Raw genomic sequence first — 57,671 nt, 5'->3', positions numbered from 1 at the left:
TTGCCGGAAATATCGAGGTCTCTCTGTGGAAGAGGTGCCATTGCACCAGCGAGATACGGCTGAGCTGCATCATTCGGCGGCATCCTTGTCTTCCTCGGAAAGTTCTTCGTCACTGTCCTGAAAATCCGGACCAGACAGGAGTTGTTCGACGCCAGTCAGGTGCTGCGTGCCACTCACCGTGTCGACGAGAGCCCGGATAATGAGGGGCATGTCATGCGCTTCGTCATCAAATTCGCCGAGCCTGACGATCGCCCGTCTTTCGAGGGATTGTACGAGATTTCTGAATTCGGTTATTCCCAGCGCAGGCCTGCGGCTGCCGCCCACCATGTCCTGATAGGCGTCGTAAGCCTCGTTGAGCGTTGTCAGCATGTTTCCGTATTTTCCGAGATCGCCTTCGCCCCAAAGCCGGCGCATGAGGAGAAGAACCAGCGTCTCGTCAATTCGCATCCGCGGGCCGGTGATGACTTCCGTATCGGGAAGAATGCCGGCCCAGCCTTCTATGTCGCGCACCACGAGGCGATAACCCGCGACTTCGAAATAGCTTGCCACGAGTTTTTCAATGTCCGGCCGCAGGAGCGTCTCCATCATGCCGGGCGCGCCGCGGTCGTCGAGATGAAAGAACTGATGGCGCAGCAAGTGATTGATCACATGGGTGACGCGCTCCAGACGTTTCGAGTCGCGTTCACCCAGATTACGGAATTCGATGAGCATCTCAGTTTTCCCGGTATGTATTGGAGCGGGTGCGGGCAACGCTGAAGTCCGCGCATTGCAGCCAGTCATTGTCGACGATTGCATCCGCCACCGGTGTGAGAATGAACCGGGTAGCAAGGAGATTGGCCAATGGATTGTCGCTCGGCTTTTCCGGCGCATTCGAATGGGCGATCAAACGTAGTGCCTCGAAAGCCAGGAAATCGTCGATCGTGTCGAGCCGGAAGCGGCTGGCCCGGGTTTCACCAATCGCGGATACGCGACTTTCGAGGAAATGCATGACCTGTTCGGGTCTGACGGCCAGCCTTTGCATATAAATACGTTCGAGATGTTTTCTCAGTTCCCAGACTGGATCGACCGGCGGAAGCGCCAGTACGTCGCTGACAATCGGCTGGCGCGTATTACGCGGGCGGGCGAGAAGAAAAGGCGAGAGAGGCGGCAGGCGAGGCTCAATCATGCCCGGTATCGTGGCCTCTGCCCTGCCTGCGGCAATCAGTTTATCGAGCCTGAGCAGGACCGAGCTGCTGCGAAGAAGAGAGCCGCCGCTACGGCGTCCGGCATATCGCACGGTATTGCGCAATCGGGTCTCAAGTCTTGCCCGATGCTGCTGAATGGCTTCGAAAGCATCTTCTATCTGGTCGAAGACGTTGCGGATACGCTGCAGGTCGTCGTGAACCAGTTCGCGGGCACTGGCAATCTCGGTTGAAAGACGCGCTTCCAGATAGGCATCCGCGATCGCTCCGATATCCGCGATGTTATCCTCAAGCGTGTTGAGTGCCTCGATAATTCTGTAACGATAGCGGTATGGATGAGAGGTTGTCGTTATTGCGGCATAGTCCTGCAGCAGAACCCGCTCGACGAAATCTTCGAAATAGTGCTTGAGGCGGTCGCTGATGTTTTCGCTGGCAACGACCTGTTTGTCGATTTCGCGCAGGGCCGACAGGACGCTGCGCATGTATCGTCCGAAAGAGGCGGCATCGCGTGCGGCCTTGTGCAGACCCAGCGCATTTTCACGGGCGTTCAGTTGCAGATGGTCGAGGTTGGTTTTTACCTGCACCACCAGGCCGCCGAGCTGTTCCGAAACGCCGGCAGTCAAGCCACTCAGGAATTCCGCAAGGCGCATTGCACCGGGTGGCATATCGACGGTGATCTTCAAACCATAGTGGATCGGCTCAAGCCAGCCGGTTGCTATAAGGCGGTAATAGATATGCCGAGCTCGCATCATAGCGTCGCTGCTGGCGATCGAATCGGCTTTCTCGTTGCGGCGCCGCCGGATCCGGCGGCCTCTTCCCGTTGCAAGCTGATCCAGCACGATAGGTCTTTCGTCATCTCTCCACAGGTGAGGCTGTTCCGCCAATCGATCGTAGATCAGCGTGAGCAAGTCGTTCTGACTGGGGAAATACAGGTCGGCCTGATAAAAACGCTCGTAAATTTTGGCGATGACGTTCTCATAGATATGTCTGTTGGAGCCGGAAAACACCGTGAATATGTCGGCGTGCAATTTTCCAAACAGCATCGGCACTTCTTTCGCCTATGGTCGATCTACTGCCATTTCGCAGGCGCGCGTATCCGGTCGTCGAGCCGCTTGGATGCAGATCGTGACACACGACACGCCTCGATCAGCGTTAAACTGAGTGCCAGAAATATTGACGCGTAAACATGCGGAAAATCAATTTATGGTTGATTAATTTTGCCTGGTCATCGCGGTCGTGTGGTGTGGTAGCTATGCCACCAATACGGATCGGCTTTTATCTGAGACCGTCAAGGCAACCGCTTCCCTTGATCCGGGCAGAGGATGGACGCAATTCCCTGATGTTCTGGTACGCGCAACGGCGCTTGAAACGTCTGTAAAATCGCTTCCTGACACCGGAATACCCGTTATCAGAGTAATTTATGTACCGTTGTAAAACTCGCATGGAGCTGCCAGACGCTGGGTGGCTTACCGGCGGAAAAATCACGCAGATAAAGCAACTCTCGGAGTGCCTCGGTCAATTCGCTCATGGTTGAAGGCTCGACGGCGTAATGTGTCCGCCGGAGGCTTATCGGCAGCTGGTTTTCCCGCGGGCCGGTTAGTCCAGATGTCTTTGCAGGCTTCCCATCAGCGCTTTAAGATCGGCAATACCTGTGTCGTTCGGCAAAAGAAGCGAGATCGCTGCCTGGCTGTTGAAGGTGTTTGCCTTTTCGGCGGGGAAGGCGATCGTCTTGATCTCGCCGCCGCCGCCATGTTTTCTCGTGCCGAAGACGTAACCTTCCGTCTTCAGCATGGTGATTTCCTGCATGACGGTCTCTGCGTCGACGCCCCATTGGCCGTAGCGCTCTGTGTTGATCTCGATGATCCGGTCGCGGGCAGCTTCCTCCATCTGCGCCAGGACGCAGACGCCGCCCAGCCCGACGCCCAGCGGCAGACGCCCGCCGACGCCTTCAAACAGGGCCTGCATGGGAAGGGTGCCCAGCGCAAAATCCAGACAGACGGAATCCAGCCCCGAGCGCACCATCAGATAGCTCGACAGTCCCGTCTCTGCGCTGATGCTGATCAGCGCCGGGCGATAGAAGTTCACCATGTCGTTGATGCTGTGCGACTTGTTGGCCAGTGCATAGATGCCGGGGCCCAGTCGATAGGCTCCGCGTCGTCCGGATTGCTCGACAAGACCGAACTGGCCGAGTGCGACAAGCGCCCGGTGGACGGCGGATTTGGCATCGTCCAGCTGTGTAGCGAGGTCGGAAAGCGTCAGCCCCGGCGGATTTGCATCACCGAGCGCCATGAGGATCTCGGCCGCGCGCATGACGTTGCTCGACGATTTTTTTTCAACGCTCAATCAACGTCCTCCAAAGGCAATGTATCGGCCTGCACGGTCTTCGACAGTGCAGGCCGATACAGGTTCAAGCTGTGAAACGTTTCCACCCGGCTTGTCAATTCCGGGTGGAATGCAACCGGAACGAGGTCAGTTGTAAAGCGATGCTGCTTCGCCGGCCGTCAACCGTCCTTCACGCACGTCGCGCTCGACCTCGGTCTTTTGGCGGCCGGTCGGTGCTCCGTAACCGCCGGCTCCGGGGGTTACGATTTCCAGGAGATCGCCGGCCTTGAGGTCGACAGAACCATCGACGAAAACGTCGCGGTTGCCGTTCAGCGAGAAGTAACCGCGGGCACCTTCGAGCCCGCCATCGATGCCCCAGGGGGCCGAGATCAGGCGCGAGCCCATGACCTGAACGCGGCAATCAGCCTCGGCCCGATAGACACGGCGAAGGCCCATGCCGCCGCGGAACGTGCCGGCGCCGCCGGATCCATCCACCAGTTCATAACGAAGAAGCGTGATCGGGTATTCGTTCTCGAGCGCTTCGACGGGCAGGTTGGAGGTGTTGGTCATGTGCACATGCACGCCGTCCAGACCATCCTTGTTCCAGCGCGCGCCGGAACCGCCGCCGATGGTTTCCAGATAGACCCAGAGGCTCTTGTCGGGGCGCGTGCCGTTGAAGCTGGCGACGCCGACGGAGCCGTTGGAGGCGGCGGTGACGCGATGCGGAATGACCTGGGCGAAGGCGCCGTGGACCAGATCGACGACACGCTGGCAGGCGGTGATGCGGCCATCCACGGCTGCCGGGTGGCCGCAACGCAGGAGGCTGCCTTCTTCCGCCGTCACATGGATCGGGCGGGCAAGGCCGGCATTCGGCAGGATTGTCGGATCGACGATCGATTTGACCGCGTAATAGACGGTTGCCAGAAGTGCGGTATAGACGACGTTGAGGCCGGCGCGGACCTGTGGCGGGCTGACGAAATCGAGGTGAACCTCATCTCCCCTGACTTCGATCGTGACGCCGAATTCCAGTTCGCCGACAAGCGATTCGCTGTCGAAACGGTCCTTGAAGGAATAGGTGCCGTCGGGGATGGAGGCGATGCCGAGGCGCATCTTGCGCTCCGCATAGTTCATCAGTTCGGCGCCTGCGGCCAGAACCGTGTCGAGACCGTATTTCTCGCAGAGTTCGTTGAGACGGGTAATGCCGAGGCGGTTTGCCGCCATCTGGGCGCGAAGGTCGGAAACGCGCTCATGCGGTACCTGGCAGTTGAGCAGGAAGAGGCGCTGGATATCTTCCTGCAACACGCCTTCCCTGTAGAGGCGGACCGGCGGAATACGCAGACCTTCCTGATAGATATGGGCGTGGCCGCGATCGGCGAAGTCGGAATGGTGGGCGGTGTTGATGGCCCAGGCCACGAGCCGGCTCTCAACGAAGATCGGCGACGCCATGACGATATCGGGCAGGTGGGTGCCGCCGCCCTCATAGGCATCGTTGCCGATGAAGATGTCACCGGGCTTGATGTTTTCCAGACCCGGCGTCTTCATCAGATAAGGGATGAAGCCGATGAAGCTGCCGAGATGCATGGGGATATGTTCGGCCTGGCAGAGCATCGCGCCATTGGCATCGAAGAGCGCCGTCGAGCAGTCGCGGCGTTCCTTGATATTGGTGGAATAGCTGGCGCGGACGAGCGCCTCGCCCATTTCCTCGACGGTCGAAGCAAAAGCGCTGGCAATCACTTCAACGGTAATCGGGTTGATGGCCGTGGTTTGTTCCTGATTGACGTTCAGCATCACTTCGCCTCAAGCATGAGATTGAGATAGGCATCGACGGTCGCGGTCGTATCCATCGGCACAACGGTGGTGGTATCCATCTGGTCGATGATCGCTGGACCATGGACGACATTGCCGGCCTTCAGCCTAGCGCGATCGTAAAGCGTCGCAGTGACGAAACCGCCGGCTTCCATCATCCAGACTTCGCGCGAACCGGTAATCGCCGCAGACGAATCCGGGCCTTCGATTTCGGCCGGCTGGAATTGCGCCTTTTCAACAAGCCCGCTGGCGGCAAGACGGAAGGTCACCATCTGCACCGGCTCACCTTCGGCGATGAAGCCGTAGAGCTGGCGATGGGCGTTGAGGAAGGCTTCTTCGATCGCTGCAAAGGTTGCGGCCGTGACCGTCCCTGCCTGTACCGGGACCGAGATTTCGTAGTTTTGGCCGGCGTAACGGACATCGACCGTGCGAGAGATCTGCTGCGCCTGCGGGGCAATGCCTTCGCTATCGAACCAGGCATAGGCCTTGGCTTCGAGGGCTGCATAGATTTCGCCGATGCCATCAGCGCTTGCCTCGTCGAGGCGAGTCAGCTGGGTGGAAGAGAAATCGGCGCGCAGATCGGTCATCAGCAGGCCGAGAGCGCAGAGGACGCCGGGCGTGCGCGGGATGAGGATGCGCTTCATGCCGAGTTCCTTGGCGAGGCGCGCTGCGTGAACCGGGCCTGCACCGCCGAATGCGACCATGGTGTATTCGCGTGGATCGTGGCCGCGCTGCACGCTGATGACGCGGATGGCCTTGGCCATGTTGGCGGCAACGATATCGAGAATGCCGTTTGCCGTTTCCAGAACGCCCATGCCGAGCTTGTCGGCCAGCGTCTGGATTGCAGCACGCGAAAGATCCTGATCGATCTTCATGCGGCCGTTGAGCAGGTATTTCGGGTTCTGCGTCTGCAGAAGCACGTTGGCGTCCGTCACCGTCGGTTCCGGGTTTCCGAGGCCGTAGCAGGAGGGGCCGGGATTGGCGCCGGCACTGCGGGGGCCGACCTTGAGGAAACCGCCATTATCGACATAGGCGATCGAACCGCCGCCGGCGCCGACCGTGTGAATGTCGAGCATCGGTGCCTTGATCGGATAACCGTGCACGACGGATTCGTTGACGACCTGGCATTTGCCGCCGGTCAAAAGCGCGACGTCGCTCGATGTGCCGCCCATATCGAAGGTGATCAGGTTCTCGATGCCGGTCATGCGGCCGATCGCCTGTGCGGCGACCACACCGGTGCTCGGGCCGGACAGTACGGTGCGGACCGGCAGATCCGCTGCCGCATCAAAACCGATGACGCCGCCATTCGACTGAGTGAGCTGCGGGGCGACGGAAATGCCGAGGTTCTTCAGCTTGCCGCTGAGCGCATTGACGTAACCCTTCATCACCGGGCCGAGATAGGCATTGACGACCGTGGTCGACAGTCGCTCGAACTCGCGGAATTCCGGGGCGATTTTGTGCGACAGTGCGGAGAATGCTTCCGGAAACTCTTCTTCCAGAATGCGGCCGGCGATCGCCTCGTGTTCAGAATTCAAAAAGCTGTAGAGGAAGCAGACGGCGACCGACTTGACGCCGGCCTTTTTCAGTTCGCGGACGGCGGCGCGGAACTCTTCCTCGTCGAGCGAGGTCTCGGTTTCGCCGTTCGACAGGACGCGTTCCTTGACGCCGATGCGCAGGTCGCGGCTGACCAGCGTATCGGGCTTGTCGGCCTGGATGTCGTAAAGGTCAGGGCGCTTCTGGCGACCGATTTCAAGAAGATCGCGGAAGCCGTCGGTGGTGATCAGGCCGGTCTCGACGCCGCGGCCCTGGATGAGCGCGTTGGTGGCGACGGTCGTGCCGTGGCCTAGGAAGGCAACGTCGGCAGCGGTGGTTCCGACTTCGCGAATGCCTTCTTCGACGCCTTGGGTGATGCCGCGCGAAGGATCATCCGGTGTCGACGAGACCTTCCAGATCTTCACCTCGCCGGTGGTCTCTTCAAACAAACATACATCGGTAAATGTACCGCCGGAATCCACGCCAATGCGCCAGACCATGAAGTTCCCCTTCTTGTTTTGAGGCCGTTTGCCCCGAGGTGGCTTCATGTAAGAACCGAAGAAAAAAACTGTCAACTAAATTCCAATAAATGGACCATCAATTATTTTATGGTCCGATTAACGGAATAAAGTGGATATTTTTGATAGATGTTAGCTGCAATCGACCCTTTTTATTCCTATAATCGGATCATTGATAAATATTTGGCCCTTTTATTGGAATTGCGCTTGACGATTTTCATTTCTGGTCCTTAGCTTGAGCCAACAGAAACCATTGGCCTCAAGCCTTTCGGATTTCTCAATGCCGCGGCTTCGTCATCGGGTGGAATGGATGATGCAGGGAGCGCGGCAAGACAGGTCGATGCTTGATAGCAAGGCATCCGCGAAAGCATGAAGACATGCGCGCCGTGCCTTGAAGCCAGAAACAGACAGATCATAAAAGAGGGAACTGCTATGATTGTTAATCGCCGAGATCTCCTGAAATATCTCGCCATCTCCAGCGCCGCCGCAGCACTTCCCGGTCAGCTTCTTGCTGCTCCGGCAGCCAAGACATTGCGAGTTGGCCTCTCCACCTACCCGTCGCATTTCCGCCCGTGGATCAATGTCGGCTATGCGGGCCAGCTCGTTTCGGCCCTGATCAACCGCAACCTCGTTACCTATGACGCGAAGGGGCAGCTGGTCGGCGAACTGGCGGAAAGCTGGACGCGCGAGAACGACCTGACCTGGGCATTCGTGCTCAAGGATGTGAAATTTTCCAACGGCCAGCCGGTAACCTCGGCCGACGTAAAATGGACGCTTGAAAAGATCGCAGCCGAAGGCTCCGGCGCCTATATGCGCGATCCGGTGACCCAGATCGCCTCGATCGAGATTGTCGACGACCGCAATTTCAAGCTCGTCACCAAGGCGCCGGACGTGACCATTCCCTCGGTCATGGCCTATCCCTTCCTTGCCATTATTGCGGCCGGCTCCACCGACGCCCAGGAGCAGGGTATCGGTGCCGGACCCTTCACCATCGTTTCCGCCGAAAAGGGCGTTGGCATTTCGCTCACCGCATCGGAACATTATTTCAAGGAAGGCCTGCCCTCCTTCAAGGATGTGCAGATCACCCCTTACGCAGACGAGAACCTGCGCGTTGCTGCACTTACCGCCGGCGATGTCGACCTGATCGATTACGTGCCGTGGAGCGCGATGGATACGATCGACAAGGACTCCAATCTGAGGCTCGATGCCATGGCTTCCGGTGCGTTCATGTATCTGAGCTTCAACGGTTCGGGCGTGTTCAAGGATCCGAAGCTGCGCCAGGCTGTTGCCTTCGGCATTCGCCGTGAGGAAATCGTCAACACCGTCTTCTATGGCCGTGGTGCTCCGCTTGCCGGCGTTCCCCGCCCGTCGGTCTCGCCCTATTACAACAAGGAACTGGCCAATTACTGGTCTTACGACCCGGCAAAGGCAAAGGCCCTGCTGAAGGAGGCCGGCCACGAGAACGGTCTTGAGGTCTCGCTTCTGGCCACCTCGCAATACACGATGCATTCCGGCATTGCCGTGCTGGTCCAGTCGCATCTGGCCGAAATCGGCATCAAGGTGAACCTGACCATGCCGGACTGGGCAACCCGTGTAACGATGGGCAATCGCGGCATCGGTGACTTCGCGGTCCAAGGCATCGGTATCGACACGCTCGATCCCGATGCGGCAGCAACCGTTATCGATCCGTCCCTGACCCAGACATTCCTGCGAAGCCGTAATTTCGAGGTTCCGGGCCTTTCCGACCTCTTGCAGCGCGGTCGCCAGGAAGGTGACGAGGCCAAGCGTATCGCGCTCTATGCCGAAGTCGACAAGCTCGTCTGCGATAATACCAGCTTCTGCGGCCTCGCTTATCGCGCTACGGGTTTTGCCCGCAACAAGACTGTCGGCAATCTCGAACTGCTGCCGGACCAGATGTCGCCCTTCTCGGCAACGCTGTTCGACAAGCTGGCGCTTGCCTGACACCATCTCCCCCAGCGCTTCCGCCTGCTTTTCGGCTTGGGCGGAAGCGGTAATGGCATTGGCTCTGGTCGCATGATTGCGGCGGCGTTTGCCGTGACGAAAAGAGAATAGGGGCTATATGTTCTGGTTTCTGAGACGCGGGATTGCCAGTCTGATCATGTTATGGGTGATCGTGACGCTGGTCTTCATGTCCATCCACTTCGTTCCCGGTGACCCCGTCGAACTGCTTCTGTCGCAGGATGGCGGTTCGGCCGATCCGGCAACCGTGCAGATGATCCGCGAGGATCTCGGGCTGAACCGCCCGATCGTCGAGCAGTATGTGGAGAAGCTGAAGGGCCTTGCCTCCTTCGATCTCGGGCGTTCGATGGTCGATGATAGTTCGGTTTCTGCAGAGATCGCGCGACGGCTGCCGCGTACGCTGGAACTGATCGGGCTTGCGGCGCTGATCAGTCTCGTGATCGGAATCCCGGCCGGCATCTATGCTGCACTTCACACAGGCAGGTCGTTCGATCGCGTTGCATCCTATGTCGCGGGTTTTGCCCAGGGCATTCCGGTTTTCGTGCTCGGCACGCTTCTCATTCTCGTCTTCTCGCAGATGCTGAAGCTGACGCCGGCAGGCGGTTTCGTCGCGTTTTCGCAGGCGCCGGGCAAACACATGATGCTGCTTCTGATGCCGTCGCTTTCGATCGGTATCGGTCTTGCTGCGATCGTCTTCCGCATCACACGCGCCTCGACGCTGGAAGTTCTGCCGCTCGATTATGTGCGCACCGCCCGCGCCAAAGGGTTGGGAGACCGCCGTATCGTGCTCCACCACATCCTGCGCAATGCGCTGATTCCCGTCATCACCATTTTCGCGCTGCAGATCGGTTCGCTGCTCGGCGGCACGGTGCTCGTTGAATATGTGTTCAACTGGCCGGGCCTGTCGGGAATGCTGGTCAGTGGCGTTAATGCCCGTGACTATCCGACTGTCACCGGTGTCATTCTGGTGATTTCGGCACTCTTCATCGGCCTCAATTTCCTGGTCGATGTTCTCTACGGCCTGACTGATCCGCGGGTGCGCAAATGACCGGAACCTCCTTGAAATTCACACCACGCCAGATCCCGGCCTATCTTCTGGCTCTGTTGCTCATCGTCAGCCTTCTCGCTCCGGTTCTGCCGCTGCAGGATCCGCTTGCGATGGATACCGCGGCCCGTTTTGCCGGTCCCTCGGCGGCACATCTGTTCGGTCAGGATGAATTTGGGCGCGATATTCTCGTGCGTCTCATCTTCGCGCTGCGAAACTCGCTGATCGTGGCCTTTGCCGCCGCCATTATGGCGGGCATCATCGGCACGGCGCTTGGTGTTCTGGCCGGCTATTCCCGCGGGCTGACCGAAATGCTGGCGATGCGGTTTATCGACATCGTGCTCTGCTTTCCGCCGCTGCTGCTCGCCATGCTGGCAGTGACACTTTACGGCCCGGGGCCGGTGACGCTCATTCCCGTTCTGGCGATCGTCTTTGTGCCGAGCTTCACCCGCGTCGCCCATGCCAGCGTGCTTTCCGTCCGTTCGCAGGATTATGTCGAGGCCGTGCGCAGCATGGGGGCAAGCAATGCGCGGGTGATGTTCTCCACCATCCTGCCCAACATTGCCGGTCCTCTGATCGTCCAGTTTTCGTTCACCGTCGCGGTCACGGTCGTGCTTGAATCCGGCCTGTCCTTCCTCGGACTCGGCGTGCTGCCGCCGGCCCCGTCGCTCGGGCTGATGATTGGAACCGGGCGCGCCACGCTGGCGCAGGCGCCGATGCTGCTCGTCTGGCCCTGTGCCGCACTGACGGCGATGATCCTCATTCTCAATGCCTTCTGCGACGACCTGCGTGACAGGCTCGATCCGAAATCCAGCAAGATCAAGGGGCAGTGATGTCGATAGCCGAAACCACAACAAAGCCCGGCCTGTCGATTTCCGGCCTGAACATATCCTTTCGCAACAAGGATGGATGGACCTCGGTCGTGCGCAATCTCGGCTTCGATATCGCACCGGGCGAGACTGTCGCGATCGTCGGTGAATCTGGTTCGGGCAAGAGCGTCACTGCACTGTCCGTGCTCGGCCTGTTGCCGCAGCAGTCGACTCGGATCGAGGGTTCGATCCGGCTGGGAGACAGGGAACTACTCTCCCTCTCGCCGAAAGACCTGAAGGCGCTGCGCGGCAACGAGATCGCGATGATCTTTCAGGAGCCGATGACCTCGCTCAACCCGACAATGTGCATCGGCGAGCAGATTGCCGAATCCATCATCGCCCATCGCGGCATCTCGAAAGGAGAGGCCAAGATCGAGGCGATCCGGCTGATGGAGAAGGTGCATATCCCGTCTGCGGCACGGCGTTACGGTGAATATCCGCACCAGTTTTCCGGCGGCATGCGCCAGCGCGTGATGATCGCCATCGCGCTTGCCTGCAAGCCGGCACTGCTGATCGCCGACGAGCCGACAACCGCACTCGACGTGACGATCCAGGCGCAGGTGCTGAACCTGATCAAGGAGCTGCAGGAAGAAGAGGGCATGGCCGTTCTCTTCATCACCCACGACATGGGTGTGGTTGCCGAAGTTGCCGACCGCATGGTGGTGATGTATCGCGGCGACGTGGTGGAAGAGGGGACGACGACCGAGATTTTCGCCAATGCCCGTCATCCCTACACCAAGGCCCTGCTTTCCGCCGTGCCGCAGCTGGGATCGATGAGCGGCTCAAACGATCCGCAGCCTTTTGCCATTTACGATATCAACACTGGCCTTGCCGCCGAGGCTTCGGTGTTGAAGTCCACCGTGGATACATCTGAAATCCTGCTCGACGTGACGGACCTGTCGATTCGTTTTCCGGTGCAGCAGACGATCTTCGGCAAAGTGACCGCGCGTGTCCATGCGGTCGAGAATGTCAGCCTGACGCTTGCACGCGGAGAAACGCTGGCGATCGTCGGCGAATCCGGCAGCGGCAAGTCCACGACCGGCAAGCTGATCACCGGTCTCTTACATCCGACAGCGGGCAAGGTGGAGATCTGCGGCAAGCCGATGCGCAGCGACACGCGGCAATCGCTCAGTCGCTCAGTGCAGATGATCTTTCAGGATCCCTTCTCCAGCCTCAATCCGCGCCTGACGGTCGGCCGGGCGATCACCGAGCCGCTGCGGATCCACAAGCTGGCAACGGAGAAGGAGCAGGACGAGATTGCCGCCTCGCTGCTCACCCGTGTCGGCCTGTCGCCCGATATTGCGAAACGCTATCCGCACGAATTTTCCGGTGGCCAGAGGCAGCGAATCTGCGTTGCCCGCACGCTGGCGCTGAAGCCGAGCGTGATCATCGCCGACGAGGCAGTGTCGGCGCTCGACGTTTCGGTTAAGGCGCAGGTGGTCAATCTGCTTCTGGAATTGCAGCAGGAAATGCAGCTCGGCTTCATCTTCATCAGCCACGACATGGCCGTGGTCGAGCGGATCAGCCACCGCGTGGCGGTGATGTATCTCGGAGAGATCGTCGAGATCGGACCGCGGGCAGCGATCTTTTCCAATCCGGTTCATCCCTATACGCGCCGTCTCATCGAGGCCGTGCCGGTGCCCGATCCGTCGCGACGGCGTGACCGCCACAAGATTGCCGACAGCGAGATCCGTAGCCCGGTGCGGCCCGGAGACTACGTGCCACCTGCGCGGACCTATCGCGAAGTATCGCCGGGCCATCTGGTGCAGGACGCCGGCCCGGAATGGGCGGCTTGAATTTTCAAATAGACCATTGAGGCAAAGGCCATGTCACTTTCCATTCCCGTTTCTCCTTTTCAAGGCGATGCCGAACTGCCGGCGCATGCCGATGTCGTAGTCATCGGCGGCGGCATTATCGGCATCAACACGGCGCTGACGCTGGCGGAGCGCGGCGTCTCCGTCGCGGTGGTCGAAAAGGGCGTGATCGGTGGCGAGCAATCGGCCCGCAACTGGGGCTGGACACGCCAGATGGGCCGCGATCCGGCGGAAATTCCGCTGACCATGGCAAGCCTTCGATTGTGGTCGCAGATGAACGAGCGCACCGGCGAGGAGACCGGCTGGCGGCGCACCGGGATCACCTATCTCTGCTACAACAAGCGCGACATGGAGATCTGGGGTGGCTGGTACGAGAAGGGCAAGGCCTACGGGCTGAACTCCGAAATGCTGACGGGTGCGCAGACCGAGGCGCTGCTGCCGGGATCGTCGGGCGGCTTGATCGGTGGTCTTCACACCCCGAGCGATGGTCGTGCCGAACCGGCACTTGCGACGGTTGCGATGGCGAATGCGGCGCGCCGCGCCGGCGCTCACATCCTGACGCAGTGCGCCGCGCGTGGTGTCGAGCGCTCGGCGGGCAGGATTTCCGCCGTCGTGACCGAACGTGGCCGGATCACCTGCTCGTCTGTCGTGCTGGCGGGTGGTGTCTGGTCGCGGCTGTTTGCCGGCAATATGGGCATCGATTTTCCGCAGCTGAAGGTGATGGGCACGGTTGCCCGCGTGACCGGTATCGAAGGGATTTCCGACATGCCGGTCGGCGCTGGTGATTTCGCCTACAGAAAGCGCCTGGACGGCGATTATTCGGTGGCGCTGCGCAATGCCAATATCGCCAATATCGTGCCGGATAGTTTTCGCCTGTTCGCCGAATATATGCCTTCATTCATCCAGACATGGCGGGAAATAAAGCTGCGCGTCGGCAAATCATTCGTCGATGAACTGGTGATGCCGAGAAGCTGGCAGCTTGACGAAAAGACTGCCTTCGAGATGATCCGGACGCTCGACCCGCTGCCGACGAAATCCTTCAATCGCAAGGCGCTTGCCAATCTCGCACGCGCCTATCCCGCTTTTGCCAAGGCGCGCGTCGTCAACGAGTGGGCCGGCATGATGGATGTGACGCCGGATGCCGTTCCGGTCATCAGCGACGTGCCGTCAACGCCGGGCTTCTTCATCGCCTCCGGTTTTTCCGGCCACGGGTTCGGCATCGGGCCGGGCGCTGGTCATCTGATGGCCGATATCGTCATGGGTGGCGATAAACTGGTCGACCCCGCGCCGTTCAACATTTCGAGGCTCCGGCCGAAACTGGCGATTGCCGCTTAAAGAACGAACGGCATCACCGCTGCCGGGCAGTCCATGCCCGGCATTTTTGTCTCCCGCCACGACAAAAAAAGACCTCCCATATGCGTTCGGGCAATATGGGAGGTTTAGTTGGGGAGGGGTGTCCGGCATTAGGTCCGGTCTGCTGGCTTTGGTTCAGCCAGCGAGATCGCTGGTCAGCAGGCCGGCATAAGGGAAGAGAGCAGGGGAGCCGCCGCAATGGATGAAGAGAACGGAGCTGCCCTTTTCGATGCTGCCCTTTGCGACACAACCCATGATGCCGGCGAAAGCCTTGCCGGTGTAGACCGGATCGAGAAGCATGCCTTCGCGATTGCCGGCAAGCTTGATCGCGGCATTGCCCTCATCCGACGGGATGGAGTAGCCTGGGCCGATATAGTCGTTCTCGATGCGGATATCGTCTGCGGTCCAGCGCTTTTCGAGGTCGAGAAGGTCTGCGCCGGCATTGGCCATGACGGCGATGCGCTCGCTGAAGGGAACGGCGCTGCCGGTGACGGCGATGCCGACGACTTCCGTTTCCGGCCAATAGAGCGAGCAGCCGATATGCAGGCCGGCAAGTGTGCCGCCGGAACCGACCGGGGCAACGAGGTAGCGCGGAGCGGGCGTGCCGGCGGCGGCATATTGTTCGGAGAGTTCCTTGACCGCGTTGACATAACCCATGGCACCGAGTGCGCTGGCACCGCCAAGCGGGATGATATAGGCCTTCTCGCCCCGTGCTTCAGCCTCAGCGGCATGTTGAGCCATGCGCGGATTGATCTCGGTGAAATAGGCATCGGGATCGAGGAAATCGATCTCTGCGCCGAAGAGATGGTCGAGCAGGAGATTACCCTGGTAAAGATTCGGGCGATTGCCGCGCAGGACGAGAATGGGCTTCATGCCGTATTTGCGAGCGGCAGCAGCCGTCATGCGGGCATGGTTGGACTGATGGCCGCCGGTGGTGATGAGCACCTTGACACCCTGGGCGACGGCATCGGCCATCAGGTATTCGAGCTTGCGCACCTTGTTGCCGCCACCGCCGAAGCCGGTGAAGTCGTCCCGCTTGACCGACAGCGTAATTCCAAGCTCGGCGCTCAGGCGCTCCATCTTCTCGATCGGCGTCGGCAGATAACCGAGGGAGAGCCTGGGGATCGCTTCGAGTTTCATGCAGATTTCCTTTTGAAGCAGGGGATGCAGCGGGTCGCAGACGACCGGCAATGACCAATGGATATATAATATATCCTATATCGATGCTGGCAAGATGCTTTCATTTGTGGCATGCAATATAAAGAGGCAAATTATTGCCCCGGACCCGAATTTGAGAGAAAAAGGACCCGTCCATGAGCGCACCCGTGATGACCGTGTCGGGCCTGAAAACCTCCTTTCGCCGCAAGGGCGTCTGGCTTCCCGTCGTGCGTGACGTGTCCTTCGATATTCATACGGGCGAGACACTGGCGCTGGTGGGCGAGTCTGGTTCCGGCAAGAGCGTTACCGCGATGTCGATCATGCGGCTTTATGCGCCCGAGACCTGTCGGATCGAAGGATCGGTAAAGCTCGAGGGTCAGGAGCTGACAACGCTGTCCGAGCGAAAAATGCGCGACGTTCGCGGCGACCGGATCGCGATGATCTTTCAGGAGCCGATGACGAGCCTCAATCCGTCGCTGACGATCGGCGACCAGATTTCCGAGGTGCTGGTGGCACATCGCGGCCTGTCGCTGACGGACGCGATGAAAGAGACGCGCGGCCTGCTGGAAAAGGTGCGCATTCCTTCCGCCGCCAAGCGCCTCGAAGAATATCCGCACCAGATGTCCGGCGGCATGCGCCAGCGCATCATGATCGCCATGGCGCTTGCCTGCCGCCCGAAACTTCTGATCGCCGACGAGCCGACAACGGCGCTTGACGTGACCATCCAGGCGCAGATACTCGAATTGATCAAGCTGTTGCAGGAAGAGGAGGGCATGGCCGTTCTCTTCATTACCCATGACATGGGCGTGGTTGCCGAAATCGCCAACCGCACACTCGTCATGTACAAGGGCGAGGCGATCGAGCGCGGCCAGACTGAGCAGATTTTTGCCGAGCCGCAGCGGGGATATACCAAGGCGCTTCTCTCCGCAGTGCCGAAGCTCGGTTCGATGCAGGGCGAGGCAGGCCCCGCTCGTTTCCCGCTGGTGGATGTCGAGACGGGCGTGCCTGTTGCGATGCCACAGGTGAAGGACACCGTGTCTGCCGAACCGGTGCCGCTTCTGCAGGTCAGCGATCTGGTAACGCGTTTCGATATCGGCAGCGGGTTTCTGGGTTCCACATCGGGCCGCGTCCATGCCGTCGAGAATGTCTCCTTCGATCTCAAAGCCGGAGAAACGCTGGCGCTTGTCGGCGAGTCCGGTTGCGGCAAGTCGACGACCGGCCGCACGATCATCCGTTTGCAGGATGCGACGTCCGGCTCGGTGAAGCTTGACGGCAAGGAGATACTCGGCCTCACAGGTGAGGACATGCGCGCCATGCGCCGGCATATCCAGATGATCTTTCAGGACCCGTTTGCCAGCCTTAATCCGCGCATTCAGGTTGGCGATGCGGTGGCCGAACCGTTGCTGGCGCACAAGATTGCATCCGGCAAGAGCGATGCCCGTGATCGGGTGGCGGACCTGATGGTGAAGGTCGGTTTGCAGCCGGATATGGCGAGCCGTTTTCCGCACGAGTTTTCCGGCGGCCAGCGGCAGCGCCTGTGCATTGCCCGGGCGCTTGCCATGGCGCCGCAGATCATCGTCGCGGACGAGGCGGTGTCCGCTCTCGACGTGTCGATCAAGGCGCAGGTGATCAACCTGATGCTCGACCTGCAGGAAAGCATGGGGCTTTCCTATCTGTTCATTTCCCACGACATGGCGGTGGTGGAGCGGATGAGCCATCGGGTTGCCGTGATGTATCTCGGCGAGATCGTCGAGATCGGTCCGCGACAGCAGATCTTCGAGAACCCGCAACATCCCTATACAAAGCGGCTTCTGGCAGCGGTTCCGATTCCTGATCCGGCCCGTCGCGGCATTCGCCGTGGTTTGAGCAACGAAGAGATCAAGAGCCCGATCCGGCCGCTCTCCTATGTTCCGCCGAAGCGGGATTATGTGGAGGTTTCGCCGGGGCATCTCGTCCAGTCCTGGGGCGACGAGTGGGGCAGTGCCGCTGCCGCGGCGTGACGTGAATTCGCAGGGGATGAAAAAATGACAATGTCGAACCGTGTTGCAATGATCAGCGGCGCATCGCGCGGCATCGGTGCTTCGATTGCGGAAAAGCTGCTTTCCGAGGGCTGGGCGGTGAGCCTCGGGGTGAGAAGCCCGGAGGCTTCCGCATTCAATGATAATTCGAACGCGCTTGTCTGCCGTTTCGATGCGCTCGATCCTGCGAGCGAACGTTCATGGATGGAAGAGACGATCGCCCGTTTCGGTCGTCTCGATGGCCTGGTCCACAATGCCGGGATCATGACGCCGAAGACCGTGCTGGAGGCTGGCGACGACGATTTCGACCTGATCTTCAATGTCAACGTCAAGTCGCCGATGCGTCTCAGCCAGCTGGCCTGGCCGCATCTCGAAAAGGCACCGAACGGGCGGATCGTCACGCTGGCATCGCTTTCGGGCAAGCGGGTGAAATCGGCGGGCTCCGGGCTTTATGCGATGTCGAAATTTGCGGCGGTGGCGCTCGGGCATGGCCTGCGCCAATGCGGCAAGGAGAATGGTGTCCGTTCGACGATCATCTGCCCGAGTTTCGTCGCGACCGACATGGGCAATGCGCTAGCAAGCCGCGACAGCGCCGAACTGACGCAGCCCGAGGACATTGCCAACATTGTGCACATGGTTCTCGAACTGCCGAAGACGGCAAGCATCGCCGAGATCCCGGTCCATTACACCGTCGAAGACTGCTATTGATAAGGCCTGTGTCGTTTGCCGAGCCGCGTTATGCGGCCCGGCTTGACGCGGGTCAGACTTCTTCGGCCGGGCCGATTTCGATCGGCAGGGCGGCGTTGCCGGCCCATTCATGCCATGAACCGACATAGATTTTCAGCTTGTCGAAACCTGCGAGCTTGAGGCCGTAGAGTGCGGTCGCCGCGCGTGCGCCGCGGTGGCAATAGGTGATGATCTCGCGATCCGGCGACAGGCCGGCTTCTTCGGCGATCCGGCGGATTTCTTCGGCCGGACGATATTTGCCGTCCTTCAGCACATCTTCGTAGAAGGCGAAATGCGAATTTGGGATGCGGCCCGGGCGGGCACAGCAGGCGTGGTGGAACGTGCCCTCGAATTCCGTCTTGCGGCGGACATCGAAGATATCGGCGTCATGATCCGCGTGGTTCAGCACGTCATCCGTCGAGGCGACGAGTTCGCGGTGGAAGCTTAGACCCTTTGTCTCGGATTGTGCGATCACATCCGGCAAGCCTATTCCTGAAGCCGTTTCGCCGCCTTCTGCTTTCCAGGCTTGGATGCCGCCATCGAGGATGAGGCCGCCCTTGAGGCCCACGAGTTCATAGAACCAGAGGCCGCGTGGCGAAATCATGCCGGTCTGCTCCTCGAAAAAGACGGGGATGCGATCGCCGCCGAGGCCCAGCCGGTCGAAGGCTTCGCGAGCGCCCGCGGCCATGCCGGTTATGCCCGCCTCGTCACTTTCGGGAATGAAATAGTCGTAGACATTGAGGCTCACCGCGCCGGGAATGGTGGCTTCGCGCCATGCCGCTTCCGGCCGCACATCGACGGGAACGAGGCGGCCTTCGGGCAGCAACTTGATGAGTTCGGCGGCGGTGATGATCATGGCCGGATCCTTTCGGGAATGCGTATCAGATGGACGGCAGAAGAGTGCCGATGTTCAGGTCGTTCGCTCGGGCGAGCACGCGTGCGGCAAAGGCGATGTCGAAGACGTTGAGGCCGAAGCTGGAGAAATAGAGCGATGCGTCAGCCGGTGGCTGCCAGCCGTCAAGCAGCAGGGAGGGCAGATCCGCCGCCACGCGCTCGGGCGAAAACTGTCCTGCGCGATACATCTGGAACAGGCTTTTGGCGCTCTTCTCGGCGAAATCGCCCCAGAGATCGACTGTGACGAGATCGGTTGCTGTGATCGTCTCGAACATGACTTCGTGAAAACCAACCTGCATGATCAGCCGGCCGGGTCGAACGGCGGATCTGTCCAGAAACGGCTGCGGTGCCGACGTACAGCAGATGACGACATCTGCATCGGCCAGCGCCTCATGCCAATCGGCATGGGGACGGACGTGGGTGGAAGCGTGCCTGACCTGTTCGATCAGGGGATCGAGGTTTGCTCGTGTGCGGTTCCAGAGATGGATCGCTTCGAGACCGGGGAAAAAGGCAAGCAGCATGTCCAGATGGGTCTGCGCATGCGCGCCGGCACCCAGCAGGGCAACGGTCCTGATGCCATCGGGTTTGAGGGCCTTGATTGCCGCGGCTGAGACGGCAGCGGTCCGCATGCGGGTCAGGAGTGCGCTTTCGACGCTGCCGACCGGTGCGCCGTCGGACAGGCGGTTGATGATGGTCGTGCTGCTGATGCTCGGCAGGTCGCCGATCGGTTCTGCGCGATGGACGGTCCATTTCAGACCGGCCGCATCATACGCCCCGCCGACGAAGGCCGGCAGGCCATAGGCCTTGTTGCGCGGGTCGGCTCCGAGCGGCATGACGCTTTCGGCGACCATGCCGGCTTCGCCGCTGCGCAAGAGCCGGATCGTGGCGTGGATATCCTCCACGGCCGCCACCCAATCGAGCGCGCCGGCCTCGATTGCATCCTGGCGGGAGAGATGGCGGATAGTGCTCACACGGCCTCCGGTTCGTCTGCGACGTGTTCGAGCCAGAGCGCTATTGACTGGATGAAACGTCGAAAACCTTCAAGCGTCATGAACTCATCGATGCCATGCGCATTGCCGCCACGGCCGGCGCCGGCGAGCAGGAAGGAGTTTGCGTGGGGCGCGAAAGCATAAGCGGGTGCTGCGCCGATTGCCCAGGGCCAGATCTGCGGCGTGGCATTGGCAGTGGTCCCGTAGCTTTTCAGGAGGGCCGGGACGCCGGGCGCATCGGCGCGGAAGCGGAAGCCGGGATAGCTGTCGGCAACGTTGAGGATCGCTCCCGGCGTCTTTTCGAGTGCTACCCGGTACTGGCTGAGGAAATCCGCCGGATCGAGGGAGGGCGGTGTGCGCAGCTCGAAAGCGGCACGTGCGCCATGCGGGATCACGCCATCGGAGCGGAGCGGCATGGTTTCGAGGCTCGATATGTTGAATGATGCGGTCGAGAGGACGTGTTCCAGCAGTGCCTGCGCGTCGCCTTCCAGGGAAAAGGTTTCCGTCTTGCGGAAGCGCAGTTCGGCTGCTGGATCGAAAGCTTTTGCGAGATCCGAGATGATCCCTGTGGCTTCCGCGTCGATTGCGATCCTTGCCAGTTCGCCGGTTGGCGGCTTGCCGATCAGGGACAGGGCTTCGACCAGCCGGCTTGCGGGATTGGCAATCCATGGAGCGTTGCTGGAATGGATGGCTGTTTTCGGGCCGCCCCATGCACCGCCATCGACCCGGACCTTGCCCTTGGCGATGCCGGAAAAGCCGAGATAGACGCGCGGCGCGCCGCCGCCATATTCGCAGAAGGAGGGAAAGATCGCGGAGGCGCTTTTGCGTACCGGGCAATCGGGCGCAGCGAGATAGTCGCGCATCGCGCCGCTGCCGCTTTCCTCTTCGCCATCAATGAGGATCTCGACATTGACCCGCAGTTTTCCGGCATCCGCCAGCGCCTTGACGGCGAAAAGCATGCCGGCGAGCGGGCCCTTGTTGTTTTCCGCACCGCGGGCAACGAAGCTTTCGCCGATGCCTTCGAGATCGACGATGCCGCCCTTGAACGGATCGACTGACCAGCCTTCCGGCGAGGCGGGCATGACGTCATACATGTTGTAGAGGATGATGGTCTTTTCCGCGCCGACATCGATGCGGGCGTGGATAACCGGCGGGCGGCCGTTCGAAGATTCAGCCGAGACGATGCTTGCGCCGAGTTCGCTCTTTAGCCAGCTGACAACCGCATCCGCCTGTCGCGCGATCTGCCGTTCATCGCCCTTGACCGACGGGATTTCGCACCACTCTCGGGTGAGGTCGAGAGCCGCGTCGAAAGTGGCGTCCGAAGTCACAGCCTGATCCTCGGGTTGAGCCAGACATAGGCGAGATCAACGAGGAAGTTGACGATGACGAAGACGGCCGCGGCGAAGAGAACGACGGCCTGAACGACCGGGAAGTCGCGGTTCTGGATTGCCTCGACCGCCAGCCGCCCGATGCCCGGCCATGCGAAGATGATTTCCGTCACCAGCGCGCCGCCGAGAAGCGAGGCGAAATACATGCCCTGCACGGTGATGACCGGGATCAACGCGTTGCGCAGCGCGTGATGGACGATGATGCGCCAGGAAGAAATGCCCTTGGCTCGGGCGGTGCGGATATAGTTTTCGCCCAAAACCTCGATGAGGCTCGCCCTGACCAACCGGGTGATGGCGCTGAGATAATAGGCGCCGAGCGCGATCGACGGCATGATCAGGTGCCAGGCCGAGCCGATGCCGCTCGACGGCAGCCAGCGCATTTTCAGCGAGAAGAAGATGATTAGCAGCAGCGCCAGCCAGAATACCGGGATTGCCTGGCCGAGCAGCGAGATGACCCGGATGGCGAAATCGATGGCGCTGTTCTTGCGCACCGCCGCGATCGTGCCGAGCAGGAAGCCGAGGAGAGAACTCCAGACGAGTGCGGTCATGGCGAGAAGCGCCGTTGCCGGCAGGCGCTCGATCAGAAGATCGAGCGCTGGGCGCTGGAAGCGTAGGGACATGCCCAGTTCTCCGGTTACGGCGCTTGCGAGAAAGCGGCCATACTGAACCCAGATCGGATCGTTGAAACCCATGGCCTGACGAAATGCCTCGATCTCCTCGCGCGAGGCTTCGGGCGGCATCATCAGGGCTGCCGGGTCGCCGGTCAGGAACAGCGCGAAAAACACGATGGCCGAGACGCCGAACATGACGACAAGGCCCTGAAGCGCGCGGCCGGTGATAAAGCTCAAGGTCTTCATGTTTTACGCATTCCTGCTGTCTGCACGTCTTACGAGCCAGTCGCCGATCAAATTGCAGCCGATTACCAGCGCACCGATGACAAGGCCCGGATAGAGCACCAGCCAGTTGGCAAGCAGGATGAAGGAACGGCCTTCGCCGATCAGATTGCCAAGCGTTGGGGTTGGCGGCTGCACGCCAAGGCCCAGGAAGCCGACAGAGGCTTCGAGAATGATGAGTCGCGGCAGGTCGAGCGTCATCAGCACCGTGATCGGCCCGACAATGTTGGGCAGGACATGGCGGAAGATGATGACCATGTTGGAGAGGCCGATGGAGCGCGAGGCGTCGATATATTCCAGCTCGCGGATTTCGAGCGTCTTGGCGCGGGCGACGCGGGCAAAGACCGCCCAGCCGGTAACGCCGAGCACGACGACGAGATTGCCCATGCTCGGGCCGATGACGGCAACGATGAGCAGGATCAGCAGAATGAACGGGATGGCGAGCTGCACATCGACGGCACGCATGATGATGATGTCGAACCAGCCGCGGTAATAACCGGCGATCATGCCGAGTGTCGTGCCGAGTACGACGGAGATGACCGAGGCGGCAAGGACGATCGACAGCGAGATTGCCGTTCCAAGCCCAAGACGGGCGAGGAGATCCCGCCCGAGCTGGTCTGTTCCCAGAGGATGAAGCTCTCCGCCAATGACGGAGAGCGGCGGCTTGAATGTCGCGGTCAGGGTTCCGCGCACCGGGTCGATCGGCCAGAGGAGAGGCACGAGGACGCAAAGCGCCAGAACCGCGATCAGAAGGAACGTGGCAAATATCGCATCTGCGTTGTCCCTGACATTCCAGAACCGTGTCATGCGCGATTACTGCTTCTTGATGTCGAAGATCGGGATACGGGCGTCCGGGCGTCCTTCGAAGGTGACCGACTTAGCCTTACCGTAAAGGGCATCTTCCTGGTAGAGCGGGATGACCGGGACCTGCTCGGCGGCGAGATCCTGGATCTGTGCAAGAACCGCTTCGCGTTTTGCCGGGTCGACGATCGAGCGGCTTTCGTCGAGCAGCTTGTCGAGTTCCGGAATGGAGGCTGTCGAATAGGGCTCGCCGGTCTTGAAGATGGCGTAGACGGCGGCATCCGCATCGAGTGTCTGGGTGGAGCCCCAGCCGAGCATGAAGATCGGCCCCTTGCGCGGAACCTGCTGGGTGTAGACGGACCAGTCGAGCACTTCCTGATCGATCTTGACGCCGATATCGCCGAACTGCTGGGCAATCGCCTGGGCGACTTCGCTGTCCTTCATGTAGCGATGGGTGGACTGCATCTTGATCGAAAAGCCGTTCGGCAGGCCGGCTTCGGCGAGCAGAGCCTTTGCCTTTGCCGGGTCGTAGGGCGTGACGGGCAAATCCTTGTAGCCGAAGTCTGCGGCGCCTACCTGCGTGCCGCGTGGCGATGCCATGCCCTGCAGGATGTTGGTGACGATCGACTGGCGATCGATCGCCATGTTGAGTGCCTGGCGGACCTTGATGTTATCCAGCGGCTTTTCGCTCATCACGAGGCCGAGATAGATGGTGAGACCACCGTTCTTTACCTGGACAAGATCGGTATCCGGGCTGTCCTTGACCATCGGGGCGATATCGACGGGGACGTTTTCGATCAGGTCGACCTCGCCGGTCAGGAGCGCGGTTATACGCGCCGTGCCATCCGGGATCGCTCGCCAGGTCACCTTGTCGATCGACGGCGCGCCGCGCCAGTAATCCTTGTTTGCTTCGAGAATGACGTGCTGGTCGGGAACGAATTCGACGAATTTGTAAGGGCCGGTGCCGACCGGCTTGCGGGCGAAGACGTCGTTGCCGACTTCCTTCACGTATTTCGGCGGCACGATATAGGCAGGATAACGGCTCATGCGGGTGGGCAGAAGCGGATCGGCGCCCTTGGTCTTGATGCGGACGGTCAGCGGATCGACGACTTCGACGCTTTCGACCGTGCGGATATAGGATACGGTCGGCGACTTTGCGGCAGGGTCAATGACGCGGTCGATGGTGAACTTGACCGCTTCGGCATCCATCGCCTCACCGTTGTGGAATTTCACGCCGTCGCGCAGCTTGAATTCCCAGGTCGTGTCGTCGATCGCCTTCCACGAGGTGGCAAGGCCCGGAACCAGCTTCATGTCCTTGTCGCGCATCACCAGCGTGTCGAAGATGTTGTCGACGATCGTTGCGCTCTCCTTGAGGAAGCCGGGATCCATCGCGGTGGTCGACGCGCCGCGACCTACGACGATATCGGCCGCCGAAGCGATGGCCGTGGAGATTGGCAGCAGCATGGATGCAGCGAGCGCAATGGCAGCAAGTCTTTTCATGGGGGCCTTCACTTCCTCTGGTGTTGGTATCTGATATCCTGACAATGTATTCGTCAGGGGGCTATTATTATCTGCTAAGATATATGATATATTCTTTGTGGGCAAGATATGGGCATTTTCGATTGAGTGCCAAAAAACGGGCAATTTTTCCAAGGGTGAGGTCTAAGTGAGTACAGCTTTGTTCAATGCGGCTCCCCGAAGGAGCCTGGTTACCCATGTGGAAGACGAAATCCGTGCCGCCCTGATAGAAGGGCGGCTTGAGCCGGGTACCCGGCTCGTTACGAAGGAGCTGGCGGATTCGCTCGGAATGAGCATCACGCCTGTGCGCGAGGCGCTGGTGCGTTTTGCCGCCTCCGGGGTTCTGACGGCAGAACCGGCGCAATCCTTCAGGGTGCCGACGATGACGGTGGAGCAATATTCGGAGATTTCCGAAATCCGCAAATCGGTCGAAGGCCTTGCGGCATTCAATGCAGCGTCGCAGATCACGCCCGACGAGATCGCCACGATGAAGGCGCTGCTCACACGTTATCTCGCGGCAAAGGCCGAAAAGGACCAGCATCTGGCCCTGACACTGAACAAGAAATTCCGTTTCGTGCTGTATGCGGCAGCCCGGATGCCGACGCTTCTCGGGGTGATCGAATTGTTGTGGCTAAGGGCCGGTCCCGGGTTCAACTACCTTTATCCGGAAGTCCAGTCGGGAACAGGAGAACACCACAATTACGACGACCTGCTGGTTGCCCTGCATGAGCGACAACCGGTTGCGGCTCGCGAGGCGATCGAACATGCGATCGAGGATGGCGCGCGGATCGTTATCGAGGCTTTACAGCGGCGGCAGACACAGCCGGTTCCGGCGAAGTAGGAGAGAAGGCGGACTTCACCAATGGGTAAGACATTCACTGCGGCCCATTGGGGCGTCTATGAAGTGAAAGCCGGCGAGACTGGGCTGAGGCTTGAAGGTTTTGCGCAAGATCCCGATCCGTCTCCGATCGGGTTGCACATGGCTGCAAAAGACCTGACGGATGTGAGGATCCGCAGGCCTTCGATCCGCAAGAGCTGGCTCGAAAAGGGACCGGCTGCCAATCCGCATTTGCGCGGGCGCGAGCCGTTCGTCGAGGTCGACTGGGATACGGCGCTTGATCTTCTGGCGGCCGAACTCGACCGGGTGCGGCGTGAGCACGGCAATGAATCCATCTTCGGCGGTTCTTATGGATGGGCAAGTGCGGGGCGTTTCCACCATGCGCAGAGCCAGGTTCATCGCTTTCTCAACCTGATCGGCGGCTATGTGTCGTCGGTCGACAATTACAGTCTCGCCGCCGGACGGGTGATCCTGCCGCATGCGATAGGCTCCACCGAATTCCTGCTGGATCGACATACATCCTTCGATGTGATGGCCAAGTATACCGAGCTTTTCGTCACCTTCGGCGGTGTGCCGGTCAAGAATGCGCAGATGTCGGCCGGCGGGGCAGGGCGGCACCGCGTGGTGGCCGGTATGCTGGAGATGGAGAAGAACGGCACGCGCTTCATCAATATCGGCCCGGTCTCGGACAATATGCCGGTCGACAGCGAGTGGATCGCCGCCCGGCCGAACACCGATGTCGCGATGATGCTGGCGCTGGCTTATGTGCTTCACACCGAAGAACTGGCGCAACTGGATTTCCTCAACAGTCACTGCGTCGGATATGGCCGTTTTTCGGCTTATCTAGCGGGCGAGACCGACGGGATCGCCAAGACGCCAGAATGGGCTGCTCCACTCTGCGGCGTCGATGCCGAGCGGATCGCGTCGCTCGCCCGCGAGATGGCGTCCAGCCGAACGATGCTGAATATCTCATGGTCGCTGCAGCGTGCCGTCCACGGCGAGCAGCCCTTCTGGATGCTGGTGACGCTGGCGGCAATGCTGGGGCAGATCGGATTGCCAGGCGGCGGCTTTGGGGTCGGTTATGGCGCGCTCAATTCCGTCGGCCATGACAATGTCCGCTTCAAGTCGGGTGCGTTCCCGCAAGGGGAAAATCCGGTCAAGACGTTCATCCCGGTGGCCCGCATCACCGACATGCTGCTCAATCCGGGCGAGGCCTTCACCTATAACGGCAAGGAGCATCGCTATACGGATATCCGGCTGGTCTATTGGGCAGGCGGCAACCCGTTCCATCATCACCAGGATCTCAACCGGCTGCTGAAGGCCTGGCAGAAGCCGGAGACGATCATCGTCAACGAACCCTACTGGACGCCGACCGCCAAGCTTGCGGATATTGTACTGCCGGTCACGACCCCTCTGGAGCGCAACGATATTGCGTCATCCGGCGGCGAGGATCTGATCGTGGCGATGCACAAGGTTTCGGAACCGCATGCGCAGGCGCGCAACGACTTCGATATCTTTTGCGGACTTGCGCTGCGCATGGGCGTGAATTTTTCCGAAAATCTCGATGAGGAAGGCTGGCTGCGGCGGCTTTATGGCGTGACCTCCGCTAATGCTCGCGAAAAGGGTGTCGAGATGCCGAGTTTCGACCAGTTCTGGCAGGATGGTCTTTTCGACCTTCAGCCCCAGGCACTTCCGGTGGTGATGCTGCAGGATTTTCGTGAAAGTCCCGAAGAGAGCCCGGTTCCGACCCCTTCCGGCAAGATCGAGATCTTTTCCGAGATGGTCGACAGCTTCGGCCTTGATGATTGCCCCGGTCATCCGACATGGTTCGAGCCGCCGGAATGGCTGGGCAACCGGGAGAGCGAGGATCAGTTCCATCTGATTTCCGACCAGCCTGTGCGACGTCTGCACAGCCAGCCGGACGCAAGCCCTCACAGCAAGGCGGGGAAGGTGAAGGGGCGCGAGCCGGTTTTCATCAGCCCCACGGATGCACAGCATTGCGATCTCAGCGAGGGAGATCTCGTCGAAATCCATAACGAGCGAGGACGTCTGATTTCGGCCGTGGTGATTTCCGACGCGATCATGCCGGGTGTGGTCAGGCTCTCGACGGGGGCCTGGTTCGACATGGATTTTGACCGCAGTCTGGAGCGCCATGGCAATCCCAATGCCCTGACGCTGGATGTGCCTTCGTCGTCGCTGTCGCAGGGATGTAGCGCTCAGACATGTCTGGTCCGGGTTCGCAAGGTCGACGAAGACTATGCGGCCAGCGTACAGGCCTTCGAGCACCCGGAATTTGCGGCCTAAACCATGCGACGATCCCGTCTGCTGGGACTTGGCTCGCAGGTGATCTTGTCTGGCCGGAAGTCACGATGGTGTCCGAAACGGCAGGTGTCTTGAGTATAAGGTGTTTCGGCATTCGCCTGTGCTCACCTGTCAATATGGGGAGTGGTTGCTGTCGGTCATCCTCTTGCAAAGGTGGTCTGAAACTATTCCGTTTTTGTTGTGCCGGTTCGGATCGGGCTGAAGTAGTCTTTGGCCACTTTGAAGACCGGAACCATTCAATGACCATTGAACATCGTGCGCGCCTGCGTGATCTCGGTATTTCCATCGGCTATTACGAGCCCGGCGCGCTCAATGCGATCACCGATGTCGTGGGCATTGCCGTTGGCCATGTGACCTGTGTCGAAGGCGAGCGGACGCGCACGGGTGTGACCGCCATCCTGCCGCATTCCGGCAATCTGTTTCAGGACAAGGTGCCGGCAGCACTCGCCGTATTCAACGGTTTCGGCAAATTCGCGGGTTCGACGCAGATCGCCGAGCTTGGCGAGATCGAAACGCCGATCCTCTTGACCAATACGCTCGGTGTCGGCCGTGCCATCGAGGCGATCAACCGGCATACGCTGGCACAGGCCGGTAACGAGCGCGTCGTGTCGCTGAATGCTGTTGTCGGCGAGACCAATGATTCCAGGCTGAACGATATTCGTGCTGCCCGTCCGACCGTGGACGAGATGGCGGCGGCGCTTGCTGCCGCGAAGACAAGTCCGGTCGAAGAGGGGGCAATCGGCGCCGGTACCGGTACGGTTGCCTTCGGCCTCAAAGGCGGGATCGGCACCAGTTCGCGTGTCGTGAAAGCGGGTGGTGCTGATTACACAATCGGCGTGCTGGTTCAGTCCAATTACGGCGGCAAGCTGATGGTTGCCGGCAAGCCTTATGAGGGGGAAGGCACGCATGACAAGGACGGCTCGATCGTGATGATCGTGGCGACCGATGCGCCGCTCTGCTCGCGTAATCTGAAACGACTTGCCGAGCGTTGCTTTGGCGGGCTGGCCCGCACGGGGGCCGCGCTCAGCAACGGTTCGGGCGATTATGCGCTGGCATTCTCAACTGCTGAAGAGGTGCGCCGCACGCCGGAGCGCCGCAAGGCGGTCGCTCATTATCCGGTTCTATCCAACGATATCGTCTCGCCGCTCTTCGAAGCCGTCATCGAGGCTGCCGAGGAAGCGATCCTCAATTCGATGACGATGGCAAAAACGACCCATGGCTACAATGCCGGGACGAACAAACCTTCGACCATTCATGCCATTTCTCTCGATGCTCTCAAGCGTCGGTGATCTTTTTCCATACAGTCCAACGGAGTTTCCATGTCCGCCAACGCACCCCGCATCGTCTACCTGAACGGTGCCTTCCTGCCCGAGAACGAAGCCCATGTGTCGATCTTCGATCGCGGTTTTCTCTTCGGTGACGGTATCTATGAAGTGACGGCCGTGCTGGACGGCAAGCTGATCGACAGCCCGCTCCACATGACGCGGCTTGAGCGCAGCGTGCGCGAAATCGGCGGTCATCTGCCGATCTCGACCGACGAGATCGTTGCCATCGAAAAGCGTCTGGTTGAAGAGAACAAGCTGAACGAAGGCGTGATCTACCTGCAGTACACGCGCGGCGCGGAAGACCGGAATTTCCTCTATTCGGAAAATCTCGAGCCGACGCTTCTGCTCTTCACCCAGGCAAAGACGCTGGAACATGTCGCCGCCGTCGAAAAGGGCCTGAAGGTCAAGGTCGTGCCGGACCAGCGCTGGGAACGCCGCGATATCAAGACCGTCTGCCTTTTGCCGCAGGTTCTCGCCAAGCGTATCGCCAAGGCGGAAGGCTGCGACGAGGCCTGGATGGTTCAGGATGGTTTCGTTACCGAAGGTGCGTCGTCGACCGCCTATATCATCACCAATGACGACAAGATCGTTACGCGTGGCAATGGCAACGCCATCCTGCCGGGCTGCACGCGTCTGGCCGTGCTCGAACTTGCCCGCGAGCAGGGGCTGGCCGTCGAGGAGCGTCTGTTCACCGTCGAGGAAGCCATGGCGGCGCGCGAGGCCTGCCTCACCAGCGCGTCCAACTTCATCGTGCCGATCACATCGATCGACGGCAAGCCTGTCGGTGACGGCAAGCCCGGTCCGATGTTTACGCGCCTGCGCAAGCTCTACATGGACAATGCCCGCCGCACGGCGGTCTAAGCATTTCGTTGTTTCAGGGCGATTCCGGAGATTGGAGTTGCCAAGAACATCAGCCGGCGGCCAATGTCTCCCATATGCGTTTGACGATGGGCCGCCGGTTTTCCTTCGAGCGATAGAGGCGGATTTCGACCTCGATATCCCAGTCATTTTCTGCTGCGCGGACAAGTCTTCCGTCCGCCAGTTCCGCATTGGCGAGGCTTTCCGGCATCCATGCCACGCCCCAGCCCGCCAGGGCCATGCTTTTCAGGCCGATGGAATGGCTGCCGACATGGACGCGATTGTCCGTCGGCAGGCGTGTTGCCAGGGCACCGGCCATCAACTGACCGAAGAACGACGTCTTCTGATAGCTTACATGTGCGAAGCCCGCTTCGACCTGGTGAAGCGGCGCGCCTTGCTTATCCGGGCCGCTGACGGGGATGATCGTTTCTGCCCCGAGCGTATGATGTTCGAATTGCGGATCGAGCAACATCGGCACATGCAGGTTCTGGTAGGTCAGCAGAAAGTCGGAATCACCGTCGATCAGGGAATTCAAATTTTCTTCCATGCTGCCGGAATCCGGCCGCATGTGGGAAACGATTGGTCCGAGCTTGGCGCTGAGATCCGTCAGCCAATCCGGAAAGAAGGTGAAGGACAGCGTGTGGAGCGCCGTCAGCGTCACGGTGCGGGCGTCATTGCCTTCCTCATGCTGCAGATTGCGGCGGGCCTGATAGAGATTTTGCAGCGTCTGCTCGGCGATCGGCACGAAACGCTTGCCGGCTTCGGTCAGGCGTGAAGGATAGGTGGCGCGGTCGATGAGGCTGGTGCCGACCCAGGCTTCGAGCTGCTTTATGCGGCGGCTGAATGCGGATTGGGTGACGTTGCGCTCGTCTGCAGCCTTGGAAAAGTTCAGCGTCTGCGCCAGCGCCAGAAAATCTTCAAGCCATTTGACTTCCACGGCGAACTCCAATGCAAAACCGGCTGCGGTCTTCCATTGGTCCGAATGACGGCAAAATGCAATCAGCAGATCATGCTTTTGGAATGCGACCGTGTCAGTACGCTGCCGTCAGGCGCGGTTATATTCGATCATTCTCGCGCGTGACAGAACCAGTTCGAGGCGGCTTTCGGATAGGAGATGCAGGCAGACACGCTTCGTCCAGGGGCCGTCCTTTAAGGTGAAGAGGAAGCGGCCGTTGCCGAGCGCGGTCATCGGCATGCGGTGACGGACCGGGCCGACACCCATAACGAGGGTTTCGCCGTCGATCTCGAACGTCGCGCCTTCATCGGAAAACCAGCGGCCGGAAAGCGATGCCGGGACGCCTGTATCGACAGCCGGATGGAGGCGGCGGGCGGGGTAGCCGATCTGGCCGACGATCGCCGTGCCATCCATCTTCAGGCGCATGGGAGACGTGGCGGAGAAGGACGAGGCATAACCGTCTTCGTCCTCATAAACGGCGGTATCTGCGTCGAGCCAGTTGACGCTGGAGCCTTTGACCTCAATCCAGGAGGGACCGGTTTCGCTGGCATAAAGGCCGTCGGTCAGGGCAGAGGAGGGGACGGGGAGGGCGAGATCGAAGAGGGCTGCCATGGCTTCCTGCGCGATCTTGCTGCCGTTGGTGTCCTCGCGGTTTGAGACGATGACGAAACCGGTCTGGTTTGCCTGATCGAGAAGGAAATAGGTCTTGTAGCCGGGATGGGAGCCACCATGGCCGGTGAATTCGTGACCATCCAGCACAGTGCGGCAGATGCCGAGGCCGTAGCCGCTTTCGGCCCCATCTTTCAGGGCGCGGGGGGCGGCAAGGCGGGCAAGCGTGCCAGCGAAGGGCGCGTTTCCGGACAGCAGGAGTCGCAGCCAGTTGGCGAGGCTTGTGGCGCTGCCGGTCATGCTGCCGGAGGCGGAGATATGCAGGCCGGCGGCGGAGAGCTGCCATTTTTCGCCATCGTGCCAGTAGCCCGGTACGAGACCCGCAACGGCATCGTTCCAGAGATCGGGGGCATCAAGCGTGGCGCCGGCTTTTGCGCCTGCATCGCGGATGAAATCGCGGAAGAAGAGGCCCTTGCGTTCCAGTGCCGTTTCGACGAGGCGATAGCCAGTATTGGAATAGGAAACTTCGGTGCCTGCCTCATAGTTTAGGCGCGTCTGGCGGGCGAGAAACTCCATCAGCGGGCCGGCCTTGGTTTCGGTATAGACCGAGAGACCGAGAAGGGAGAGGCATTCGCGTGTGTCCGGCAGGCCGCCGCTCATATCCAGCGCGCGGGCGACCGTGACACTTGCCATCGGCTCCTGAAGCTCGGGCAGATGCTGGCCGAGCTTGTCGTCGAGGGAGATTGCTTCCGGGTGTGATAGGACCATCGCACAGAAAGCGTGTTTGGTGACGGAGGCGTAACGCACGACCGTATCGGCGCCGAAAGGCGCCATGGTGGAGAGGCTTTCGACACCGCCAAGCTCGGCAAAACGGATGCCGTTGGCGTCGAAGCCGATCACTGCACCACCGGGCTGATCCGCACCCCATCCGTCAGTGAATTTTCTGACAGCTTGTTGCGCTTTATCCCAGTTGGCCGTGATCGACATCTCGCTTCTCCACTTACTGCTCTAGAACCGGACCGGGTCCGCCAGAACCCTCTACAGCGCCGCAATGGCGCTGTAGCACTTTCGTGACGCATCGTACTTTCCGAAAACCGTACCGGTTCTCGGGTCGATGCGTAGGTCAGGCCGGTTCTTCGAGCTCCACGCTCAGACTGCGCAATTCGCGGGTATGAGCGTGATTGACATTACCGAGTCTCAGGTCCTCGGCAGTTACCTGTTCAACCATGTGGCCATCGATCATCACACCGACCTCAGTGCAAAGATGCGCGATGACGCTGAGATTGTGGCTGACCATCACATAGGTGAGGTTCCGCTCTGCGCGAAGATCAGCCAGAAGGTTGAGGATTTCTGCCTGAACCGAGACGTCGAGCGCCGAAGTCGGCTCATCGAGCAGCAAAACTTCCGGTTCTGCGATCAGGGCGCGAGCGATTGCGACGCGCTGACGCTGGCCGCCCGAAAGCTGGTGCGGATAACGGAAGCGCGCGGTCTGCGGCAGGGCAACGGCCGACAGCACCTTGGCGATGCGGTCGTCGATATTGTCCATGCCGTGCACGAGCGGCAGTTCCGACAGGATGCGGTCAATCGTCTGGCGCGGGTGCAGCGAACCGTAGGGGTCCTGAAACACCATCTGCACCTTGCGGAAAAAGGCAGGCGGACGATAGAGCGGGGCGTTTTCGCCGGAAAAGGCGATACGGCCGGACCAGTCGTTGTTGAGGCCGGCCATGGCGCGCAGCACGGTGGATTTGCCTGAGCCGCTTTCGCCGACGATGCCGAAGCTTGCGCCCTTGGCGACCTTGAAGGACACGCCCTTGACGACTTCGCGGCCAACGAAGCTGATACGCAGATTGTCGATCTCGATCGTCATTTCAGCCACTCCGGATCACGGGTAAGGACGGGCAGGCGCTCCTTCGGGTGCATCAGCGAGGGCATGCAGTTCAAGAGGCCGCGCGTATAGGGATGCTGCGCGGAGAGCAGGTCCGACGCCTTCAGTTCTTCCATCACATGACCGGCATACATGACGGCGACGCGATCGCAGAAATGCGAAACGAGCGGCAAGTCGTGGCTGATGAGCAGAAGGCCCATGCCGCGTTCCGACACCAGTTCCTCGATCAGGCGCAGGATTTCGGCCTGCACCGTGGCATCGAGCGCAGACGTCGGCTCGTCGGCGATCAGCAGTTCCGGATCGGGGGCGAGCATCATGGCGATCATGACGCGTTGGCCCATGCCGCCCGAGACTTCGTGCGGGTAGGAGGCGGCGACCTTTTTCGGATCGCGGATCTTCACCATTTCCAGAAGGTTGATCGCCGCTTCCAGCGCTGCGCGCTTGCTGCCGCCCTTGTGGGTGCGCCATGCTTCGGCGACCTGGCTGCCGACGGTCTTTACCGGGTTCAGCGAATATTTCGGATCCTGCAGGATGAAGCCGGCCCGCTTGCCGCGGATCGTGCGCATCTGCTTTTCCGACGCCGAGCGGATGTCGATGCCGTCGAATTCCAGCTTGTCCGCCTCGATGACGGTCTGCGTGGGCAGAAGCTTCATCAGTGCGCGGGCGGTCAGGCTCTTGCCCGAGCCGCTTTCGCCGACAATGCCCAGCTTTTCGGTGCCAAGCTTCAGCGACACGCCCTTGACTGCCTGGTGGAAGCCGGTGCGCGACTTGAAGCCGATCTTGAGGTTTTGAATATCGACCAGCATCCGTCAGTTCCCCTTCGGATCCAGAACGTCGCGCAGCGCATCGCCAAGGAAATTGAAGGCGAGCGAGACGCAGAAGATGGCAATGCCGGGAATGGCGGCGACCCACCATTGTTCGAAGATGAAGCGCTTGGCTGTCGCGATCATCGCTCCCCATTCCGGCGACGGCGGCTGTGCGCCCATGCCGAGGAAGCCGAGCGAGGCGGCGGTGATGATGATCGACGACATGTCGAGCGTGACGCGAACGATCAGTGTCGGCACGCAAAGCGGCATAATGTGACGAAAGATGATGCGCCAGGAAGAACCACCGGTCAGACGATAGGCGGCGATGAAGTCGCTGCCGCGAACCGTCAGCGTTTCGGCGCGGGCCATGCGGGCATAGGGCGGCCAGGCGGTCAGTGCGATAGCGAGAATGGCGCTTTCGACACCCGGCTTCAGCGCCGCAACGAAGGCGAGAGCCAGAACGAGGCGCGGGAAGGCGAGGAAGATGTCGGTGATGCGCATCAGGATCGTATCGACGATGCCGCCGAAATAACCGGCGATGCAGCCGATGGCGAGACCGATCGGGGCGACGAGCACGACAACGGCGATGACCATGCCGAGCGTGACCCGGCCGCCGTAGAGAAGGCGCGAATAGATGTCACGGCCGAGTTCATCGGTGCCGAACCAGTGCAGTGCGCTCGGAGCCGCAAGGCGGTTGCCGAGATCCTGCATTGCCGGATCGTGGGTGGCAAGCAGCGGCGCGAAGATGGCGATGCCGATGAAAATGGCGATGATGGTCAAGCCGATCATGCCAAGCGGATTGCCGCGCAGGTTCAGCCAGATGCGGTACCAGTTGCCCCAGGCGGCCTGGCGGCGCGAGGACGGATTTTCGTCCAGCGCCCAGTTTCGGAAGGTGGCGTTCATTATTGTACCCGTGGATCGAGGACGCGGTAGAGGATGTCCGCAATCAGGTTGAGGCCGACATAGATGAGGCCGATCAGCAGCGTGGTGCCGACGACCGGGTTCATGTCCGCATTCATAAGCGATACGGTCAGATACTGGCCGATACCCGGCCAAGAGAACACGGTCTCGGTGACGACGGCGCCTTCGAGAAGGCCGGCATAGGTCAGCGCCATGACGGTGACGAGCTGGACTGCAACTGTTGGGAAGGCGTGGCCCCAGATGACTTTCGTCAGCGACAGGCCCTTGGCGCGGGCGGTGATGACATATTCGCCCTTCAATGCGTCGATCATGAAGGCACGCGTCATACGAGCGATATAGGCCATCGAGAAATAGGCAAGGATAATGACCGGCTGGGCCATATGCGCAAGCGCGTCCTTGAAGGCATCGAAATCGCCGGCGAGCAGGGTGTCGATCGTCAGGATGCCGGTGACCGTATTGATCATGCCGTCAAAAATGATGTCCTGGCGGCCGGGGCCGGGGGCGATGTCGAGCCAGGAATAGAAGATCAGAAGCGAGATCAGCGACAGCATGAACACGGGCACGGAATGGCCTGCGAGGCAGACGACGCGGATCGCCTGGTCGGTGAACGTGCCCTGGCGCACAGCTGCCCAGACGCCGAGCGGAATGCCGATCAGCGCAGCCAGGATGAGGGCTGCGGTGGCAAGCTCGAAAGTGGCCGGGAAGAAGCGGACGATATCGGTAGCGACCGGGTTCTTGGTCAGAACCGACATGCCGAAATCACCGTGTGCCAGCTGGTAGAGATAGTGCAGGAACTGCACCGGAATGGGCTGATCAAGGCCCATTTCGGCGCGTACGCGAAGAATGACATCCTCGGGCGCATTGTCGCCAACGGCGGCAATGACCGGATCGACCGGCATGACCCGGCCGATGAGGAAAGTCAGGACAGTCAAACCGAACAGCGTCAGGAGGACGCTGCTCAGTGTTGCTGCAAGGCTTTTAAAACGTCTGTTCACGCCTTGTTGGTCCCGAGGTAGGAGTTGCCTTCAGACAGAACGCCGATCTGGAAACCGGTGACGCCCTTGCGGCAAGCTGCGGTCTTGGTGTTCTGGAACATGACCGCGAACGGGCTGTTGTGCATGAATTCGCGCTGCAGGGCTTCGTAGAGTTCCAGACGCTTTGCCGGGTCCTTCTCGTCGCGGGCAGCTTCCGCCTTGGCGGTCAGTTCGTCGTTCTTGAAGCTGGAGCGCCATGCGAAAGGCTTCTTCTTGGCGTCGTCCGAATTGTCCTTGTTGATGCAGAAGACTTCGGCATTGGAGTTCGGGTCGAAATAGTCGGTGCCCCATGCGGACAGCGCCATTTCATGCTGGCGGGCGCGCATCTTGGTGAGAACCTGACGGTTTTCAGCCGACTGCAGCTTCACGCGGATGCCGATTTCACCGAGGTTCGACTGGATCGCCTGGGCGATATCCGGAGCCGGCTGTGCCGAGTAGTGGTCGAGGGTGATGTCGAAACCGTCTGCGAGACCGGCTTCCGCCATCAGCGCCTTGGCCTTGGCGACATCCTTCTGGAACGGCGTATCCATGACCGTGCCCGGGAAGCCTGCCGGTTCCATGCTCTGGTGAACGGCGTGCGTCAGCGGGATGATGTTCTTCTGGATGCCTTCGTAGTCGAGCGCCCACTTGACGGCTTCCCAGACCTGCGGCTTGGCAAGGTTCGGGTTTGTCTGGTTCATCGAGATCAGCATCAGGGATGCGATCTGCTTGCGCACCAGAACGACGTTCTCGTCGGACTGCAGAACCTTCAGCTGCTCGGAGGTAAGGTCGCGTGCGATATCGACGTCACCCTTCTGCAGCATGAGCATCTGCGAGGACGGATCGACGACGTGGCGGATGATGACGCGCTTGAGGTTGCCCTTGTAGGGGCCATGCTCGTTGAGCGTCAGCGCGATGCTTTCGGAAGCCTTCCAGGACTGAAGCTTGAACGAACCGGAGCCGGCGCTGTTCTTCTGCAGCCAGGCATTGCCGAGGTCGCCGTTCACTTCGTTTTCGAGAACCGTCTTCTTCTCGACGATGGCGCCGATGTTTGCAGAGAGGCAGAACAGCAGGAAGGAGATTGCGGTCGGCTTTTCGGTCGTCAGCGTGACGGTCTTTTCGTCCTTGGCAACGATCATGGCTTCGACATTTTCTGCCGTGAAGCCGAACTGGTTGATGATGAAGGCCGGGCTCTTGTTCATCTTGATGGCGCGCTGCAGCGAGAACGCAACGTCGTCTGCGGTAACAGCTGCGCCCGAGGCGAAGGTGGAGTTGCCGAGCTTGAAGGTGAAGACCTTGTTGTCGGCATCGGCTTCCCAGGAAGCGGCGATGACCGGGAGGACTTCATTGGGGTTGTCGCTGTTGGCGCGAACCAGCTTTTCGTACATGTTGCTGATCATCTCGCCACCGACGGCCTCAAAACCCTCATGCGGGTCAAGGCTGGTCATGTTGTCGAGCTGCTGGGCAACAACCAGGATGTCCTTCGGCGTGGCCGCGAAAACGGTGTCGGCCAGGTTGATGTAGGACAGGAAGGGCAGGGCTGCGCCGCCGATCAGGAAGTTACGTCTGGATACCATTGCTATATTCCCCATTGAACAACTGAACCCCCATAATTTGAAGGGTCAGCAAGATTTTGCCGCAATTTGTCGCGCGTCTTAACAGTGCGTTTACGGGCCGACCAATTCCATTTTTCGAATAGGTTATGCGCGGTTTGCATTTGCGACCGCGGCCCCACCTACTTACGGATAGCCACAACTGATAGGTTCCGGCAGGACGATTTTGAAAATGTTGAACAATCCTCTCCCGATTTTCGATGGCCACAACGACGTGCTTCTCCGCTTGCGACGTGGTGGCGGCAACGATCCGGTAAAGCGTTTTATTGAAGGCGAAGAAACAGGACATATCGACCTGCCTCGCGCCAGGGCCGGCGGCCTGGCCGGCGGTCTATGCGCTATTTACGTGCCCTCGCCAAGCATGACGAAGGACGCGAACGGGGATTATCCAACACCTTTGCAGCCCGATGCGCTGAATGAGACGCTGGCGATGGCGCGGCTTCTTTTCGATATCGAAGCCCGCTCGCAGGGCGCAGTGACCGTATGCCGCACGGCCGACGATATCCGCCGATCGATCGAAACCGGCAGTTTTGCCGCGGTCTTCCATATCGAGGGAGCGGAAGCGGTCGCTGCCGATCTGGATGCACTTCACGTGCTGCATCAGGCGGGTCTGCGCACGCTCGGCCCGGTCTGGAGCCGGCCGAATGTCTTTGCTTACGGTGTGCCGTTCCGCTACCCGTCATCGCCGGATATCGGTCCGGGCCTGACGGATGCCGGTCGCGACCTGATCCGTGCCTGCAACGAGCTGAAGATCATGATCGACCTGTCGCATATGAACGAGGCAGGTTTCTGGGAGATCGCCAAGCTTTCCAAGGCGCCGCTGGTTGCCTCGCATTCCAACGTGCATGCGCTTTGCAACCACAGCCGCAATCTCACCGACCGCCAGCTCGACGCAATCCGCGATACGGGCGGGCTTGCCGGCATCAATTTCGGTGTGCTGTTCCTGCGTGACGACGGGGTGAAGGACCCGAATACCAGCATCGATCTCCTGGTGCGCCACGTTGCCTATATCGCGGAGCGTATCGGCATCGAGCATGTGGCGCTCGGCTCCGATTTCGACGGCACGACCATTCCGGCCGAGATGAAGGATGCAGCCGGTCTGCCGCTGCTGGTCGAAGCTCTGCGCAAGCATGGCTTCAACGATGCCGAACTTAAGAAGATCGGCCACGAGAACTGGATTTCGGTTCTGGAACGCAGCTGGGCTGCTTGAGACTTAAGTGATTTGGCGGCATGAGAGCATGCCGCCAGGTTGTTCCGATTAATGGTCAGGCAGCCTTTGCCCTGATCGCAAGCGTGGCTTCCGCATAGGCCATCATGAAGGGGCCCACCCCCTTGGCGTCATCGGCCACGACTTCCTCGACCAGATAATAGGCCGGCGAGCCGTCACGATAACGGCCATTGAAGGGGCCAAGGCCTGCCACCTGGCAGATGCCTACAAGGCGGGTTTCGCCGTTTTCTTCGACAAGTCGTGTGTCGACAAGCGCTTCTGCCGCCTTCTGGCCGGAGGCGCGGATTTTCGACGCTTCTTCCGGGGATGTCAAATCCAGTCGCTCGGCCCGCAGCAGGGCATAGGCGAACATGGCCGATGCAGAGGTTTCGTCGTAATTGCCGGCAAGATCCGGAGCATCCAGCACCTGCTGCCAGAGACCGGATGGCTGCTGTCTTTCAGCAAGTGCCAGAAGAACCGCGCGTGTCTGTTTTCTCAGCGTTGCCGTTGCCTGATCTGCGGGAAGAACCGCGAGGATATCGACCAGCGCCATGATCAGCCATCCGACGGCGCGCGACCAGACAGCCGGAGATTTGCCGGTGAGTTGATCTGCCCATTTTTCCGCGCGGCTGTCGTCATAGCCGTGGACATAAAGTCCGTTGCCGACCTGGGTCAGCGCGAGTGCCGTTGCCAGTTGCTGCAGGGCATCGGCGATCCTTGGCGTTTCACCGGACCGGAGCGCATATTCGACCTGGAAGGGCAGGCCCATATAGAGCCCGTCCAGCCAGACCTGGGAGGGATAGCGCTTCTTGTGCCAGTAGTTGCCGGCCGGGATGCGCGGATGCGCATCGAGCTGTGCGATCAGGCGGCGTGCTGCCGCCATGTAGCGGGGATCGCCGGTTTGCCGGTCAAGGAAGATCAACGCACGTCCCGGCAGGACGTTGTCGATGTTGAACTCTTCCTGAGTGTAGCCGGCAAGGCTTCCGTCCGGGCTGACCTGGGGATCAATCAGACGCAGGATATGGTCGAGCCAGCGCTGCTCGCCAGTTGCCTGATAGAGCAGTTCCAGTCCGCGATAGATGCAGCCGTCCTCATAGCACCAGTTGCCGTTCTTGTAGGCCTGGTAGCGAGTGCAGAATTGGTCGAAATAGTCGGTGGGTTTCATCGGGGTGCCAGTAGGTTTGGGAGGGAGATCGGGTCGGTGGAGAGCAGGCTCGCATCATCGATGTCGATCTGCGCATGTTCGCAGAGGATCTGTTCGTGACGCATGGCCCGCACGCCATCGGCCATGATGGGAGGTGCCGCTATTGCGGCCGGGTCGGTGGAGTGGATGCGCAGGCCGCGGATGCGGATGTTGCGGACCGGCATTTCCGGCAGGCCGAGGAAGACGCCTGCGGCAAGCGCCAAACCATAGACATCGACGTCCTCGACGAAAATGCCGTCGACATAGGGCGTTCCCTCGACGACCGGTGCAGGTGTCCGAGACTGGACCCAGTCGTCATGGCCGTCTGCATCGCAGAAATAGTGGACGTTGGCCGAAAGCGTAACCAGGACGCCATCCATCTTTACACGGCGCATGGTGATGTTGCTGATGCCGCCGCCACGACCGCGGCGGGTCTTTATCCGCAGACCGCGGTCGGTGCCGACCATATCGCAATCCTCGACAGTCACATCATGAACGCCGCCGGACATTTCCGAACCAATGACGACGCCGCCATGGCCGCGTTCCATCAGGCAATGGCGGATTTCGACGCCGCGGGTTTCGCTCAGGTGGTCCGCTTCGCCCTTGTTGCCGCGCTTGCCGGCCTTGATGGCGATGCAATCGTCGCCGACGGAAAAGCGCACTCCCTCGACCGTCACATTGCGGCAGCCTTCGGGGTCGAAGCCGTCGGTATTGGGGCTGTCATGGGGCGCCTGGATGTGGAGTGCCACCGCCGCCAGTCCGTCGCAGCCCTGCGGGTGGACGGTCCATGAGGGAGCATTGCGAATGGTGAAGCCGAGGAGAAGGGTCTCTTTGCAATCGACCAGGTGAAGGCCGCGCGGACGGCGTGCGCCATCACGGGTTTCCTTCGGCCATGTCCACCAGTCGCCGGCATTGCCGGAGCCGTCGAGAGTGCCTTTGCCTTCGATCGTCAAACGTTCCGCGCCGATGGCATGAACGGGAGCTGCAAAGCAGGCATCGGGTAGTCCTTCCCAGCTGCCCAGCATGCGGCCGTCGTCAGCGCGCGCCGGGAGGATCAGCCAGCCGTCGCGGACGCTCGGTGCGCGAAGCACCGCACCTTCTGCGAGATGCAGGGTCAGGTCGCTCCGCAGCTTCAGGGGGAAGGCTGTCCATGTGCCGGGTGCAATATAGAGTGTGCCACCCAAGGGGGTGTCCGCCAAAGCCTTGGCAAGAGCGTCGGCATTTTTGCGCGCTGCGGCTAGGTCGGACAGATCGGTATTCTGAACAAGCCCATAATCGGCTGCCCGCACGAGGCCGGCGCAATCGCGGGTCCGGAATGAAAGAGGCTCGAAACCTTCCGCCTCGAAACGATAATCCGTGGCGGGATAAAGTGCATCAAGGAGGGTCACCACGGTGGTTGCCGTTCCCTGCTGTACGGGGTCACTTTCCCCATTGCGCAACAAGCGCCAGGCTAACGGTTGCGGCAGGGCATGACGTGCGCCAGGCACAGCCAGCCTTATGGCCGCGATCCGTGCGGAGATCGCAACTGAAATGGCTTTGTTCATCGTTTCTCTCTTGATTTATGCACCACCCGGCCCGCGATCAGGCCGGGTGGAGAGTTCCGTCCGCGCTTAGTCGAACTTCTTCAGGGCGTCGTTCACGCCATCGATGATCTGCTCGGCGGCTTCCGTCGAGTTGATCTGCTCGTAGGCATATTCTTCGAGCGTATCGATGATGATGCCGCGGATGACCGGATTTTCGTCGAAGGGTGAAATCGTCGGGCCTTCGGAGGCCATGACGATTGCGTTGGCGGCGCGGACTTCCGGTTCGCCGGCATTGGTCAGTCGTGCCATGGCGGCCTTGGAGGCCGGAATGCCACGCGACGTACCGAGAATGTCGATGCCTTCCGGTTCATTCAGCAAGCAGTTGGTGATCTGTGCTGCTGCTTCCGGGTTCTTCGAGTTCTTCGAGATGGAGAAGACCATCGAGGGCTTGCGGAAGACGCCTTCGCTCTTGCCATTGGTCATCTTCAGCATCGGTACCGGCTTAAGGACCTGACCGTCTTTCAGCGGATCGGCATATTTCGAATAGGTCGAATCCCATTCGTAGGAACCTGCGATCTTGCCTTCCGACCAAGCCGGCTTTTCGAAGAGGTTGACGTTACCGTCGGCTGCTTCCTGCTTCTGCGAGCGGATCGCGCCGGTTTCCACCAGCTTGCCGAGGAAGTCGATGCCGGCTGCCAGTTCTTCAGGTGTCCAGGCTACACGGTTGGTCTTCGGATCAACCATGCCCTTGCCGGTGGCCTGGGTTACGGCCAGCGTCATCAGAAGATGCGCCGTCTCCTTGACTGCGTTGAAGGTGTAGTAATCCGGACCGAGCTTTTCCTTGACCGTCTTGGTCATAGCAAAGAACTCATCCCAGGTGGTCGGAACGGCTACGCCGGCTTTTTCAAGTGTCGTCGTGTTGAAGAAGAAGACGCGGCCGCTGGTGGAGACCGACAGGCCCTGCAGCACGCCATTCGTGGAGCCCGATTCCAGATCGCCGTCGCTCCAGTTCGAAAGGTCGAGACCCTTCAGGGTGCGCAGGTCGGCAAAACCCTTGCCGTCCTTCGAGAACAGCGGCAGCCACGGCCAATTGACCTGGATGATATCGGCTTCCGTCTTGCCTGCCATCTGGGTCGTCAGCTTTTCCAGATAACCGTCGAAACCGGTGAATTCGCCCTTCACCGTGTGTCCATATTTAGCGCCGCAGGCGGCAATTGCCTTCTGCGTTGCGACGTGGCGGCTTTCACCACCCCACCACGACATGCGCAGTTCCGCGGCGCTTGCCGATGGGGCCATTGCGATGACCGCAAGGGCTGCTCCTGCAAGAAAGACGGATGATTTCAGTATGCTTTTCATGGTTGCCTCCTCAAATTGGCTTTAAATTGTTATGCCGCAATGCTGCCTCCATGCAGCGAAACGTTGCGGCCATCTGACTTGTCGAAAACGTGCAATGTCTTCGGGTCGGGGCGCAGGCGGATCACGTCGGATTGTCCCCTTGCCTCGAATTCTGCAGCACCCACCACGCTCACCAGCCTGCGGCCTTCGCAATCCGCATGCATGTAGACTTCGTGGCCCATGAACTCGGCATTCACGAGTTTTGCCTGCAGCGCCGGTCCTTCCGAGACCAGTGAGAACTGCTGCGGGCGGATGCCGAGAACGGCGTTGCCGGGCTGACTGGAAAGCCGGTCTGCGAGATCGCTGCCGAGCGCCAGGCGCTGGCTGCCCATGATGAACTCTCCGCCTTCCATAGCACCTTCGACGAGGTTCATTTCCGGCGTACCGATGAAGCCTGCGACGAAAAGATTGGCCGGAGCGTTGTAGAGTTCCTTCGGGGTGGCGACCTGCATGATGTGACCGGCCTGCATGACGCAGATGCGGTCGCCCATGGTCATTGCCTCCGTCTGGTCGTGGGTGACGTAGATGACGGTCGGCGAGCTGCCTTCCGCCTTCAACTGGCGGTGCAGGTCGGTAATGCGGACGCGCATCGAGGCGCGCAGCTTGGCGTCGAGGTTCGACAGCGGTTCGTCGAAGAGGAAGACGCCGGGGTTCTTGATGAGTGCACGGCCGAGCGCGACGCGCTGGGCCTGGCCGCCCGAAAGCTGTTTCGGCAGGCGATCGAGCAACGGTTCGATTTCAAGGATTTCCGCGACCTTATCGACTGCGGCGGCGATTTCCGCCTTCGGACGACCGGCGATGCGCAGGCCGAAGGAGAGATTGCCGCGCACCTTCATATGCGGATAGAGCGCATAGTTCTGGAACACCATGGCGATCTGCCGCTTGCTTGGCGAGAGATCGTTGACGCGCTCTCCGCCGATGATGACGTCACCAGCCGTAATTTCTTCGAGGCCGGCGACCATGCGCAGTGTCGTCGACTTGGCGCAGCCCGACGGGCCGACCAGGACCATGAACTCGCCGTCCTTGATATCAAGATCGATGCCGTGAACGACCTTGTTGGTCTTGTTGTAGACTTTCTCGAGGTTTTTCAGTTGTACCTGTGCCATGTCAGCCCTTTCTGCCTCCCGCAGAGATTCCTTCGATGAAGTACCGTTGCGCTGCGAAGAACACGACAAGCGCAGGGGTGATGGTGAGCACCGACATCGCCAGGATGCGGTTCCATTCGAAGGCTTCGGTTGTATCGATTGAGAGTTTGAGCGCGAGGCTCACCGGATATTTGTCGACCGACGAGATGTAGATCAGCGGTCCGAGGAAGTCGTTCATCGTCCACATGAACTGGAACAGGCAGACCGAGACCAGCGCGGGCCCGAGCATGGGGACGACGATGAAGATCAGCGTCTGCAGGCTGTTTGCGCCATCGACGCGAGCTGCTTCCTCCATGTCCGTCGGCAGCGAGCGCAGGAACTGCACCAGCATGAAGACGAAGAAGGCATCACCGGCGAGCGCTGAGGGCACCCAGAGCGGCAGGAAGCTATCCAGCCAGCCGAGATCCCGGAAGAGGATGTATTGCGGGATACGGGTGACAACGTTCGGCAGCAGCAGAACGGCGATAACCGATCCGAACAGCACCTTCTTGAGCGGGAACTCGAAGCGGGCGAAGGCGTAGGCCACCATCGTGCAGGAGATTGCCGTGCCGATGACCTTGGGCAGGATGATCAGGAACGAGTTCCAGAAGAACCGGCCGAATGTATAGGGCGTGGACGTCTGCCAGCCCTGGACATAACCTTCGACTGTCGGGCTCTCCGGCAGGAAGCCGGCGCCGGCAAAGATCTCCGAATTGGTCTTGAAGCTCGCGCCGACCAGCCAGATCAGCGGGTAGAGCATCAGGAAACCGACGCCGAAAAGCAGCGAGTAGCGGACGACAGCGGAGATGAGGTCCATGCGGGCGCGTTTTGCGGCAGCGGCTTCATCAGAGTTGCGGGCCGCGGTTTTGGGCAAAGTAAGATCGGTCATGGCTCAGCTCCTCTTGTCGCCGGCGTAGTAGACCCACTTCTTCGAGGACCAGAAGGCCACGAGCGTGAGCACCATGATGATGGCGAAGAGCACCCAGGCAATCGCCGAGGCGTAGCCCATGTTGAACTTCTTGAAGGCCTCCTCGTAGATGTAGAGGGGCAGGAGATAGGTGGATTTCAGCGGGCCGCCTTGCGTGATGATGTAAGGGCCGTTGAACTCCTGGAAGGCCTGGACCATCTGCATGACGAGGTTGAAGAAGATGACCGGCGTCAAAAGCGGCAGCGTCACGAAAAAGAAGGTCGTGACCTTGCCGGCGCCATCGATGGAGGCCGCTTCATAAAGCGACTTGTCGATCGACTGCAGGGCTGCAAGGAAGATCACCATGGCCGAACCGAACTGCCAGCAGCGCAGAAGCGTGATGGTGAAAAGTGCATTTGTCGGATCGCCGAACCAGTCCACTGGTGCAAAGCCGACAGCGCCGATCGCCATGTTGACGAGGCCTTCAGCCGAGAACAGGTAACGCCACAGAACGGCGATGGCGATCGATCCGCCGAGGATGGACGGGACGTAAAAAGCCGTCCGGAAGAAATTGATGAATTTAAGCTTGTAGTTGAGTATGGCGGCGATGAAGAGCGCGAAAGCAAGCTTCAGCGGCACGGTGGAAAATACGTAAATAAGCGTGACAGTCAGCGACTTGTCGAAAGTCCGGTCGCGGGTGAACAGCCGCTCGTAGTTCGACAGCCCGGTCCATTGCGGGCTGCTCATAAGGTCGTAGCTGGTGAAGCTGAGATAAAGCGAAGTCAAAAAAGGGATGGCCGTGAATATGACGAGGCCAATCAAATATGGGGTCAGATAGGCATATCCCAGGAAGCGCTGAGACCTCATGAGGCGCCTCCAACGGGCAAATCACACCCGGTTATGAGAAATACATTTTTGTGCAAATCAAATTCCTCCTCCAGCCAATAGGTGCAAGGCTGTTATGCGTCAGTGGCTTAGCTGAAAGACTGAACATTCATCAATTCTGTTCCCCCTCCAGTATTTAGCGTGACATAATTTCATTTTCAGTCGAGAATGAATGAACAAACACGGAAAAAAAGATGGACGAAATCGAAGGTGGCATTCTCTCTAGCATCGCGCCCTCTGCGCTGTCGTTGAAACTCACTCGAGCGACGATCAAGATGGAGCATTCCAAGACGTGGCGCATTGACAAGACAAACCCCGTCGAAGATTTCGTCATCTGCCTGGAAGGCTGCGGCCACTATGTCATCGAGGGGGAGCGCCGGGTGATGGAGCCCGGTGACGCAATGCTTATCCGGCGTGGGCAGCGCTTTCGCGGCTGGAACCGCGGAACGACAATCTATAGGGGAATTGCCCAGCATTTTTCCCTGGACATCTACGGCAAGCATGACCTGATCGCGCAGATGCAGCTGCGACCTCATGTACGCCTGAAGAAGTGGCCGCTACTGGAGCCGCTGGTGCGGCAATATCGCCAGACGGCGCCGCCTTCTTCGCTGACCCTCAGCCAGCATCATCTCTTCATGTATCTGCTGATCGCCTATATCGAGGACGCGTTCATCGGCTGGAACGACAGTGCGACATATCAGACCGAAGGAACCGACGCCCTTGATCTGGCGGTAATGAAGGCTGCGGCGATGATCTCGGCCAATCCTCTCGATCCGGATATCGCGGAACAGGCGGTCGATGCCTCGCCCTTCAATGCTGACTATTTTCTGCGCGAGTTCAAGAAGCGGGTAGGCCACACGCCGCGCAAATACCAGGAGCAGAAGCGCATGGAGCGCGCCATGCATCTGCTGGAGGCGGGGATGCCGGTTGCCAATGCGGCGGCGGACGTCGGTTACGGCGATCCCTATTATTTCTCACGCATGTTCAAGCGTGTCTTCGGGGTCAGCCCGCGTGCGCATGTCGAACGGGTGAAACGCAACCGGAATGGCGGCTTGCTCCGTTTCGACGAGGCCGAACAGATCAGATTGATGAGCATCGATCCTGGCTGATGCGCGTCACGGGTTATGCGGCGATATCATCCGTCTTCGTTTCGCGTGGATCCACGCCGCGCGGCTTTCCATAGAGGCCGATATTGGTGTCGCCCCAGAGTTTTAACGCAAGCAGGATGGGTTCCATGCTGCGGCCGAGTTCGGACAGGCTGTATTCCACCTTTGGCGGCACCTGGGCATAGACCTTGCGCTCAATCAGGCCGTCGTCTTCCAGTTCGCGCAACTGGTTGGTCAGCATGCGCGGCGTGACGTTGACGATATGCCTGCGGATTTCGTTGAAGCGCAGTGTTCCCGACAGAAGATGGTACAGCACGACGGACTTCCACTTGCCATCGATGAGACCAATTGCCGCTTCCACCGAGCAGCCGGGAGAGCAATCGAAACGGGAGTGACGGGCCTTGGCCATGACAGTATCCTTTTTGATACTACGTGCTGTTTTTGTGCGTATTGCACACATCTGAATATAGCCCATTTTGGTGACACATCAATCGGCGCTGCATTCGTCATCAAAAGGAGCAGATCATGAAAGCCATCGGTTACAGAGAAGCCGGCGCAATCGAGCGCGGCGAGGCGTTAAAGGACATCGAGCTTCCGCGGCCGGTGCCGATGGGGCGGGATATTCTCGTCGAGGTCGAAGCTATTTCCGTCAATCCCGTCGACACGAAGGTTCGCAAAGGCGTCAATCCGGAAGCCGGTCAGTGGAAAATTCTCGGCTGGGATGCCGTCGGCAAAGTGGTCGAGGCCGGAGCCGATGCGAAGAATTTCAAGATCGGCGACGAGGTGTTTTATGCCGGCTCGCTGATCCGTCCCGGTGCCAACAGCCAGTTTCATCTGGTCGATGAGCGCATTGTGGGTCAGAAGCCGAAAACCTTGTCAAATGCGGAGGCTGCGGCGCTGCCGCTGACGGCGATCACCGCCTGGGAAATGCTGTTCGACCGGCTGGATATCGGCAAGCCGGTGCCGGGTGCGGCTAATGCGATCGTAATCATCGGCGGTGCAGGCGGCGTCGGCTCGATCGCCATCCAGCTTGCGCGGGCGCTGACCGATTTGACCGTGGTTGCCACAGCCTCGCGGCCTGAAACACAGGAGTGGGTGAAAGCGCTTGGTGCTCACCATGTGATTGACCACTCCAAGCCGATCGCTGCGCAGGTCGAAGCGCTTGGGATCGGCGCGCCCGCCTTCGTATTCTCGACGACCGAGACCCATCGCCACCTGAAGGAGATCATCGATCTGATCGCGCCGCAGGGCCGGTTCGGGTTGATCGACGATCCCGAAAGCCTCGATGTGCTCGGCTTCAAGCGCAAGGCCGTGTCCATTCACTGGGAGCTGATGTTTACCCGCTCGATCTTCGAGACCGCCGACATTGCCGAACAGGGCAAGCTGCTCAACGAGGTGTCGCGACTGGTCGACGAGGGCAAGATCCGCACGACGGTGACCGAGACGCTATCTCCGATCAATGCCGCCAATCTGAAGAAGGCGCATGCGGCGATCGAAAGCGGAAAGACCAGAGGCAAGGTCGTGCTGGAAGGTTTCTAAGCCCGCTGGAAGGATGGTGTGCCGGTCTTCTGCCGGTACGCCATTCTCCTTTCAGCCCGTTCCAGGGCATTCCCCCGATTGGCGGACGGCGATCGATCCTCCCGTGCGTTACCTTCACGTAATCTCACCCGCGAAACCCGGTTTCGCCGTGTTGAAAATTCTCCATTGACGACTGACATGTTAGTGAGTTAGCGTTGAGAAATCAGTGGAGGATGACTAATGACACGCTTCGGACTTTCCGTCGCTCTGACTACGCCGTTTGGTGAGGACGGCGAGATACTTATCGACATGATGATCGCGCAGGCCAGGCGCAGCCTTGATGCCGGCTGCGCTAGCTGCACGCTGTTCGGCACGACGGGCGAGGGCTCGTCGATCGGAACGCAGGAACGTGAGCGTGTGCTTGCGGCCTTTATCGAGGCGGGCATCGCGCCCGAGCAGATCGTTGTCGGCGTTCTGGTGGATGCTGCGGAAGATGCAGCGCTTCAATCGTCGCAGGCGCTTTCCAAGGGCGTGCGTAACATCCTTCTGGCACCGCCATCCTATTTCAAGAATGTCAGCGATGATGGGCTTTTCGGCTGGTATTCGAAGGTCTTCAAGGATCTCGGCAAGCTGGCGCGCGATATCATCGTCTACAACATTCCGTCCGTCACCATGGTGCCGCTTAGCGTTTCGCTTGTCGGCCGGCTGAAACAGGCCTTTCCGGGCATCGTGACTGGAGTAAAGGACTCGTCTGGCGACTGGCCTTATACGCAGGAGCTTCTGAAGGCACATTCGGACCTGATCATTCTGATCGGTGACGAGCGTCATCTGGCCGAAGGCGTGCGCATGGGCGGGCAGGGGGCGATCTCCGGCATGGCAAATTTTGCTCCGCACGAGATCGGTGCGATGGCCAATGAAGGTCGCGACGATGCCCGTGTGGTGGATTTCGTCGCCGAGCTTCTGAAATATCCGGTCACGCCAGCTGTGAAAGCCATGGTGGCGCGTCAGCTTGGTGACGAAAACTGGCTTGCGGTTCGCGCTCCGCTGCTTTCTATATCGAAGGACGGACAGAAGCAGCTCGGTCTTGTCTTCGACGGCCTGTTCCGGACGAAAGCGGCCTGAGATCATAACAGGCTAAGCCTAAGAACAGGACGATGATGGACCAGCGCCAAGACCAGCAGACGGAAGAACCGACGCTCAGGGAAAAGGCTTATGAGAGCTTTACCCGGCACCTTCTGGCGCGCGACGTGCGCCCGGGGCAGTTCGTTTCCCAACGTCATCTGGTCGAGCTGACCGGGCTGACACTCGGTGCCATCCGCGAACTCATTCCGCGGCTGGAGGCCGAAGGGCTGATTAAGACCGTGCCGCAACGCGGTCTGCAGATTGCCCATATCGACCTGAACCTGATCCGCGAGGCCTTTCAGCTGCGTCTCTTCCTCGAGAAGGAAGCCGTTGCGCTGTTCGTTCAGACGGCTTCCGACGAAGTGGTAGAAAAGCTGATCCGGCAGCACCGGGAAATCTCGGATGCCATCGCTTCGGGCAATGAAACGCCCGAACTCGATGCTCATGCGCAGGCTGTCGACTGGGGCATGCATGATGCCTTCGTCGCAGCACTCGACAATGCCATCATCTGGAACGTCTATCGGGTCAACTCGATCAAGATGCGCCTGATCAATCAGGAACGTTTCCGTATCAACGGCCGTGTCGCGCCTGTCATGGGCGAACACATGGCCGTGCTCGAAGCAATCAAGTGTCGTTCTGCCGACGGCGCCGTCGAGGCGCTCGTCAAGCATATCGGCCATGCAAGGGATCGTGCCTTGAGACTTTAAGTACACGCGAAGCCGGGGTGAGGAGACCCCGGCGAAACCTGGAGGAGGAATCTATGACATCTTCGTTCTTTACACCGACACGCCGGAGTTTTCTGGCGGGATCGGCAGCGCTTGGTGCCGCCGGTCTGATCGGATCGCGGCCGGCATCCGCCGCGGTCGACTGGAAGCGCTTTGTCGGCACTACGCTGGAAGTGAACCTGGTCAAGAGCCCGCGCGGCGAAACCATCCTGAAATATATCAGCGAGTTCGAGGCTCTGACCGGTATTAAGGTCAATGCCGAGGCAACGCCGGAACAGCAGCAGCGCCAAAAGACGACGATCGAACTGTCTTCCGGTCGCCCGAGCTTCGACGTCGTGCACCTGAGCTATCACGTGCAGAAGCGGCAGTTCGAAAAGGGTGGCTGGCTGGCCGATCTTTCCGGCTACTTCAAGGATCCGTCGCTCACCGATCCGTCGCTGGTCGAAGGCGATTTCGCCGAGGCTGCGCTGAAATTCGCCAAGGATCCCGATGGCAAGCTGCGCACGCTGCCCTTCTCGGTGGATTACTGGATCGTCTACTGGAACAAGGAACTCTTCGAAAAGAAGGGTCTGAAATATCCGACGACTTTTGATGAAATGGTGACCGCTGCCGAGGCGCTGACCGACAAGTCGGCCGGCACCTACGGTTTCGTTGCTCGCGGGCTGAAGAATGCCAATACGCCGGTCTGGACCTCGTTCATGCTTGGTTACGGCGCAACCCCACTTGATGCCAGCGGCAAGCTCAATACGACATCGGAAGGTGCTGTCGAGGCGGCCAAGCTCTATCAGCGGCTGATGTCGAAGTCGGCGCCGGTCGGTGTATCGGGCTTCAACTGGGCGGAAGCTCAGTCTGCCTTCCTGCAGGGCAAGATCGGCATGTGGTTCGACGGCGTCGGTTTCGCACCCCCGATCGAAGATCCGCAGAAGTCGCGTGTCGTCGGCAAGGTCGGCTACGGCGTCATGCCGGCAGGCCCGAAGGCGCAGGCTGCAGCGACGACCGGTGACGGGATCGGTGTCACCGCCGCCAGCAAGAACAAGGAAGCCGCCTATCTGTTCTGCCAGTGGGTCATTTCCCATGACATGGGTGCCCGTCTGCTGCAGGCCGGTGCCGGCGTGCCGTTCCGTCAGTCGATCCTCGAGGACGCCAAGGTGCGTGAAGGCGTGAAGATGCCGCCGGCATGGGTGGATGCGGTCGTTGCCTCCGGCAAGATCTCGCAGCTCGCACTCCCGGTCATCATCCCGGTCACGGAATTCCGTGACATCTATGGGGTGGGCCTCACCAACATGATCGGCGGTGCCGATCCCGCGAAGGAACTGGAATCGGCAACCGCTCAGTTCGAGCCGGTGCTTGCCCGAAGCGAGGGATAATGGCTTCCGTGACCATAGAACCCACCGCGGCCAGGGATCTGGCCGTAAAGGGGGGCAAGCCGCAAAGGCTTGCTCCCAACTACTGGCCTTTCGTGGTGCCCGCCCTGGTGGTTATCGGCGCGGTCATCGTCTTTCCTTGGGTGTTTACCCTCTGGATGAGCGTCAATTCGTGGACGCTCGGACAGGAACAGATGTTTGCCGGTCTCGACAACTATATCCGGCTTGCCGGCGACATGCGGTTCTGGGAATCCATGTGGCATACGCTGGTCTATACGGCGCTGTCGGTTATCGCACCGCTGATCCTCGGAACGCTGGCAGCCCTGATCTTCGACGGTGAATTCCCGTTGCGCGGCTTTCTGCGCGGGGTCTTCGTCATGCCGATGATGGCGACGCCGGTGGCGATCGCGCTCGTCTGGACGATGATGTTCCACCCGCAGCTCGGCGTGCTCAACTATCTTCTGTCGCTGGTCGGCATCGGCGCGCAAGAATGGATCTACAACCAGTCGACCGTCATTCCGGCACTGGTTCTGGTCGAAACCTGGCAATGGACGCCGCTGATCATGCTGATCGTTCTCGGCGGTCTGGCTGCCGTTCCGCGCGAACCCTATGAGAGCGCCGAGATCGACGGCGCGAATGCCTGGCAGAAGTTCCGCTACCTGACGCTGCCGATGATCGCGCCCTTCCTGATGATCGGTGTCATCATCCGCTCGATCGATGCCGTCAAAAGCTTCGACATCATCTATGCGATGACGCAAGGCGGGCCGGGTACGGCGTCGGAGACGATCAACATCTATCTCTACAACACCGCCTTCTCCTACTATGACATCGGTTACGGCTCGGCCATGGCGGTTGTCTTCTTCTTCGTCATCATCGCGCTCTCCTTCGTTCTGATGATGGTTCGTGCGCGCACCAACTGGTCGGACATGGAGGAACGCTGATGATCCCCAAAATGACACATAGGATGTGGAACCGTCTCGGCCTGTTCTTCGTGGCCCTGGTGATGATTTCGCCGGTCATCCTGTTCTTCGTCTGGATGATCTCGCTGTCGCTCAAGTATGAGATCGACAACGGCGCCTATCCGCCAATCCTGATCCCGGAAAACATCGCCTGGTCCAACTATGCGAAAGTGTTCGAGGAGAACAATTTCCTCCTCTATTTCTGGAACTCGATCCTCGTCACGGGTGCCGCCACCATTCTCGCCCTCGTGATTGGCGTACCTGCCGGATACGGGATTGCGCGGTTGAAGGCCGAAAAGGCGGCGATGGTGATCATGATCGCCCGCATGACGCCCGGCCTGTCGTTCCTGATCCCGCTCTTCCTTCTGTTCCAATGGATGAACCTGCTTGGCACGCTTTGGCCGCAGATCATCATCCATCTGGTCGTCACCGTGCCGATCGTCGTATGGATCATGATCGGGTATTTCGAGACGACACCAAAGGAGCTTGAGGAGGCTGCAAGCATCGATGGCGCGACGTCCTGGCAGGTGTTTCGCCTGGTGGCGCTGCCGATCGCCAAGCCCGGCATCGTCGTCGCTTTCATTCTGGCGGTGATCTTCTCCTGGAACAACTTTGTCTTCGGCATCGTGCTCGCCAGTCGCGAAACACGAACCCTGCCGGTGGCCGTCTACAACATGCTCTCCTTCGAGCAGGTCAGCTGGGGGCCGCTGGCCGCTGCCGCCCTGATCGTCACCCTGCCGGTTCTGGTGCTGACCATGTTCGCCCAGAAGCAGATCGTCGCGGGCCTCACCGCCGGTGCGGTCAAGGGCGGCTGAAGAAGAGCAACAGATAACGACCCGAAAATCGGGAGGGTTTTCAAATGGCAACAGTCAATATCCAGAACATTCAGAAACGCTACGGAGCAGTCGAAATCATTCGCGACCTGAGCGTCGATATCGCCGACGGCGAGTTCGTCGTGCTGGTCGGCCCGTCCGGCTGCGGCAAGTCCACGCTTTTGCGCATGGTGGCGGGTCTCGAGGACGTCACCGGCGGCGCGATCCGCATCGGGCCGCGGGAGGTTTCGCATCTTCCAGCGCGCGACCGCGACATCGCCATGGTGTTCCAGAACTACGCGCTTTACCCGCATATGACGGTGGCGGAAAACATGGCCTTTGCGCTGAAGCTGAAGAAGGCCGATGTCAACGAGACGCGCAGGAAGGTCGAGAATGCTGCCGGCATTCTCGGGCTGGACAAGCTGCTCGATCGCTACCCGCGCCAGCTTTCCGGCGGCCAGCGCCAGCGTGTCGCGATGGGCCGCGCGCTGGTGCGCGATCCGCAGGTGTTTCTGTTCGACGAACCGCTCTCCAATCTCGATGCCAAACTTCGCGTGCAGATGCGTGCCGAGATCAAGGCGCTTCACCAGCGCATCGGCACGACGATCATCTATGTCACGCACGACCAGATCGAAGCCATGACGATGGCCGACAAGATCGTCGTGCTGCAGGAAGGCAATATCGAGCAGGTCGGTGCGCCGCTCGATCTCTACGATCGTCCGGCCAACCTGTTCGTCGCCGGCTTTATCGGCTCGCCGGCGATGAATTTCGTCGAGGGCAAAATAGAAGAAGGCGTGTTCCGCAGCGACAACGGTCTCGTCCTGCCGCTGCCTGCTGCCGCCGATCCGGCAAAACTCGGCGGCAAGTCGCTGGTCTATGGCATTCGTCCGGAGCATATCCGCGCGGACAATGCCGGCGGTGTGCAGGGACGTGTCGAGATCGTCGAAGGGACGGGTTCGGAAATCTTTGCCCGTGTGGCCAGCCATGGCGAGCAGATCTCCTGCCTGTTCCGCGAGCGCCTGAGCATCCATTTCGGTGACGAAATCGGATTGGCGATCGATCCGACCAAGGCGCATCTGTTCGACAAGGTGAGCGGCCAGCGGCTTTGAACCTTCAGGGGGCCAGACCCCTCCCAGCCCTCCCCACAAGGGGGAGGGCTCAACCTAGCCGAGCCGTCGAGGCGAATTGGGCTTGGACGTTGCCGCGGGTATTCTCCCCCCTTGTGGGGGAGATGGCCGGCAGGCCAGAGGGGGACTTTTCCCAAGTTCAAAGCCAGTTGTCGTCCGGCTCCATATTGCAAGCGGATAAACTGATATGACCTCATTCATCGGAATTGACGTCGGCACCGGAAGCGCCCGTGCCGGGATTTTTGATGCGCAAGGGACTTTGCTCGCGGCGCATTCGCAGGCGATCGCGACCGAAAAGCCGAAGCAGGATTTCGTCAATCAATCCTCGCGCGACATCTGGGCAGCGATCTCAACCTGCGTGAAGACGGCGATGGCGGATGCCGGGCTTGCTGCCTCCGATATCGCCGGTATCGGGTTCGACGCCACCTGCTCGTTGGTCGTGGTCGATGAGATGGGCGGGCCGGTGACCGTCAGCCCCGGTGGTGATGACGACTGGAACATCATCGTCTGGATGGACCACCGCGCCATTGGCGATGCGGACCAGATCAACGCACTGAAAAGCCCGGTTCTCGATTATGTCGGCGGCGTCATCTCGCCGGAGATGGAGACGCCGAAACTGCGCTGGCTGAAACGCGAGATGCCGCAGAGTTTCGCCCGCGCGCATGCGTTTTTCGATCTGCCCGACTGGCTGGTCCACAAGGCAACGGGTGAAGATATCCGTTCGCTTTGCAGCACCGTGTGCAAATGGACCTATCTTGGCCAGAACGGTACGAAGGGCGAGGGCTGGGACAAGGCCTATTTCGAAAGCGCCGGGATTGCCGAACTTGGCGCGGATAATTTTCGCGCCATCGGTAACCGGTTTGCGGCACCCGGAGACAGGGTCGGTTCGCTTTCCGATGCCGCGGCCGCAGACCTCGGCCTTGCACCGGGCACGGCGGTTGCTGCAAGCCTGATCGATGCCTATTCCGGCGCGCTCGGCACGATGGGTGTGGATCTGGGCGAGGGTGCGCTCGATGAACGGCTGGCGCTGATCGCCGGCACATCGTCCTGCCATATCACAGTTAGCGAAAAACCGGCCTTCGTGCCGGGCGTCTGGGGACCTTATTTCTCCGTCCTGCTGCCGGGTCTCTGGGCAAACGAGGCGGGACAATCGGCGGCCGGTGCGCTGATCGACCGGGTGATCGAAGGCCATGCCGCCATCCAACAAGCGCGTGAGATAGCGAAGGCGGAAGGCATTTCCGTGTTTGCCCTGTTCGATCGTCGGCTCGAGGTGATGGCCGATGATGGCGAGACGGCCACGCTGACCAAATCTCGGCATGTGCAGCCGGATTTTCACGGCAACCGTTCGCCGCTTGCCGATCCGCTGCGCAAGGGCGGGGTTACCGGCCTGTCGCTCGACCGCGGGCTTGACGATCTGGCGCTTGATTATCTCGCGACGCTGCAGGCCTTGGCTTACGGCACCCGACATATCATCGCGGAAATGCGGGCCAATGGCGTCACCGTCGATACGCTGGTCGTCAGCGGCGGTCTCGCCCAAAACAGGCTTTTCCTGCGTGAACATGCGGATGCGACGGGCTGCGCCATCGTGGTGCCGGACCAGCGCGAGCCGGTTCTGGTCGGCAGCGCCATGCTGGGCGCTGTGGCGAGCGGCCATTATGCCGACCTGCCCGCCGCCATGCGCGCCATGAGCGGCCCCGGCAGCCGCATGACACCACGCGGGGGCGAGATCGCCACCTATCACGACCGCAAATATCACGTCTTCCGCCGCATGCAGGAGGACTTTGTTGCCTATGCCGAGCTGATGGCCGGCGCTGATCATTGATTTGAGGGATGAGGAACATGACCAAGGAAATTGCACTTTTTGCCAGCGGCGACCTTCGCCTTTCCGCCAACCAGCAATGCTGGGCGACGCAGGATGCGATGGAGAAGAAACTCGGAGAAGTACTTGCCAGCCTCGGCTACACGGTGAAGCGCGCTCACGCCTACAAGCCGGAAGAAGGCCACGGTTTTCTCGCCTCGCAGCGCGAAGGCATGGATGCGTTTGCGAAGATCGATCCCAATGTGCCGGTGATTGTCGCAGAATCCGTCTGGCAATATTCGCATCATGTGCTTGCCGGTCTCACCAGCCACAGGGGACCGATCCTCACGGTCGCCAACTGGTCCGGCCAGTGGCCGGGTCTGGTCGGCCTGCTCAATCTCAACGGCTCGCTGACCAAGGCGGGTGTTGCCTATTCCTCGCTGTGGAGCGAGACATTCGACGACGATTTCTTCCGCAGCGGTCTTTCCCAATGGCTTTTGGAAGGTACGGTCGACCATGACACGAGCCATGTGACGCCGTTTAAGGCAGGCAAGGTGCCGCAGGATCTCAAGGATCTGGCGAAGGAGATCGCCAGCGACTTCCGCACCAACAAGGTCATTCTCGGCATTTTCGACGAGGGCTGCATGGGTATGTACAATGCCATCGTGCCGGATGAACTCCTGATGCCGCTCGGCATCTTCAAGGAGCGCCTGTCGCAGTCGGCACTGTATTTCGCCACCAATCAGGTGCCGGTGGAGGAAGGTCGTGCCGTCTATCAGGACCTGCTCGCCAAGGGCATGACGTTCCATCTCGGGACCGATCCGAAGCAGGAGCTGACCGAGGATCAGGTGATCGACCAGTGCCGGATGTATATCGCGGCCGTGCGCATCGCCGAAGATTTCGGCTGCGAGGCGATCGGCATCCAGTATCAGCAGGGGCTCAAGGATCTGCTGCCGGCATCCGAT

49 protein-coding genes (2 of these 49 cut by a window edge) are annotated in these 57,671 nt (G+C 60.2%); 22 read left to right on the top strand and 27 right to left on the bottom strand.

Going from position 1 to position 57,671, the window contains the following annotated elements:
• The 6 genes from JZX87_RS03365 to JZX87_RS03340 all read right to left on the bottom strand — a co-directional run.
• Positions 1 to 83, bottom strand: the beginning of a protein-coding gene (locus JZX87_RS03365) for an SbcC/MukB-like Walker B domain-containing protein (RefSeq protein WP_206823840.1). The gene continues 3,391 nt to the left of window position 1, outside the view; only the first 83 of its 3,474 coding nucleotides appear in the window; it begins with the start codon at positions 81 to 83; its stop codon lies off the left edge, out of view.
• Entirely contained in the window at positions 70 to 711 is a 642-nt protein-coding gene (locus JZX87_RS03360) for a DUF4194 domain-containing protein (RefSeq protein ID WP_206823838.1), read from the bottom strand. Before JZX87_RS03360 ends, JZX87_RS03365 begins: the two co-directional genes overlap by 14 nt.
• Position 712: 1 nt before the next feature.
• Complete coding sequence (locus tag JZX87_RS03355; protein ID WP_206823837.1) at positions 713 to 2,224, bottom strand: Wadjet anti-phage system protein JetA family protein; 1,512 nt, start codon at positions 2,222 to 2,224, stop codon at positions 713 to 715.
• 553 nt (positions 2,225 to 2,777) lie between these two features.
• On the bottom strand, positions 2,778 to 3,524 hold the full coding sequence (locus tag JZX87_RS03350; RefSeq protein WP_206823836.1) for an IclR family transcriptional regulator: 747 nt from the start codon (positions 3,522 to 3,524) through the stop codon (positions 2,778 to 2,780).
• Positions 3,525 to 3,650: 126 nt separating this feature from the next.
• Positions 3,651 to 5,291 (bottom strand): hydantoinase B/oxoprolinase family protein, encoded by a 1,641-nt coding sequence (locus JZX87_RS03345; RefSeq protein ID WP_206823835.1) that lies wholly within the window; start codon positions 5,289 to 5,291, stop codon positions 3,651 to 3,653.
• The gene (locus tag JZX87_RS03340) at positions 5,291 to 7,342 is read right to left on the bottom strand and encodes a hydantoinase/oxoprolinase family protein (protein WP_206823834.1); all 2,052 of its coding nucleotides are present in this window, start codon (positions 7,340 to 7,342) and stop codon (positions 5,291 to 5,293) included. Before JZX87_RS03340 ends, JZX87_RS03345 begins: the two co-directional genes overlap by 1 nt.
• Positions 7,343 to 7,792: 450 nt before the next feature.
• On the opposite strand from JZX87_RS03340, the gene JZX87_RS03335 reads away from it, so the two are divergent.
• The 5 genes from JZX87_RS03335 (at position 7,793) to JZX87_RS03315 (ending at position 14,403) form a co-directional block, all read left to right on the top strand.
• A complete protein-coding gene (locus JZX87_RS03335) occupies positions 7,793 to 9,322 on the top strand; it encodes an ABC transporter substrate-binding protein (protein WP_206823832.1) in 1,530 nt (509 codons plus the stop codon).
• Between the two features lie 118 nt (positions 9,323 to 9,440).
• Positions 9,441 to 10,388 (top strand): ABC transporter permease, encoded by a 948-nt coding sequence (locus JZX87_RS03330; protein WP_206823829.1) that lies wholly within the window; start codon positions 9,441 to 9,443, stop codon positions 10,386 to 10,388.
• The gene (locus JZX87_RS03325) at positions 10,385 to 11,218 is read left to right on the top strand and encodes an ABC transporter permease (protein WP_206823827.1); all 834 of its coding nucleotides are present in this window, start codon (positions 10,385 to 10,387) and stop codon (positions 11,216 to 11,218) included. Before JZX87_RS03330 ends, JZX87_RS03325 begins: the two co-directional genes overlap by 4 nt.
• A complete protein-coding gene (locus tag JZX87_RS03320) occupies positions 11,218 to 13,050 on the top strand; it encodes an ABC transporter ATP-binding protein (RefSeq protein ID WP_206823826.1) in 1,833 nt (610 codons plus the stop codon). Before JZX87_RS03325 ends, JZX87_RS03320 begins: the two co-directional genes overlap by 1 nt.
• 30 nt (positions 13,051 to 13,080) lie before the next feature.
• Entirely contained in the window at positions 13,081 to 14,403 is a 1,323-nt protein-coding gene (locus JZX87_RS03315; RefSeq protein WP_206823825.1) for an NAD(P)/FAD-dependent oxidoreductase, read from the top strand.
• A 153-nt stretch (positions 14,404 to 14,556) separates the two neighbouring features.
• Here the strand turns inward: JZX87_RS03315 and JZX87_RS03310 are convergent, their stop codons facing one another.
• Positions 14,557 to 15,561: a 1-aminocyclopropane-1-carboxylate deaminase/D-cysteine desulfhydrase gene (locus JZX87_RS03310; protein WP_206823823.1), complete on the bottom strand. Its 1,005-nt coding sequence runs from the start codon at positions 15,559 to 15,561 to the stop codon at positions 14,557 to 14,559.
• A 173-nt stretch (positions 15,562 to 15,734) separates the two neighbouring features.
• Here JZX87_RS03310 and JZX87_RS03305 point away from each other — a divergent pair, with 173 nt between their 5' ends.
• Positions 15,735 to 17,579, top strand: a complete 1,845-nt coding sequence (locus tag JZX87_RS03305; RefSeq protein WP_206823822.1) for an ABC transporter ATP-binding protein — start codon at positions 15,735 to 15,737, stop codon at positions 17,577 to 17,579.
• 24 nt (positions 17,580 to 17,603) lie between these two features.
• Complete coding sequence (locus JZX87_RS03300) at positions 17,604 to 18,305, top strand: SDR family NAD(P)-dependent oxidoreductase (RefSeq protein ID WP_286194064.1); 702 nt, start codon at positions 17,604 to 17,606, stop codon at positions 18,303 to 18,305.
• A gap of 52 nt (positions 18,306 to 18,357) precedes the next feature.
• Here the strand turns inward: JZX87_RS03300 and JZX87_RS03295 are convergent, their stop codons facing one another.
• Genes JZX87_RS03295 through JZX87_RS03270 form a run of 6 tightly spaced genes read right to left on the bottom strand, consistent with a single transcriptional unit; the run spans position 18,358 to position 24,788 of the window.
• The gene (locus JZX87_RS03295; RefSeq protein ID WP_206823821.1) at positions 18,358 to 19,179 is read right to left on the bottom strand and encodes a sulfurtransferase; all 822 of its coding nucleotides are present in this window, start codon (positions 19,177 to 19,179) and stop codon (positions 18,358 to 18,360) included.
• 25 nt (positions 19,180 to 19,204) lie between these two features.
• Positions 19,205 to 20,188, bottom strand: coding sequence for a hypothetical protein (locus JZX87_RS03290; RefSeq protein WP_206823819.1), 984 nt, complete (start codon positions 20,186 to 20,188; stop codon positions 19,205 to 19,207).
• Positions 20,185 to 21,534: a M20/M25/M40 family metallo-hydrolase gene (locus JZX87_RS03285; RefSeq protein WP_206823817.1), complete on the bottom strand. Its 1,350-nt coding sequence runs from the start codon at positions 21,532 to 21,534 to the stop codon at positions 20,185 to 20,187. The genes JZX87_RS03290 and JZX87_RS03285 overlap by 4 nt, the downstream gene beginning before the upstream one ends.
• Entirely contained in the window at positions 21,531 to 22,451 is a 921-nt protein-coding gene (locus JZX87_RS03280) for an ABC transporter permease (protein WP_206823814.1), read from the bottom strand. The genes JZX87_RS03285 and JZX87_RS03280 overlap by 4 nt, the downstream gene beginning before the upstream one ends.
• 3 nt (positions 22,452 to 22,454) lie before the next feature.
• Complete coding sequence (locus JZX87_RS03275; protein WP_183820775.1) at positions 22,455 to 23,294, bottom strand: ABC transporter permease; 840 nt, start codon at positions 23,292 to 23,294, stop codon at positions 22,455 to 22,457.
• Between the two features lie 6 nt (positions 23,295 to 23,300).
• Positions 23,301 to 24,788, bottom strand: a complete 1,488-nt coding sequence (locus tag JZX87_RS03270) for an ABC transporter substrate-binding protein (RefSeq protein ID WP_206823813.1) — start codon at positions 24,786 to 24,788, stop codon at positions 23,301 to 23,303.
• A 166-nt stretch (positions 24,789 to 24,954) separates the two neighbouring features.
• Here JZX87_RS03270 and JZX87_RS03265 point away from each other — a divergent pair, with 166 nt between their 5' ends.
• The 4 genes from JZX87_RS03265 (at position 24,955) to JZX87_RS03250 (ending at position 30,152) form a co-directional block, all read left to right on the top strand.
• Entirely contained in the window at positions 24,955 to 25,647 is a 693-nt protein-coding gene (locus JZX87_RS03265) for an FCD domain-containing protein (protein WP_206823805.1), read from the top strand.
• A gap of 21 nt (positions 25,648 to 25,668) precedes the next feature.
• Positions 25,669 to 27,948 (top strand): molybdopterin-dependent oxidoreductase, encoded by a 2,280-nt coding sequence (locus JZX87_RS03260; protein ID WP_206823803.1) that lies wholly within the window; start codon positions 25,669 to 25,671, stop codon positions 27,946 to 27,948.
• A gap of 257 nt (positions 27,949 to 28,205) precedes the next feature.
• Complete coding sequence (locus JZX87_RS03255; protein ID WP_206823801.1) at positions 28,206 to 29,255, top strand: P1 family peptidase; 1,050 nt, start codon at positions 28,206 to 28,208, stop codon at positions 29,253 to 29,255.
• Between the two features lie 30 nt (positions 29,256 to 29,285).
• Positions 29,286 to 30,152, top strand: coding sequence for a D-amino-acid transaminase (locus JZX87_RS03250; protein WP_206823800.1), 867 nt, complete (start codon positions 29,286 to 29,288; stop codon positions 30,150 to 30,152).
• Between the two features lie 49 nt (positions 30,153 to 30,201).
• Here JZX87_RS03250 and JZX87_RS03245 read toward each other — a convergent pair whose 3' ends face one another.
• The 7 genes from JZX87_RS03245 to JZX87_RS03215 form a co-directional block, all read right to left on the bottom strand.
• Positions 30,202 to 31,086 carry a LysR family transcriptional regulator gene (locus JZX87_RS03245; RefSeq protein WP_206823799.1) on the bottom strand — a complete coding sequence of 295 codons (885 nt, stop codon included), beginning with the start codon at positions 31,084 to 31,086 and terminating at the stop codon, positions 30,202 to 30,204.
• Positions 31,087 to 31,194: 108 nt separating this feature from the next.
• Positions 31,195 to 32,700, bottom strand: a complete 1,506-nt coding sequence (locus tag JZX87_RS03240; RefSeq protein WP_206823798.1) for a serine hydrolase domain-containing protein — start codon at positions 32,698 to 32,700, stop codon at positions 31,195 to 31,197.
• Positions 32,701 to 32,836: 136 nt separating this feature from the next.
• Positions 32,837 to 33,580, bottom strand: a complete 744-nt coding sequence (locus JZX87_RS03235) for an ABC transporter ATP-binding protein (protein ID WP_206823796.1) — start codon at positions 33,578 to 33,580, stop codon at positions 32,837 to 32,839.
• Positions 33,577 to 34,404 (bottom strand): ABC transporter ATP-binding protein, encoded by an 828-nt coding sequence (locus tag JZX87_RS03230; RefSeq protein ID WP_148145221.1) that lies wholly within the window; start codon positions 34,402 to 34,404, stop codon positions 33,577 to 33,579. Before JZX87_RS03230 ends, JZX87_RS03235 begins: the two co-directional genes overlap by 4 nt.
• Positions 34,405 to 34,407: 3 nt before the next feature.
• Positions 34,408 to 35,310 carry an ABC transporter permease gene (locus JZX87_RS03225; RefSeq protein ID WP_206823917.1) on the bottom strand — a complete coding sequence of 301 codons (903 nt, stop codon included), beginning with the start codon at positions 35,308 to 35,310 and terminating at the stop codon, positions 34,408 to 34,410.
• On the bottom strand, positions 35,307 to 36,320 hold the full coding sequence (locus tag JZX87_RS03220; protein WP_206823795.1) for an ABC transporter permease: 1,014 nt from the start codon (positions 36,318 to 36,320) through the stop codon (positions 35,307 to 35,309). The genes JZX87_RS03225 and JZX87_RS03220 overlap by 4 nt, the downstream gene beginning before the upstream one ends.
• A complete protein-coding gene (locus tag JZX87_RS03215) occupies positions 36,317 to 37,915 on the bottom strand; it encodes an ABC transporter substrate-binding protein (protein ID WP_206823794.1) in 1,599 nt (532 codons plus the stop codon). Before JZX87_RS03215 ends, JZX87_RS03220 begins: the two co-directional genes overlap by 4 nt.
• A 208-nt stretch (positions 37,916 to 38,123) precedes the next feature.
• Between JZX87_RS03215 and JZX87_RS03210 the strand changes: the two genes are divergently transcribed.
• Positions 38,124 to 39,161, top strand: a complete 1,038-nt coding sequence (locus tag JZX87_RS03210; RefSeq protein ID WP_148145218.1) for a dipeptidase — start codon at positions 38,124 to 38,126, stop codon at positions 39,159 to 39,161.
• Positions 39,162 to 39,216: 55 nt separating this feature from the next.
• On the opposite strand, the gene JZX87_RS03205 is transcribed toward JZX87_RS03210, so the two are convergent.
• From JZX87_RS03205 to JZX87_RS03180, 6 genes are all read right to left on the bottom strand, one after another.
• On the bottom strand, positions 39,217 to 40,323 hold the full coding sequence (locus JZX87_RS03205; protein ID WP_206823793.1) for a glycoside hydrolase family 88/105 protein: 1,107 nt from the start codon (positions 40,321 to 40,323) through the stop codon (positions 39,217 to 39,219).
• Positions 40,320 to 41,885 carry a polygalacturonase PglA gene (gene pglA, locus JZX87_RS03200; RefSeq protein WP_206823787.1) on the bottom strand — a complete coding sequence of 522 codons (1,566 nt, stop codon included), beginning with the start codon at positions 41,883 to 41,885 and terminating at the stop codon, positions 40,320 to 40,322. The genes JZX87_RS03205 and pglA overlap by 4 nt, the downstream gene beginning before the upstream one ends.
• 66 nt (positions 41,886 to 41,951) lie before the next feature.
• A complete protein-coding gene (locus JZX87_RS03195) occupies positions 41,952 to 43,220 on the bottom strand; it encodes an ABC transporter substrate-binding protein (RefSeq protein ID WP_206823785.1) in 1,269 nt (422 codons plus the stop codon).
• Positions 43,221 to 43,249: 29 nt separating this feature from the next.
• A complete protein-coding gene (locus JZX87_RS03190; protein WP_206823782.1) occupies positions 43,250 to 44,365 on the bottom strand; it encodes an ABC transporter ATP-binding protein in 1,116 nt (371 codons plus the stop codon).
• Position 44,366: 1 nt separating this feature from the next.
• Positions 44,367 to 45,272 carry a carbohydrate ABC transporter permease gene (locus JZX87_RS03185; protein ID WP_206823774.1) on the bottom strand — a complete coding sequence of 302 codons (906 nt, stop codon included), beginning with the start codon at positions 45,270 to 45,272 and terminating at the stop codon, positions 44,367 to 44,369.
• A 3-nt stretch (positions 45,273 to 45,275) separates the two neighbouring features.
• Positions 45,276 to 46,157: a carbohydrate ABC transporter permease gene (locus tag JZX87_RS03180; RefSeq protein ID WP_183997884.1), complete on the bottom strand. Its 882-nt coding sequence runs from the start codon at positions 46,155 to 46,157 to the stop codon at positions 45,276 to 45,278.
• Positions 46,158 to 46,369: 212 nt separating this feature from the next.
• Between JZX87_RS03180 and JZX87_RS03175 the strand changes: the two genes are divergently transcribed.
• Positions 46,370 to 47,284 carry an AraC family transcriptional regulator gene (locus JZX87_RS03175; RefSeq protein ID WP_148145212.1) on the top strand — a complete coding sequence of 305 codons (915 nt, stop codon included), beginning with the start codon at positions 46,370 to 46,372 and terminating at the stop codon, positions 47,282 to 47,284.
• 13 nt (positions 47,285 to 47,297) lie between these two features.
• Here JZX87_RS03175 and JZX87_RS03170 read toward each other — a convergent pair whose 3' ends face one another.
• Positions 47,298 to 47,690: a winged helix-turn-helix transcriptional regulator gene (locus JZX87_RS03170; protein ID WP_206823771.1), complete on the bottom strand. Its 393-nt coding sequence runs from the start codon at positions 47,688 to 47,690 to the stop codon at positions 47,298 to 47,300.
• Between the two features lie 116 nt (positions 47,691 to 47,806).
• Between JZX87_RS03170 and JZX87_RS03165 the strand changes: the two genes are divergently transcribed.
• The 9 genes from JZX87_RS03165 to JZX87_RS03125 all read left to right on the top strand — a co-directional run.
• Positions 47,807 to 48,820, top strand: a complete 1,014-nt coding sequence (locus tag JZX87_RS03165) for a zinc-binding alcohol dehydrogenase family protein (protein WP_206823770.1) — start codon at positions 47,807 to 47,809, stop codon at positions 48,818 to 48,820.
• A 219-nt stretch (positions 48,821 to 49,039) separates the two neighbouring features.
• Complete coding sequence (locus JZX87_RS03160) at positions 49,040 to 49,921, top strand: dihydrodipicolinate synthase family protein (RefSeq protein ID WP_206823769.1); 882 nt, start codon at positions 49,040 to 49,042, stop codon at positions 49,919 to 49,921.
• Between the two features lie 35 nt (positions 49,922 to 49,956).
• On the top strand, positions 49,957 to 50,628 hold the full coding sequence (locus JZX87_RS03155; RefSeq protein ID WP_246712516.1) for a GntR family transcriptional regulator: 672 nt from the start codon (positions 49,957 to 49,959) through the stop codon (positions 50,626 to 50,628).
• A gap of 53 nt (positions 50,629 to 50,681) precedes the next feature.
• The gene (locus JZX87_RS03150; protein WP_206823768.1) at positions 50,682 to 52,013 is read left to right on the top strand and encodes an ABC transporter substrate-binding protein; all 1,332 of its coding nucleotides are present in this window, start codon (positions 50,682 to 50,684) and stop codon (positions 52,011 to 52,013) included.
• Positions 52,013 to 52,951, top strand: coding sequence for a carbohydrate ABC transporter permease (locus JZX87_RS03145; protein WP_206823767.1), 939 nt, complete (start codon positions 52,013 to 52,015; stop codon positions 52,949 to 52,951). Before JZX87_RS03150 ends, JZX87_RS03145 begins: the two co-directional genes overlap by 1 nt.
• A gap of 11 nt (positions 52,952 to 52,962) precedes the next feature.
• Complete coding sequence (locus tag JZX87_RS03140; RefSeq protein ID WP_183685316.1) at positions 52,963 to 53,784, top strand: carbohydrate ABC transporter permease; 822 nt, start codon at positions 52,963 to 52,965, stop codon at positions 53,782 to 53,784.
• 44 nt (positions 53,785 to 53,828) lie between these two features.
• Positions 53,829 to 54,890, top strand: a complete 1,062-nt coding sequence (locus tag JZX87_RS03135) for an ABC transporter ATP-binding protein (RefSeq protein ID WP_206823766.1) — start codon at positions 53,829 to 53,831, stop codon at positions 54,888 to 54,890.
• Between the two features lie 205 nt (positions 54,891 to 55,095).
• A complete protein-coding gene (locus JZX87_RS03130; RefSeq protein WP_206823764.1) occupies positions 55,096 to 56,730 on the top strand; it encodes an FGGY-family carbohydrate kinase in 1,635 nt (544 codons plus the stop codon).
• Positions 56,731 to 56,747: 17 nt separating this feature from the next.
• A protein-coding gene (locus JZX87_RS03125; protein ID WP_206823763.1) for a fucose isomerase crosses the window boundary here: on the top strand, positions 56,748 to 57,671 show its 5' portion. Its footprint extends 681 nt past the window's final position; the window shows 924 of its 1,605 coding nt (coding positions 1–924); its start codon is at positions 56,748 to 56,750; its stop codon lies beyond the right edge, outside the window.

The sequence above is a fragment of the Agrobacterium sp. Ap1 genome, assembly GCF_017313375.1.
GTDB classification, from domain to species: Bacteria; Pseudomonadota; Alphaproteobacteria; order Rhizobiales; family Rhizobiaceae; genus Neorhizobium; species Neorhizobium cellulosilyticum.
Note: the sequence above shows the minus strand (reverse complement) of the source record. Positions and strands in the feature narration are given on the sequence as shown.

Bases quoted from the DNA above. Each gene is read 5' to 3' on its own strand.
- JZX87_RS03360 (WP_206823838.1), bottom strand. From the start codon at position 711: ATGCTCATCGAATTCCGTAATCTGGGTGAACGCGACTCGAAACGTCTG.
- JZX87_RS03355 (WP_206823837.1), bottom strand. From the start codon at position 2,224: ATGCTGTTTGGAAAATTGCACGCCGACATATTCACGGTGTTTTCCGGC.
- JZX87_RS03345 (WP_206823835.1), bottom strand. From the start codon at position 5,291: ATGCTGAACGTCAATCAGGAACAAACCACGGCCATCAACCCGATTACC.
- JZX87_RS03340 (WP_206823834.1), bottom strand. From the start codon at position 7,342: ATGGTCTGGCGCATTGGCGTGGATTCCGGCGGTACATTTACCGATGTA.
- JZX87_RS03335 (WP_206823832.1), top strand. From the start codon at position 7,793: ATGATTGTTAATCGCCGAGATCTCCTGAAATATCTCGCCATCTCCAGC.
- JZX87_RS03330 (WP_206823829.1), top strand. From the start codon at position 9,441: ATGTTCTGGTTTCTGAGACGCGGGATTGCCAGTCTGATCATGTTATGG.
- JZX87_RS03325 (WP_206823827.1), top strand. From the start codon at position 10,385: ATGACCGGAACCTCCTTGAAATTCACACCACGCCAGATCCCGGCCTAT.
- JZX87_RS03320 (WP_206823826.1), top strand. From the start codon at position 11,218: ATGTCGATAGCCGAAACCACAACAAAGCCCGGCCTGTCGATTTCCGGC.
- JZX87_RS03315 (WP_206823825.1), top strand. From the start codon at position 13,081: ATGTCACTTTCCATTCCCGTTTCTCCTTTTCAAGGCGATGCCGAACTG.
- JZX87_RS03310 (WP_206823823.1), bottom strand. From the start codon at position 15,561: ATGAAACTCGAAGCGATCCCCAGGCTCTCCCTCGGTTATCTGCCGACG.
- JZX87_RS03305 (WP_206823822.1), top strand. From the start codon at position 15,735: ATGAGCGCACCCGTGATGACCGTGTCGGGCCTGAAAACCTCCTTTCGC.
- JZX87_RS03300 (WP_286194064.1), top strand. From the start codon at position 17,604: ATGACAATGTCGAACCGTGTTGCAATGATCAGCGGCGCATCGCGCGGC.
- JZX87_RS03295 (WP_206823821.1), bottom strand. From the start codon at position 19,179: ATGATCATCACCGCCGCCGAACTCATCAAGTTGCTGCCCGAAGGCCGC.
- JZX87_RS03280 (WP_206823814.1), bottom strand. From the start codon at position 22,451: ATGAAGACCTTGAGCTTTATCACCGGCCGCGCGCTTCAGGGCCTTGTC.
- JZX87_RS03275 (WP_183820775.1), bottom strand. From the start codon at position 23,294: ATGACACGGTTCTGGAATGTCAGGGACAACGCAGATGCGATATTTGCC.
- JZX87_RS03270 (WP_206823813.1), bottom strand. From the start codon at position 24,788: ATGAAAAGACTTGCTGCCATTGCGCTCGCTGCATCCATGCTGCTGCCA.
- JZX87_RS03260 (WP_206823803.1), top strand. From the start codon at position 25,669: ATGGGTAAGACATTCACTGCGGCCCATTGGGGCGTCTATGAAGTGAAA.
- JZX87_RS03255 (WP_206823801.1), top strand. From the start codon at position 28,206: ATGACCATTGAACATCGTGCGCGCCTGCGTGATCTCGGTATTTCCATC.
- JZX87_RS03250 (WP_206823800.1), top strand. From the start codon at position 29,286: ATGTCCGCCAACGCACCCCGCATCGTCTACCTGAACGGTGCCTTCCTG.
- JZX87_RS03240 (WP_206823798.1), bottom strand. From the start codon at position 32,700: ATGTCGATCACGGCCAACTGGGATAAAGCGCAACAAGCTGTCAGAAAA.
- JZX87_RS03235 (WP_206823796.1), bottom strand. From the start codon at position 33,580: ATGACGATCGAGATCGACAATCTGCGTATCAGCTTCGTTGGCCGCGAA.
- JZX87_RS03230 (WP_148145221.1), bottom strand. From the start codon at position 34,404: ATGCTGGTCGATATTCAAAACCTCAAGATCGGCTTCAAGTCGCGCACC.
- JZX87_RS03215 (WP_206823794.1), bottom strand. From the start codon at position 37,915: ATGGTATCCAGACGTAACTTCCTGATCGGCGGCGCAGCCCTGCCCTTC.
- JZX87_RS03210 (WP_148145218.1), top strand. From the start codon at position 38,124: ATGTTGAACAATCCTCTCCCGATTTTCGATGGCCACAACGACGTGCTT.
- JZX87_RS03205 (WP_206823793.1), bottom strand. From the start codon at position 40,323: ATGAAACCCACCGACTATTTCGACCAATTCTGCACTCGCTACCAGGCC.
- pglA (WP_206823787.1), bottom strand. From the start codon at position 41,885: ATGAACAAAGCCATTTCAGTTGCGATCTCCGCACGGATCGCGGCCATA.
- JZX87_RS03195 (WP_206823785.1), bottom strand. From the start codon at position 43,220: ATGAAAAGCATACTGAAATCATCCGTCTTTCTTGCAGGAGCAGCCCTT.
- JZX87_RS03190 (WP_206823782.1), bottom strand. From the start codon at position 44,365: ATGGCACAGGTACAACTGAAAAACCTCGAGAAAGTCTACAACAAGACC.
- JZX87_RS03185 (WP_206823774.1), bottom strand. From the start codon at position 45,272: ATGACCGATCTTACTTTGCCCAAAACCGCGGCCCGCAACTCTGATGAA.
- JZX87_RS03180 (WP_183997884.1), bottom strand. From the start codon at position 46,157: ATGAGGTCTCAGCGCTTCCTGGGATATGCCTATCTGACCCCATATTTG.
- JZX87_RS03175 (WP_148145212.1), top strand. From the start codon at position 46,370: ATGGACGAAATCGAAGGTGGCATTCTCTCTAGCATCGCGCCCTCTGCG.
- JZX87_RS03170 (WP_206823771.1), bottom strand. From the start codon at position 47,690: ATGGCCAAGGCCCGTCACTCCCGTTTCGATTGCTCTCCCGGCTGCTCG.
- JZX87_RS03165 (WP_206823770.1), top strand. From the start codon at position 47,807: ATGAAAGCCATCGGTTACAGAGAAGCCGGCGCAATCGAGCGCGGCGAG.
- JZX87_RS03160 (WP_206823769.1), top strand. From the start codon at position 49,040: ATGACACGCTTCGGACTTTCCGTCGCTCTGACTACGCCGTTTGGTGAG.
- JZX87_RS03155 (WP_246712516.1), top strand. From the start codon at position 49,957: ATGGACCAGCGCCAAGACCAGCAGACGGAAGAACCGACGCTCAGGGAA.
- JZX87_RS03150 (WP_206823768.1), top strand. From the start codon at position 50,682: ATGACATCTTCGTTCTTTACACCGACACGCCGGAGTTTTCTGGCGGGA.
- JZX87_RS03145 (WP_206823767.1), top strand. From the start codon at position 52,013: ATGGCTTCCGTGACCATAGAACCCACCGCGGCCAGGGATCTGGCCGTA.
- JZX87_RS03140 (WP_183685316.1), top strand. From the start codon at position 52,963: ATGACACATAGGATGTGGAACCGTCTCGGCCTGTTCTTCGTGGCCCTG.
- JZX87_RS03135 (WP_206823766.1), top strand. From the start codon at position 53,829: ATGGCAACAGTCAATATCCAGAACATTCAGAAACGCTACGGAGCAGTC.
- JZX87_RS03130 (WP_206823764.1), top strand. From the start codon at position 55,096: ATGACCTCATTCATCGGAATTGACGTCGGCACCGGAAGCGCCCGTGCC.